General features: G+C 70.0%; 50 protein-coding genes (2 of these 50 running past the window's edge). 16 read left to right on the top strand and 34 right to left on the bottom strand.

Features of this window, described 5'->3' with window-relative positions:
• The 7 genes from hypF to ACGFZ2_RS02965 form a co-directional block, all read right to left on the bottom strand.
• Window positions 1–407: the 5' portion of a carbamoyltransferase HypF gene (hypF, locus tag ACGFZ2_RS02995; RefSeq protein ID WP_393449522.1), read on the bottom strand. Its footprint begins 1,879 nt before the window's first position; the window shows 407 of its 2,286 coding nt (coding positions 1–407); its start codon is at window positions 405–407; its stop codon lies off the left edge, out of view.
• 8 nt (window positions 408–415) lie between these two features.
• On the bottom strand, window positions 416–1,081 hold the full coding sequence (locus tag ACGFZ2_RS02990; protein ID WP_393449519.1) for an SIS domain-containing protein: 666 nt from the start codon (window positions 1,079–1,081) through the stop codon (window positions 416–418).
• On the bottom strand, window positions 1,078–1,338 hold the full coding sequence (locus tag ACGFZ2_RS02985; RefSeq protein ID WP_393262444.1) for a HypC/HybG/HupF family hydrogenase formation chaperone: 261 nt from the start codon (window positions 1,336–1,338) through the stop codon (window positions 1,078–1,080). Before ACGFZ2_RS02985 ends, ACGFZ2_RS02990 begins: the two co-directional genes overlap by 4 nt.
• Window positions 1,335–1,949 carry an SIS domain-containing protein gene (locus ACGFZ2_RS02980; protein ID WP_393262446.1) on the bottom strand — a complete coding sequence of 205 codons (615 nt, stop codon included), beginning with the start codon at window positions 1,947–1,949 and terminating at the stop codon, window positions 1,335–1,337. Before ACGFZ2_RS02980 ends, ACGFZ2_RS02985 begins: the two co-directional genes overlap by 4 nt.
• Before the next feature lie 9 nt (window positions 1,950–1,958).
• Window positions 1,959–2,333, bottom strand: coding sequence for a helix-turn-helix transcriptional regulator (locus tag ACGFZ2_RS02975; protein WP_393449516.1), 375 nt, complete (start codon window positions 2,331–2,333; stop codon window positions 1,959–1,961).
• A gap of 155 nt (window positions 2,334–2,488) precedes the next feature.
• Window positions 2,489–3,712, bottom strand: a complete 1,224-nt coding sequence (locus tag ACGFZ2_RS02970) for an RNA polymerase sigma factor (protein WP_393449513.1) — start codon at window positions 3,710–3,712, stop codon at window positions 2,489–2,491.
• Window positions 3,709–4,245, bottom strand: coding sequence for a YciI family protein (locus ACGFZ2_RS02965; protein ID WP_393450219.1), 537 nt, complete (start codon window positions 4,243–4,245; stop codon window positions 3,709–3,711). The genes ACGFZ2_RS02970 and ACGFZ2_RS02965 overlap by 4 nt, the downstream gene beginning before the upstream one ends.
• 101 nt (window positions 4,246–4,346) lie before the next feature.
• Between ACGFZ2_RS02965 and ACGFZ2_RS02960 the strand changes: the two genes are divergently transcribed.
• Both ACGFZ2_RS02960 and ACGFZ2_RS02955 read left to right on the top strand, forming a co-directional pair.
• Window positions 4,347–4,757: a DoxX family protein gene (locus tag ACGFZ2_RS02960; RefSeq protein WP_393449510.1), complete on the top strand. Its 411-nt coding sequence runs from the start codon at window positions 4,347–4,349 to the stop codon at window positions 4,755–4,757.
• A gap of 46 nt (window positions 4,758–4,803) precedes the next feature.
• Entirely contained in the window at window positions 4,804–5,250 is a 447-nt protein-coding gene (locus ACGFZ2_RS02955; protein WP_393449507.1) for a hypothetical protein, read from the top strand.
• 22 nt (window positions 5,251–5,272) lie between these two features.
• Here ACGFZ2_RS02955 and ACGFZ2_RS02950 read toward each other — a convergent pair whose 3' ends face one another.
• The 7 genes from ACGFZ2_RS02950 to ACGFZ2_RS02920 all read right to left on the bottom strand — a co-directional run bounded on the left by ACGFZ2_RS02950 (window position 5,273) and on the right by ACGFZ2_RS02920 (window position 17,123).
• Entirely contained in the window at window positions 5,273–7,018 is a 1,746-nt protein-coding gene (locus tag ACGFZ2_RS02950) for an ABC transporter permease subunit (RefSeq protein ID WP_393449504.1), read from the bottom strand.
• Complete coding sequence (locus ACGFZ2_RS02945; RefSeq protein WP_393262457.1) at window positions 7,015–8,517, bottom strand: ABC transporter substrate-binding protein; 1,503 nt, start codon at window positions 8,515–8,517, stop codon at window positions 7,015–7,017. The genes ACGFZ2_RS02950 and ACGFZ2_RS02945 overlap by 4 nt, the downstream gene beginning before the upstream one ends.
• Before the next feature lie 36 nt (window positions 8,518–8,553).
• A complete protein-coding gene (locus tag ACGFZ2_RS02940; protein WP_393449501.1) occupies window positions 8,554–9,333 on the bottom strand; it encodes an ABC transporter ATP-binding protein in 780 nt (259 codons plus the stop codon).
• Window positions 9,330–10,109 carry an ATP-binding cassette domain-containing protein gene (locus tag ACGFZ2_RS02935; protein WP_393262460.1) on the bottom strand — a complete coding sequence of 260 codons (780 nt, stop codon included), beginning with the start codon at window positions 10,107–10,109 and terminating at the stop codon, window positions 9,330–9,332. Before ACGFZ2_RS02935 ends, ACGFZ2_RS02940 begins: the two co-directional genes overlap by 4 nt.
• A 205-nt stretch (window positions 10,110–10,314) precedes the next feature.
• Window positions 10,315–10,827 carry a hypothetical protein gene (locus tag ACGFZ2_RS02930; protein WP_393262463.1) on the bottom strand — a complete coding sequence of 171 codons (513 nt, stop codon included), beginning with the start codon at window positions 10,825–10,827 and terminating at the stop codon, window positions 10,315–10,317.
• Window positions 10,817–12,625 (bottom strand): RyR domain-containing protein, encoded by a 1,809-nt coding sequence (locus ACGFZ2_RS02925; protein WP_393449498.1) that lies wholly within the window; start codon window positions 12,623–12,625, stop codon window positions 10,817–10,819. The genes ACGFZ2_RS02930 and ACGFZ2_RS02925 overlap by 11 nt, the downstream gene beginning before the upstream one ends.
• A 280-nt stretch (window positions 12,626–12,905) precedes the next feature.
• Window positions 12,906–17,123 carry a HEAT repeat domain-containing protein gene (locus ACGFZ2_RS02920; RefSeq protein WP_393449495.1) on the bottom strand — a complete coding sequence of 1,406 codons (4,218 nt, stop codon included), beginning with the start codon at window positions 17,121–17,123 and terminating at the stop codon, window positions 12,906–12,908.
• Window positions 17,124–17,423: 300 nt separating this feature from the next.
• On the opposite strand from ACGFZ2_RS02920, the gene ACGFZ2_RS02915 reads away from it, so the two are divergent.
• Window positions 17,424–18,380, top strand: a complete 957-nt coding sequence (locus ACGFZ2_RS02915; RefSeq protein ID WP_393262470.1) for an SCO2521 family protein — start codon at window positions 17,424–17,426, stop codon at window positions 18,378–18,380.
• A gap of 6 nt (window positions 18,381–18,386) precedes the next feature.
• Here ACGFZ2_RS02915 and ACGFZ2_RS02910 read toward each other — a convergent pair whose 3' ends face one another.
• From ACGFZ2_RS02910 to ACGFZ2_RS02890, 5 genes are all read right to left on the bottom strand, one after another.
• Window positions 18,387–19,364, bottom strand: coding sequence for an SCO2522 family protein (locus ACGFZ2_RS02910; RefSeq protein ID WP_393262472.1), 978 nt, complete (start codon window positions 19,362–19,364; stop codon window positions 18,387–18,389).
• Entirely contained in the window at window positions 19,349–20,278 is a 930-nt protein-coding gene (locus ACGFZ2_RS02905; protein WP_393262474.1) for an SCO2523 family variant P-loop protein, read from the bottom strand. Before ACGFZ2_RS02905 ends, ACGFZ2_RS02910 begins: the two co-directional genes overlap by 16 nt.
• Entirely contained in the window at window positions 20,279–22,120 is a 1,842-nt protein-coding gene (locus ACGFZ2_RS02900) for an SCO2524 family protein (protein ID WP_393262476.1), read from the bottom strand.
• A gap of 237 nt (window positions 22,121–22,357) precedes the next feature.
• Window positions 22,358–23,152, bottom strand: coding sequence for an SCO2525 family SAM-dependent methyltransferase (locus ACGFZ2_RS02895; RefSeq protein ID WP_393262478.1), 795 nt, complete (start codon window positions 23,150–23,152; stop codon window positions 22,358–22,360).
• A 734-nt stretch (window positions 23,153–23,886) separates the two neighbouring features.
• Window positions 23,887–25,215 carry an alkaline phosphatase PhoX gene (locus ACGFZ2_RS02890; protein WP_393450216.1) on the bottom strand — a complete coding sequence of 443 codons (1,329 nt, stop codon included), beginning with the start codon at window positions 25,213–25,215 and terminating at the stop codon, window positions 23,887–23,889.
• Between the two features lie 414 nt (window positions 25,216–25,629).
• On the opposite strand from ACGFZ2_RS02890, the gene ACGFZ2_RS02885 reads away from it, so the two are divergent.
• On the top strand, window positions 25,630–27,105 hold the full coding sequence (locus ACGFZ2_RS02885) for an SDR family NAD(P)-dependent oxidoreductase (protein ID WP_393262481.1): 1,476 nt from the start codon (window positions 25,630–25,632) through the stop codon (window positions 27,103–27,105).
• A gap of 264 nt (window positions 27,106–27,369) precedes the next feature.
• Here the strand turns inward: ACGFZ2_RS02885 and ACGFZ2_RS02880 are convergent, their stop codons facing one another.
• The gene (locus ACGFZ2_RS02880) at window positions 27,370–29,259 is read right to left on the bottom strand and encodes a glycerophosphodiester phosphodiesterase family protein (RefSeq protein WP_393449492.1); all 1,890 of its coding nucleotides are present in this window, start codon (window positions 29,257–29,259) and stop codon (window positions 27,370–27,372) included.
• Window positions 29,260–29,497: 238 nt separating this feature from the next.
• On the opposite strand from ACGFZ2_RS02880, the gene ACGFZ2_RS02875 reads away from it, so the two are divergent.
• Window positions 29,498–30,205: a VOC family protein gene (locus ACGFZ2_RS02875; RefSeq protein WP_393449489.1), complete on the top strand. Its 708-nt coding sequence runs from the start codon at window positions 29,498–29,500 to the stop codon at window positions 30,203–30,205.
• A gap of 203 nt (window positions 30,206–30,408) precedes the next feature.
• Here the strand turns inward: ACGFZ2_RS02875 and ACGFZ2_RS02870 are convergent, their stop codons facing one another.
• The 6 genes from ACGFZ2_RS02870 to ACGFZ2_RS02845 are packed head-to-tail and all read right to left on the bottom strand — an operon-like array spanning window position 30,409 to window position 32,931.
• The gene (locus ACGFZ2_RS02870) at window positions 30,409–30,876 is read right to left on the bottom strand and encodes a 2-oxo acid dehydrogenase subunit E2 (RefSeq protein WP_393449486.1); all 468 of its coding nucleotides are present in this window, start codon (window positions 30,874–30,876) and stop codon (window positions 30,409–30,411) included.
• Window positions 30,873–31,196, bottom strand: a complete 324-nt coding sequence (locus ACGFZ2_RS02865; RefSeq protein WP_393449483.1) for a lipoyl domain-containing protein — start codon at window positions 31,194–31,196, stop codon at window positions 30,873–30,875. Before ACGFZ2_RS02865 ends, ACGFZ2_RS02870 begins: the two co-directional genes overlap by 4 nt.
• Window positions 31,193–31,897 carry a hypothetical protein gene (locus tag ACGFZ2_RS02860; RefSeq protein ID WP_393449480.1) on the bottom strand — a complete coding sequence of 235 codons (705 nt, stop codon included), beginning with the start codon at window positions 31,895–31,897 and terminating at the stop codon, window positions 31,193–31,195. The genes ACGFZ2_RS02865 and ACGFZ2_RS02860 overlap by 4 nt, the downstream gene beginning before the upstream one ends.
• The gene (locus ACGFZ2_RS02855) at window positions 31,894–32,439 is read right to left on the bottom strand and encodes a hypothetical protein (RefSeq protein WP_393449477.1); all 546 of its coding nucleotides are present in this window, start codon (window positions 32,437–32,439) and stop codon (window positions 31,894–31,896) included. Before ACGFZ2_RS02855 ends, ACGFZ2_RS02860 begins: the two co-directional genes overlap by 4 nt.
• Window positions 32,396–32,647, bottom strand: coding sequence for a hypothetical protein (locus ACGFZ2_RS02850; RefSeq protein WP_393449474.1), 252 nt, complete (start codon window positions 32,645–32,647; stop codon window positions 32,396–32,398). Before ACGFZ2_RS02850 ends, ACGFZ2_RS02855 begins: the two co-directional genes overlap by 44 nt.
• Window positions 32,644–32,931 carry a DivIVA domain-containing protein gene (locus ACGFZ2_RS02845; protein WP_393449471.1) on the bottom strand — a complete coding sequence of 96 codons (288 nt, stop codon included), beginning with the start codon at window positions 32,929–32,931 and terminating at the stop codon, window positions 32,644–32,646. The genes ACGFZ2_RS02850 and ACGFZ2_RS02845 overlap by 4 nt, the downstream gene beginning before the upstream one ends.
• Window positions 32,932–33,195: 264 nt before the next feature.
• On the opposite strand from ACGFZ2_RS02845, the gene ACGFZ2_RS02840 reads away from it, so the two are divergent.
• A complete protein-coding gene (locus ACGFZ2_RS02840; RefSeq protein ID WP_393449468.1) occupies window positions 33,196–34,086 on the top strand; it encodes a helix-turn-helix domain-containing protein in 891 nt (296 codons plus the stop codon).
• Window positions 34,079–34,282 (top strand): DUF397 domain-containing protein, encoded by a 204-nt coding sequence (locus tag ACGFZ2_RS02835; RefSeq protein WP_357977772.1) that lies wholly within the window; start codon window positions 34,079–34,081, stop codon window positions 34,280–34,282. The genes ACGFZ2_RS02840 and ACGFZ2_RS02835 overlap by 8 nt, the downstream gene beginning before the upstream one ends.
• Window positions 34,283–34,525: 243 nt before the next feature.
• Here ACGFZ2_RS02835 and ACGFZ2_RS02830 read toward each other — a convergent pair whose 3' ends face one another.
• From ACGFZ2_RS02830 to ACGFZ2_RS02795, 8 genes are all read right to left on the bottom strand, one after another.
• Window positions 34,526–35,212: a DUF6308 family protein gene (locus ACGFZ2_RS02830; protein ID WP_393449465.1), complete on the bottom strand. Its 687-nt coding sequence runs from the start codon at window positions 35,210–35,212 to the stop codon at window positions 34,526–34,528.
• Window positions 35,209–36,366: a hypothetical protein gene (locus tag ACGFZ2_RS02825; protein ID WP_393449462.1), complete on the bottom strand. Its 1,158-nt coding sequence runs from the start codon at window positions 36,364–36,366 to the stop codon at window positions 35,209–35,211. The genes ACGFZ2_RS02830 and ACGFZ2_RS02825 overlap by 4 nt, the downstream gene beginning before the upstream one ends.
• On the bottom strand, window positions 36,363–38,027 hold the full coding sequence (locus ACGFZ2_RS02820; protein WP_393449459.1) for a protein kinase: 1,665 nt from the start codon (window positions 38,025–38,027) through the stop codon (window positions 36,363–36,365). Before ACGFZ2_RS02820 ends, ACGFZ2_RS02825 begins: the two co-directional genes overlap by 4 nt.
• A 5-nt stretch (window positions 38,028–38,032) precedes the next feature.
• Window positions 38,033–41,077 carry a type I restriction endonuclease subunit R gene (locus tag ACGFZ2_RS02815; protein WP_393449456.1) on the bottom strand — a complete coding sequence of 1,015 codons (3,045 nt, stop codon included), beginning with the start codon at window positions 41,075–41,077 and terminating at the stop codon, window positions 38,033–38,035.
• A gap of 53 nt (window positions 41,078–41,130) precedes the next feature.
• Window positions 41,131–43,158: an NB-ARC domain-containing protein gene (locus ACGFZ2_RS02810; RefSeq protein ID WP_393449453.1), complete on the bottom strand. Its 2,028-nt coding sequence runs from the start codon at window positions 43,156–43,158 to the stop codon at window positions 41,131–41,133.
• Between the two features lie 634 nt (window positions 43,159–43,792).
• A complete protein-coding gene (locus tag ACGFZ2_RS02805; protein WP_393450213.1) occupies window positions 43,793–44,935 on the bottom strand; it encodes a restriction endonuclease subunit S in 1,143 nt (380 codons plus the stop codon).
• Window positions 44,936–45,048: 113 nt separating this feature from the next.
• Window positions 45,049–47,010 (bottom strand): N-6 DNA methylase, encoded by a 1,962-nt coding sequence (locus ACGFZ2_RS02800; protein ID WP_393449450.1) that lies wholly within the window; start codon window positions 47,008–47,010, stop codon window positions 45,049–45,051.
• Window positions 47,011–47,126: 116 nt separating this feature from the next.
• Window positions 47,127–49,064 carry an N-6 DNA methylase gene (locus ACGFZ2_RS02795; protein ID WP_393449447.1) on the bottom strand — a complete coding sequence of 646 codons (1,938 nt, stop codon included), beginning with the start codon at window positions 49,062–49,064 and terminating at the stop codon, window positions 47,127–47,129.
• A gap of 106 nt (window positions 49,065–49,170) precedes the next feature.
• Between ACGFZ2_RS02795 and ACGFZ2_RS02790 the strand changes: the two genes are divergently transcribed.
• The 9 genes from ACGFZ2_RS02790 to ACGFZ2_RS02750 form a co-directional block, all read left to right on the top strand.
• On the top strand, window positions 49,171–49,701 hold the full coding sequence (locus ACGFZ2_RS02790; protein WP_393449444.1) for a DUF4352 domain-containing protein: 531 nt from the start codon (window positions 49,171–49,173) through the stop codon (window positions 49,699–49,701).
• A gap of 87 nt (window positions 49,702–49,788) precedes the next feature.
• Window positions 49,789–50,283: a hypothetical protein gene (locus tag ACGFZ2_RS02785; protein ID WP_393449441.1), complete on the top strand. Its 495-nt coding sequence runs from the start codon at window positions 49,789–49,791 to the stop codon at window positions 50,281–50,283.
• Between the two features lie 35 nt (window positions 50,284–50,318).
• Complete coding sequence (locus ACGFZ2_RS02780) at window positions 50,319–51,137, top strand: ribonuclease HI (protein WP_393449438.1); 819 nt, start codon at window positions 50,319–50,321, stop codon at window positions 51,135–51,137.
• Window positions 51,138–51,164: 27 nt separating this feature from the next.
• Window positions 51,165–52,091 (top strand): hypothetical protein, encoded by a 927-nt coding sequence (locus ACGFZ2_RS02775; protein WP_393449435.1) that lies wholly within the window; start codon window positions 51,165–51,167, stop codon window positions 52,089–52,091.
• 78 nt (window positions 52,092–52,169) lie between these two features.
• Window positions 52,170–52,568: a DUF4190 domain-containing protein gene (locus ACGFZ2_RS02770; RefSeq protein ID WP_393449432.1), complete on the top strand. Its 399-nt coding sequence runs from the start codon at window positions 52,170–52,172 to the stop codon at window positions 52,566–52,568.
• A 17-nt stretch (window positions 52,569–52,585) separates the two neighbouring features.
• The gene (locus ACGFZ2_RS02765; RefSeq protein WP_393449429.1) at window positions 52,586–52,873 is read left to right on the top strand and encodes a hypothetical protein; all 288 of its coding nucleotides are present in this window, start codon (window positions 52,586–52,588) and stop codon (window positions 52,871–52,873) included.
• Window positions 52,874–52,987: 114 nt separating this feature from the next.
• Window positions 52,988–54,592, top strand: a complete 1,605-nt coding sequence (locus ACGFZ2_RS02760; RefSeq protein WP_393449426.1) for a TIGR02677 family protein — start codon at window positions 52,988–52,990, stop codon at window positions 54,590–54,592.
• A complete protein-coding gene (locus ACGFZ2_RS02755; RefSeq protein ID WP_393449423.1) occupies window positions 54,589–55,833 on the top strand; it encodes a TIGR02678 family protein in 1,245 nt (414 codons plus the stop codon). The genes ACGFZ2_RS02760 and ACGFZ2_RS02755 overlap by 4 nt, the downstream gene beginning before the upstream one ends.
• Window positions 55,830–57,313 carry the 5' portion of a TIGR02680 family protein gene (locus ACGFZ2_RS02750; RefSeq protein WP_393449420.1) on the top strand. The gene runs 2,653 nt beyond the window's last position, so only the first 1,484 of its 4,137 coding nucleotides appear in the window; the start codon lies at window positions 55,830–55,832; its stop codon lies beyond the right edge, outside the window. Before ACGFZ2_RS02755 ends, ACGFZ2_RS02750 begins: the two co-directional genes overlap by 4 nt.

Below are 57,313 nucleotides of genomic sequence, written 5' to 3'. Positions count from 1 at the left end.
TTGGTGCAGTTCGTGAACGGGTAGCCGTGGCGGCGGTCCGTCGGATCGGAAACGTCCGCGAGGCAGTCCGGGCAGGTGGCGGTGTCCGGGGAGATCAAGGCCTCCCGGCCGGCGCCGGTGACGCTGGCGACGATGGCAAAGCCGGGCCGCCCCGTCCGGGGCACCGCTTCGGTGGTGACCCGCTCCACCTGTGCGAGTGTCGGTGCACGCCGGCTGAGGTCCGTCACGAACGCGGCCAGCTGGTTCCCGTCCCCCTCGACCTCGACGAAGACGCCTCCGGTGTCGTTGCCGACGAACCCGGCCAGGTCGTACTCCCTGGCCAGGGCGTGCACGAACGGACGGAAGCCAACGCCCTGCACGATGCCCTCGACGCGGACCCGTACCCGCCTCGGATCAGGCGTGACCATGCCGGCCGTCAGAGTTCGCCGGCCAGTGCCTGCTGGGTGAGTTCCCAGAGCACGTGATAGACCGTCGTCTGCGCCTCCTGCACCCGGTGCACCGACGAGGACGGCACCACGAACAGGTGATCGACGGCGTCCGACTCGGCCATCCGGCCGCCGTCGTATCCGGCGAGACCGACGGTGACCATGCCCCGCCGGGTGGCCTCCTCGAAGGCCCGCAGGACGTTGGACGATCCGCCGCTGGTGGAGAGCCCCACCGCGACGTCGCCGGCGCGACCGAACGCGCCGATCTGCCGGGCGAACACCACCTCGAACCCCACGTCGTTGGAGAGCGCGGTGAGCACCGCGACATCGTGGGTCAGCGATATGGCCGGCAACGGTCGGGCGGTCGTCGGCGGGTGCAGGAACAACTGCGCGAGATCCTGGGCGTCGGTGCTGCTGCCGCCGTTGCCGAACGTGAAGAGCTTGCCGCCGGCCTGGAACGCCGCCGCGAGCGCCCGGGCGCATTCGACCAGCCGGCACCCGTGCTCGGCCACCAGGGACTCGCGGAGGGTGACGATCTCCCTCGCCTTGTCCGCCGTGGATCGGGCAACGTCGGCGAGCACCGTGCCGGCGTCGGCCGCCCGGGTGTCGAGGAACGGATAGAGCGCCCCCAGTGCGCCCCCGACGCGGGCGCTCACCGAGCCTTCTCCACGACCGCGATGGCCTCCTTCGCGTGTACGAGCACCACGTCGCCGGCCGCCGCGTCGACCAGCGCGACGCTGACCTCCTCCGGCCCGCCGTCCGTGTCGACCACGGCCAGGTGGCCGGGCACCAGCTCCCGGATCCGAACCGCGACCGCGGCGTCGGAACAGGTGATGCAGGCGTCGCCGTGACAGTCGGCCGCGATCGCCGTGCTCGGCCGACCGGCCGGCGGGAAGAACGCGTCCCGGGTCACCGGGCCTCCTCCGGTTCGAGCAGACCGGGCTGCTCGAGGAACACGTGCACCAACTCCCACAGGAGGTGATAGACCGTCACGTGGACCTCCTTCACGATGCACGGATCATCCGAGCGAGCGACGACGAGATGGTCGGCGGTGGCGTCCCGGGCAATGTCCCCGCCGTCTCCCCCCACCAGCGCCACGGTGAGGAGGCCGAGGTGGCGGGCGGTCTCCAAGCCTCGGCGGACGTTGACACAACGGCCGTCGACGGAGAGCCCGACCGCGATGTCCTGCGGGGTGGCGAGCAGGCGCATCTGGGCGGCGAACACCTCGTCGAAACCCTCCGCCCGGGCGATCCCGGTGAGGGTGGCGGCGTCGTTGGTGAGGGAGAGCGCCGGCAGCGCCCGCTTGCCGACGATGACGGGGTGAACGAACTCGACCACGATGTGCTGGGCGTCGGTGGCCGGCCCGCCGTTGCCGAAGACGATCAGCTTGCCGCCACGATGAAAGCGCTGGGACATCTCGTAACAGGCCCGCGCGACCTGCGCGGCGTCGCCGGCGAGCGCCTCCGCAGGGGCCACCCGGCGGGCGAACGCGCGGTGAACCGCCGGGAACACGGACGATTGCATCGTCCTCCTTCAACCTCGGGAAGCGGCATACGAGTCATGCCCGTCCCGCGGCCTCTCGAAGGCGTCCGCCGAGCGCCGCAGAAAGGCATCCATGACGTGGTCCAGTTGCGCCAGGCGGGCGATCCACGACCGGAGGTCGTTGCGTCCCTTCGCCGTCAGCTCGTAGCGCCGACGCGCCGGGCCCGCCTCGGCGGCCTCCCACCTCGACAGCAGCGAACGGTCGCGCTCCAGCCCGCGCAGCACCCGGTAGACCTGACCGGATTCCACGTCGGACATTCCCATCGCTTCAAGTCGCTCGATCAGGTCGTACCCGTGACTGGGTCGCTCGAAGATCAGGAGCAGGAGGAATGGATGCAGCAGGCTGCGCAGTTCACGCCCATGCATGTCAGTCCCTTCCGCGGTCGGGCCGCCGCTCCTCCTCGCAGCTAAGCACACCGAACCTCCCGAAAATGGGGAAATGTCCAACTTGAGGTTGCGGAGCCGATGGCGTGAGAGCCCGGATCGGTGCCCCTTGAGCCACCGCCGGTCCCCACCGTGGGTTACCGGGCGGCGAGTCGGGCTTGTCGGAGCAGATACTCGCGTTCCGGAATGCTCGCCGTCTGCCGTGCCGCGGCCTGGTAATGGGCCACGGCAGCCTCGTGATCACCGGCCTGGTGGAGCAGGTGGGCCCGCACGGCGGCCAGGCGGTGGTTGCCCGTCATCCGGGGATCGGAGTCGAGCGCTTCCAGTAGTGTCAGGCCGGCCCGGGGCCCGTGGACCATGGCGGCGGCGACGGCGCGGTTGAGCGTCACGACGGGGTTGTCGTCGAAACGCTGGAGCATGTCGTACAGGTTGAGGATGTGCGGCCAGTCGGTGTCTTCAGCACGGGCGGCCTGGCTGTGCGCGGCGGCGATCGCCGCCTGGATCTGGTAGGGGCCCGGTCGGCGGTGCGCCAGTGCCGCGGCGAGCAGCGTGATGCCCTCGTGAATGGTGCGGCGATCCCAGCGACCGCGGTCCTGCTCCGCCAGCGGCACCAGCTCGCCGGCGGGGCCGGTGCGCGCCGCCCGCCGGGCGTCGGTGAGCAGCAGCAATGCGAGCAGGCCGGCGACTTCGGCGTCGTCGGGGCGGGTCCGGTGGACCATACGGGCCAGTCGAATCGCCTCGGTGGCCAGGTCCGTACGCTGCAGGGCGACACCGGAGGTCGCCGTGTGCCCTTCGGTGAAGATGAGGTAGAGCGTGTGTAGCACCGCCCGCAACCGACCCTCGTAGTCGTGCCGGGTGGGCGGTTCGAACCTGGCGCCCGCGTCCCTGATGCGCTGCTTGGCCCGGCTGATCCGCTGTGCCAGCGTGGCCTCCGGCACGAGCAGGGCATGGGCGATCTCCGCCGTGGTCAGCCCGCCCACCGCTCGCAGGGTCAGCGCGATCTGCGAGGCCGCCGTGAGCGCGGGATGGCAGCACAGGAAAAGCAGCGTCAGGGTGTCGTCGGATGCCTCGCCGGTGTCGGCCGCCGGAGCCAGCCAGTCGGCGGGCGGTACCTGCGCCGCGAGTGTCGCCTCGCGCCGCAGACGGGACTGCTCGCTGCGCAGGTGGTCGATCAGACGTCGGGAGGCGACCCGGATCAGCCAACCCCGCGGGTTGTCCGGTACGCCTTCGGCGGGCCATTGCGTCGTCGCCGCCAGCAGCGCTTCCTGGGTGGCGTCCTCGGCCTCGTCGAAGTGCCCGTAGCGGCGCGTTACCGCTGCCAGGACCTGTGGCGCCAGTTCGCGCAGCAGGTCATCGCTCATCCGTGCACGGATCGCAGTTCGACGCGGGTGGACACGACGCCGGCGAACCGGGCTGCCAACTCGACCGCACGGTCGTGGGTCGCCACATCGATGATGCCGAACCCGGCGAGGAACTCCTTGGTTTCGGCGTAGGGCCCGTCCGAGACCACCGGCGTGCCGCCGCGGAGGTCGACCGTCTGCGCGCGTGCCGGCTCGGACAGCCCGAAGGCGCTGACCAGCTCGCCGGTGGCGGCCAGTTCCTTCTGCAACGCCTGCATCGCCTCGAAGTGGGCGGCGATCTCCTCGGGCGACATCGCGTCCGGGCCGGTGCCGGCCAGTGCTTCCCAGGCCGACGGGCCACCGTAGGTCATCACCATGTACTTCACACCGTCACCCTCCGCGTTCGCTCGATCGAACATTGATACCAGATCACAACGGTCGAATCCGGCCGGCGGCCCGCACGCCAGCGGGTGCGGTGTGCCCTCCGCGCGCCCCACGTTCAGCCGCCGGCCTCGTTTCCCGCCGGCCCGCACCCATCCTTCCGGCGCCTCCATCACCGCGAAAAAGATCTTCGAAAAATCTCGACCGGCGTGTAGAGAACGGGTGGCCGGCTCCGACGTCCCGGGTACAACGACGACCCGACGAGGAGAGCCCCATGACCGCCAACGTCGCCACCCGTTCCGCCAGCCGCCCGACCGGTCTGCGCCGCACCGGATCCATCGCCCGGTGGGTGGTGCAGGCGTTCCTCGCCGTGCAGTTCGTCTCGGGCGGGGTGCTGAAGCTCATCGGCGACGCGCGAATGGTCGACCTGTTCACCGACATCGGTGCGGGGCAGTGGCTGCGCTACCTGGTCGGCGTGTGCGAGGTGGCCGGCGCCCTCGGTCTGCTGGTTCCGCGGCTGGCCGCGCTGGCCGCCCTCGGCCTGACCGGGCTCATGGCCGGGGCCGTGGTCACCAACGTGCTGATCGGCGCCAACCCCGCGGTGCCAGCCGCGTTCCTGCTGCTCGCGGCGGTCATCGCCTACAGCCGCCGCGCTCAGATGCGCCGCTCTACCCCCAGCCGTTGAGACCCCAACCGTTCGAACGCCCGACCCGGTGAAAGGAACCATTGCCATGACCGACAAGACCCTCGGCGGCGCGTCCGCCAGCACCCCCCACCCAGCCCTGAAGACCCTTGAGGTACTGGTCGGCACCTGGGATGTCTCCGGGCCCGGGCACCACGGCACCGTCACCTACGAGTGGATGCCGGGCGGTCACTTCCTGGTCCAGCGCGTCCACCTTGTCCAGGACGACCACACCACCTCCGGCATCGAGTACATCGGATACGACCCCGGGAGCGGCACCCTGAAGTCGCACTTCTTCGGCAGCAATGGAGAGATCCTGGAGTACGTGTACGAGATGGCCGACCGCGAGCTGACCATCTGGTTCGGCCAGCCAGGCTCGCCGGCGAGGTACCGCGGGACCTTCGACGCGGAGGGCACCAGCGCCACCGGAGCGTGGGCCTGGCCCGGTGGCGGTTACCAGTCCACCATGACCCGCGTCCATCCCGCCGTCCGTTGACAGCCTGGTGGGGTGGTGTCTCTCAGCGGGAACGCCGCAGTGCTGAGGCCGTGACGGTGAGCACGGACAGGGCGACCAGCGACAGGCACGGTCCGAAGGCCGTCCACGGGGCGCGTTCCACGTACGGCATGCCCTCGGACAGCACGAGGCCCCAGTCCGGGGTCGGTGGTTGCGGACCGAGGCCGAGGAAGCCGAGTGCCGCCAGGGCCAGCGCGATGCCCGGGATGCGCAGCAGCGCGTGGCGGGTCAGCGGCCCGAGCACGCCGGGAAGGATGTGACACCACAGGGTCCGGGCCCGTCCGACACCGAGCACGGGCAGGATCGCCACGTACGGCTGTGCCCGTGCCTCCACGACCAGAGCCGCGGTGTGCGCCGCCAGGGGCGCCCAGCCGACCAGCAGTACGGCGGCGGCCGCGGCGCCGGTCGACGGGCCGGTGACCGCGACGACGAGCAGCCCGGCCAGCACCGGCGGCGCCGCGTTCGCCATCTCGATCGGGCCGGTCGCCGCCCGGGGAAGCAGTCCGACCACGAGCCCGATCAGCAGGCACGCCGCGCACAGCAGCAGCGCGGTGCCGATGGTCGTGGCCGCGCCGTGGCCCAGCCGGGCGAGCAGGTCCCGCCCGGAGGCGTCGGCGCCCAGCGGCAGGTCCCACGAGGGAGCCGTCAACCGGCCGCGGTCGGCGGCGTAGGGGTCGCCGGCCAGCCCGGCGACGACGAGGACGGTGAGCACGAGCGTCGCCACGCCGGTCGTGATCCACAGGCCGCGGTGCGGGGCCGGGGCGTGCGCGGCCACCGGCAGGGCGCCGGAACGCAGCGCGGGGCCGAGCAGTGCGCGGCGCAGCAGTTCGGCGCCGATGCCGGCCACGACGCCGAGGACGAGCAGGATCAGCACGCCGCCCTGCAGCACCGGGAGGTCCTGCGTCTGGGCCGCGCCCAGGGTCACCCGGCCCAGCCCGGGAACGGCGAAGACCCGTTCGACGGCGACGCCCCCGCCGGTCAGGCCGATGAGCACCAGCCCGATCTGCGGGAGCAGCGCGGGCAGCGCCCGCCGGAGCAGGGCGGCGGCGGTACGGGCACGGCCGGCCCCGGCGGTCGCCCAGGTGATCGTCCACGGCTCCCCCGCGGTACGGGACACCGCGTCGGCCAGGAGCATCCCGATCAGCCCGCCGGCCGGCAGTCCCAGCGCCAGCGACGGCAGCACGGCGTGGTGCGCCGAGTCCCACCCGTACGGTGGAAAAGCGCGCAGACCGACCGCCCCGACGATCAGCAGGACCGACGCGAGCAGGAACTCCGGCAGCGCGGTGAGGGCTGCGGCCCCCGCCCCGCCGCTGCGTCGCGGGGTGCCGCGCAGCGCCGCCCGGAGCGCGGGCAGCGTCAGCAGCCCGGCCACCACGGCGGCGACCAGCCCGGCGAAGGCCGTCAGGGTCAGCGAGACCCCGGTGGCGGTGAGCAGGTCCGGCAGCACGGGCCGGCCGCTGACCCAGGAGGTGCCGAGGTCCCCGCGCAGCAGACCGGAGAGCCAGCGGCCGAGCAGCGCGAGCGGTCCCGCGTCGAGGCCGAGTTGCTCGCGGACCGCGGCCAGCGCCTCGGGGGTGGCCTCCTGCTCGGCGGAACGCCCGCGCAGCACGGTGAGCGCGGGGTCACGCCCGGACAGCCAGGGCAGGACGCCGACCAGGGCGATCACCGCCGCGGCCGCGCCGATCCGGGACAGGGCGGTCACCCCGGGAAACGGCCGGGGCCCGGCTTTCAGGAGGGGTGCGGCGGTCACGCTGGCGCGGTTCGGGCCGTGATCAGCGTACGCTCGCGCGAGTCGCGCTCCACGCCGGTGAACGCGCCGGACTCCCCCTGGATGACCCGCTCGTGCAGCAGCGGGATCGCGGCGTCCGACTCCAGGATCAGCTTCTCCGCCCGCATGATGGCCGCCTGTCGCTGCGGGCCGGCCGTGGTGGCCGCGGCGGTTCTCAGGGCGGCGTCGATGGCCGGGTCGCAGAGCTGGGCGATGTTGAACGAGCCCTCGCAGGAGAAGTCGCTGTACATGTAGGCGACCGGATCGCCGGAGTCCAGGACGGTGGCGCGGGACAGGACGAAGGCGTCGAACCTGCCGGCCAGGGCGTCGGCCTCGATCTGGGCGTACTCGCGTACCTCTTGGCGCACCGTGAAGCCGGCGGCTTCGAGCTGCTGCTGGAGTTGCACGGCGACCTCGGGCAGCTCGGCCCGGTCGGTGAAGGTGGCCAGCACGATCGGGGTGCCGTTCACCTTCTTCGCGGCGGTGTTCTCTCGCTCGAGGCGTGCCTCGGCCGCCCAGGGCAGAGCGGGACCGAGCAGGCCGGCGGCGACGTCGGCGCGGCCCTCGTAGACGGTGTCGACGATCGGTTCGCGGTTGATCGCCTGGCGGGCGGCGGCCCGCACGGCGGGGTCGGCGAACGGGCCCTTCTTCGTGTTGAGGTACAGCGTGTTGGTGCGGGGCATCGGCACCTCGAACACCTTGTCGGCGTCGAGCAGACCGGCCTGCGACACCGGGACGGCCTCCACCACGTCCACCGTGCCGGTCCGCAGCGCCGCCGCCCGCGCGGTGGCGTCCGGGACGAAGCTGACGTCGATCCCGGCGGCCTTCGCGGGCCCGCCCCAGTAGCCGTCGTAACGGTCCAGCTTGGCGGTCGTGGTGTTACTGGAGATCAGCCTGAACGGGCCGGTGCCGCGCCCGGCGGGGTTGACCACGCCGTCCGCTCCGTAGGCCGCGGCGGACAGGATGGAGAGCTGCGGGCTGGACAGCCGCTGCGGCAGCAGTGGGTCGGTTTCACGGGTGGTGACCAGGACCGCCTTGTCGGTGGCCGCGGGATCCGGCTGCACGGTCAGCTCGACGCCGTCGAGGATGCGGGGCTTGGGGCTGGCCTTGGTCGCCGCGGTCAGGGCGGCCACCACCGACGCCACGGTGAGCGGGGTGCCGTCGTGGAACGTGACCCCGCTCCGGATCTCGAACCGCCACGTCCTCGGGTCGTCGAGCGGGGTGAAGGCGGTGGCGAGGGCAGGCTGCGCGATGCCGTCGGCGTCGAGGGTCACCAGGGTCTCGGCCGTCGACCAGCGGGACAGCTTGAACGCGTCGTCGCTGAACGGGGTCAGCCCGCTGCGCGGCGGCAGCAGCATCGCCACCGAGATCCGGTCGTCGCCGGTGGCCTCGGCGGTGTCGCCGCCGGCGTTGAAGCAGCCGCTCAGCAGCAGCACGCCGGCAACGGCAGCGGCGGCGAGGCGTAGGCGGGATGGAGGCACGGTGATTCTCCGATGGGTAGTGGGGATTCCGGTGTTTCAGGCCGGGAATCGGGGCACCGCGGCGAACAGCGCGCGGGTCTCCGGGTGTTCGGGGCCGGCGAGCAGGTCGCCGGTCGGGCGGTCCTCGACGATCCGGCCCTCGTGCAGCACCGTGATCCGGGCGCACAGGGCAGCCGCCGCGGACAGGTCGTGGGAGACCAGCAGCAGCGCGGTCCCCCGGGTCTCGGACGCCTGGCGCAGGGCGTCGACGACGTGCGCCCGCAGCGGGGCGTCGAGGCCGCTGACCGGCTCGTCGGCGATCAGCAGTCGCGGCTCGGGGCTCAGCGCCCGGGCGATCGCCACCCGCTGGGCCTGCCCGCCGGAGAGATCCCGGGCGCGGGCCGTCCGCAGGTCCGCCGGCAGCCGTACGGCCTCCAGCGCCGCCACGGCCGCGGCGGTGAGCCGGGCCCGGTCGGTGACCCCGCACAGCCGGCGAATCGGCTCCGCGACAATGTCGAGGACCCGGGCGCGCGGGTCGAGGGTGGACCCGGGGTCCTGCGGCACGTACTGGACGACCCGGCGGAACCAGCGCAGCCGGTGGACCGGTCCGGGCGTCACGTCCCGGCCGTCGCAGCGGATTGAACCGGCCTGCACCGGTTCCAGGGCGAGCAGCGCCCGTACCAGAGTGGACTTTCCGGACCCGGACCGGCCGACCAACGCGACGCGTTCACCGGCGGCGATCCTGAGGTCGACGCCGTCGAGCACGGGCAGGGCGGACGCCGAGCGGTGGGACGGCGGGTAGGCGTGCCGAAGCCGGTTGCACTCGATGACGGTCATCGGCGTGCGGCCAGGGCGTCCGCCGAGAGCCGGGCGGCGTCAACGAGGTCACGGGCCCGGGGATGCCGAGGGTCGTGCAGCACGTCGAGGGCCGGGCGGTCCTCGACAACGCGCCCCTCGTGCAGCACCACGATGCGGGTGCACAGCTCGGCGGCGACAGCGAGGTCGTGCGTGATGAACAGCAGCGCCGGGCCGTCCGGGCCGCCGGTACGCTCCCGTAGCAGCCGCACGATCGCGGCCTGGGTGACGACGTCGAGGGCGGTCGTCGGTTCGTCGGCGATCAGCAGTGGCGGGTGGGCGGCCAGGGCCACGGCGAGGCAGGCGCGTTGGCGTTGCCCGCCCGAGAGCTGGCTCGGGTAGCGGCCGGCGACCCGCTCCGGGTCCGGCAGGCCCACAGCGGCCAGCAGTTCGAGAAGCACCCGCCGGGTGTCGGCGCGCCGGACGTCGCGGTGCAGTGGCAGGGCGACCTGTTCACCGATGGTGACCAACGGGTGCAGCGCCAGTGCGGGGTCCTGGAGCACCGCAGCGGGTCTGAACGCGGCGCCGCGGCGGGCGCACGGCAGACCGAGCACCTCCTCGCCGGCGATGCGGATGCTGCCGGCGGCGACCAGGCCCAGGGGCAGGACACCCAGCACGGCCTTCGCGGTGAGGCTCTTGCCGGACCCGGAGGCGCCGACCAACGCGACACGCTCGCCCGGCGCACACGTCAGGTTGACATCGGAGACGAGCGCGCGACCGTTCCCGTGTACCCACAGGTCGGTAGTGGTCAGAACCACCTGCCCCACCACACCCCCAGAAAACGAGATCGGTTTTCGTCGCCCGGATAGCTGCCGCCCGGCGGTAACGCCGCAGGCCCGAGCCCTCCGGCGGTGAACGTTACAATGAAAACCGTTGCCAACAAAATCGTGGCGTCACCCGACCCACGTGTTCAGGTTCTCGAACCCATTCGTCGCAGGCAGCCGCCCCGCCGTTGCTGGCCCGTCAGTCCCCGAGGACCATCCGGCGGGCGCCGACGGGCCAGAGGACCGTGGTCGGGATGCCGTGGCGCCGCGCCCAGCCGACGGTCCGGTCCGTCGACGCCGCGTGGCAGCCAGGTTCGCCGTCCCACACCGCCACGAGTCGCTGCACCCGTCGCACCAGTTCCCGGTTGGCGGCCACGTAGGCGGCGGTGTGCGAGCGGTCGTAGCCGGTGTGGACGACCGCCGCCGCCCGGGCGAGCAGCTCGTCGAAGGCCGTCCGGTTCTCCGGGCGGATCACGGCGGTCCGGTAGTCGCGGGCCGGGAGGATCACCTCGTGCGTGCCGCCCATCTCCAGAATCGTGCGCACGAAGACCTGATCCGCACCGGCCGCCAGGCAGGTGACGCCGTGCACCGGCCGGTCGCTGATCCGGCGCAACTCGACGCGGAGCGCGTCGGCGACGAGCAGCTCGGTGTCGCGGGTCAGGTTGATGTGCCCGGTCATGCCGACGCGCACCGGTGCGGGATCAGCCGGCATCCCCCGGTCCTCTCCGCTGCGCGGGCACCGCGGGTGCCAGCCGGATCAGCTCGAACCCGCTGTCGGACAGCACGTCGGGCAGCGCCCGGATCTCCTCGCGGTTCTGCTCCTGGACGCCGGGGGGCAGTTGGTCCCACGGCCGCAGGGCGGGATGCCGCCGCCGGGCGTCGTCGCGGGGCTCGCCGTACGTCCAGCCCTCCCCTCGCCGTTCCCGGCACCACCGTTCGTGCTCGAGGCGGGCGAGTTCCTCGATCCGGTCGTCGATGACCTGCCCGGCGGCGGAAGCGTCGCCGGTGCCGCCGCGCCGGGGCGCCACGACGCACCCGAGATTCAACAGCTTCGCGGCGATGTCCTGGACGTGTGCCCTGTTGGCCCGCCGCAGCGACTCGGGCAGCCGCGACCAGTCCACCATCGCCGGCGCGTCGCCGGGGCGCACCCCGGCGCCCTGCTGGGCCTGGAGGTACCGCTCGTGGATCAGCCGGGCCAGCCGCTCGGTGAGGTCCTCGGCGATCAACCGGGCATCGCAGGCGCGGGTCAGCACCGGATAGAGGCGGAGCTTGCCGTGCACCTCGTCGAGCAGGTCGTGGCGGGAGTCGCCGTGGAAGGCGGCGGCGAGCGCCGCCTGCTGGTAGACCGGTACGAAGACGGAGCTTTCGGCGCTCTGCCAGAGGGCGGGCGTGTCCAGCACAAACTGCAGGCCGCTGGTCTCGTCCGGTGCGCAGACGTAGATGCGGTCGTAGCGGCCTCGGTCGAGCTGGTCGAACCCGACGAGGCCGTCGAGGTCCCGGTTGTACGCGGTGAGCTGGCAGACGGTGGTCAGGAACGGGTAGCGGGACGCCGCGACGGCGAGTTCGGTGTCGGCGTCCGGGGCGACGAGGTCCACCCGCAGGGGTGGCACGAACTGGCCGGGAGGGGTGTCGGCGTGGCGTGCCCGCCAGTGCCGAGCGGTTTCCACCAGGAGGGCTCGGCGGAAGGCGCCGGTGCCGGCGATGAGGACCTTGGTGGGTCGGCCGGTCGCGGGTGGCAGCGGGTGGTGCCGGTGCAGTGCGCGGGCGGCGACGTCGTCGACGTGGAAGTAGTCCAGCCGCAGCCGGCTGGATCCCGCGGCGCCGAGTCGTCGGGCCTGCAGTGACAGGCACATCTCGGAGTCGTGGACCAGTACGTAGACTCGGGGTGGTTGCCGTCGGTCCTGGACGAGCCGGCTGGCGGTGTTGGCGATCGCGTGGTTGCGGTCGTCGTCCTCGCTGCAGGCGTAGATGGTGTGGGCCCGGGGCAGGCCGGCGCCGCGCAACACCTGAGGGCTGGCCGGGTCGCCGATGACGCCAAGATACCGGCGTAAGCGGTACTCCAGCGGCCCGAACGGTTCGGAGCGCACCACGACCACGCGTTCGCCGTCGGCGAAGAGTCGGTCGGCGAGCATGTGGGCGAACTGGGAGTCGCCGCAGACCAGGACGTGACCACGGGCTCGCCGGGCCCGCAGGCGGCGGCTCTCGGCGGCCAGCAGCAGCCGGCTGGCCTCGGCCACGGCGAGAAGGGTGAACAGCGGGGCGGCGAACCGGGCGACCTGCAGCTGCCACGGGTAGGGTCCGGAGTTCTGGAAGGGTTCGGCGCCGAAGACGAAGAGCTGCAGGTCGTAGTAGAGCACGTCGTACGGGTCGTGCGCGGTGTCCGGCCGGGCCTGGAGCAGGCGCTCGAAGCCGACGTAGCCGAGTATGAAGGCGGCCAGTCCGATGACTCCGAACACGACTCGAAGCCACCATTCGACCAGGCGGGGCGAGCCGGCGACCGGGTCTGTCATGAGCCTGATGATATTTGACGAGGTCGATCAGGACCGCGCTCGGCGCACCCGCCTCCGTGCTACCAGCTCGGGCGGGCCGGCGGTGGGGACCACCGCGCTCGGAGGCCGTCTCCGCGGCCGGGACCGGTCGCCAATGCGGGTACGGGACCATGCGCAGGCCGATGCCACGGTCGGTGCGAGCGTGTTGTTGACGGCGGACGCGGCTGCGGTTGCCGCCCCGTCCGGCTCGACCTGCTCACGGGCGACGGCACCGCCTGTCCGGGCGTCCGGTCGGGCCCGGTCACGGGAAGTCGTCCGGCTTGGTGTCGGGCAGCGCGGCCAGCAGTTGCCCGGCCAGCCGCCGTACGGTGGCGTCGTCCTCCTGGCGAGCAAGCCGCGCGAGCACAACCCGGGTCCGGGTGTCCCTACAGTAGTGGCGGGTCAACCCGAGCAGCGCGGTCCGGCGGATCTCCCAGTCATTGTCGTCAGCCAGCCGTAGCAGCAGCTCCTGCACCCCCACTCGGCCGGCCAGCGTGGCTCCCAGCTGTTCCACGGCCCGGCGCCGGACCTCGAGGTCCGGGTCGTCGCGGACCAGCCCCACCAGCAGTACCCGGACCTCCGGGTCGGCTCCGAAGTGCGCGCCGAGCGCGGCGGCGATGCGGGCGCGGATCGCCGGGTCCTGGTCTGCCAGGCGGCGCAGGAGCCGCAGTGTCACCGCCATGGATGCCGAGCCCTGCTCGGTCAGGCAGCACACCGCCGCGTCGAACACGGCAGGGTCGCTGTCCGACTCGACGCACTCCAGCAGCACGTCGGTCACCAGATCGGGGCTCCCGTACGCGCAGAGGGCCTGCACGGCGGCCAGCCGGATGCCGACGTAGCTGTCTCGGCGGGCCCGCCGGCACAGTGTCTCCATCAGGCCGTCGGTCTCGCCGTGGCGGGCGAGCGCCTGGGCGGCCGCGCGCAGCACGTTCGGGTCGGGGTCCCGGCTGACCTGCTCGGCCAGGCACTCCAGCACCTCGGGGTCGGGCGGGTCGGCGAGGCGGGTCAGGCGGAGGGTGACCCGCAGCCGGACGATCGCGTCCCGCTCCTGGGAAGCGCGGCTGATGAGCAGATCACGGGTGGCGCGCCCGAGTAGCGGCCGACCGGTGAGGAGGTCGACCGCGGCGAGCCGGACGCTCGCGGTCGGGTCGCGGTGAGCTTTCTCCAGCAGCAGCTCTCCGGTGCGGTGGTCCGGGTATGCCTCAGCCAGCGCGCGCACCGCGGCGAGGCGCACCGTCGCGTCCTCGTCGGCACGGGCCGCATGCGCCACCACGGTCCATCCGGTGTCGTCGGCGCGGTCCCGGTCGATCAGCGCGGTCACGGCGGCGGCACGCACGGAGGCGTCCTCGTCCTGCTCGATCTGATCGACCAGCCGGGCTCGGCAGCGCCCCTCCGGGTCGGATACGAGCGCCAGCCGCTGCACGGCGACCGCGCGGAGCCGCGCGGAGGTGTCCGAGCCGGCCAGCTTCAGCAGCAGTTCGATGCTCTCCGGGCCGGACCGCCCCGGCAGCAGCTCGCTCACCACGCAGCGCCGCACCTCGTCCGGGGAGTCGCCGGTCACCCGCTCCAGTGCCCGGGTGCGGGCGGTCCCGGCGTGCTCCGGCAGGGCCAGCAGGCCCTCCAGCGCGCACTGCACCACGCCCGGGTCGGTGTCGGTGGCCAGCAGTCGCTGGAGTGTCTCGGGGGCCTCCGGGAGGTCGGCGCAGCGCGTGGTGAGCACTCCGGCGGCGGCCCGCCGCACCGCGGTGGCGGGGTCTTCGGTGGCCCTGGCCAGCACCTGGCGGACGTCCTCGGACAGCTCGGTCCGGCCGCCGAGGGACTGCACGGCCAGCGCGCGCACCGCGAGATCGGGTGAGTCGGCAAGGTTACGCAGCACGTCGACGTGGTCGGGGTCGGCGCCGAAGTGCGCGACCAGAGCCCGTACGGCGGCCTGCCGCACCGCGGTGGAGACCTCGGCCTGTGCCTGGGCGAGCAGGAGGTCTCGGCATCGGCGGCGGCTGCGGCTGGTGGTGGTGTCCAGCCGGCCGGCGGCCTCGGCCAGCCCCGCGACCAGGGTGAGGTGGGCCTGCCGCTCGCGGCCCTGCCCCAGTTCCCGGACCAGCAGTTCCTCCAGCTGCTCCTCGGCGGTGGAGAGCGCCGCGGCGATCCGGGTGGCGAATGCGGAGCCGGAACGCCAGCTGGTCCGCACCCCGCGACGGCGGTACCAGTGCAGGAAGGCTTCCCGGCCGGGCCAGCTCGGTCCGAGCGCCCGGATCGAGGACAGCAACTCCTGCTCGGTGAGCTCCACCAGGTTGGGGTCGTCGGCGGAAATGCCGTGTTCGACCAGCCGCACGACCTGGCACAGCACCGCGTCGCCCGCGCCGGCCAGCTCGGCGGGCTGCGGCGCCTCCGCCACGCACTGCGCGGCCAGCACCAGGTTCCATGGCGGGCCGGTCAGGTTCAGCGGCGGCCAGGGTTGGTTGGCCTCGGTGGCGAGCAGGATGACCAGGTCGTTCGCGGTCTGGGCGGGCAGGGCGCCGGCGACCAGCCGGAGCACCTCCCGCCAGGACGGGTCGGCCCAGTGCTCCCGGAACAGCGCGCGCAGTTGGTCGAGGCCCCAGGCGTCCGGATCGTGCTCGAACCTGTCCACGATCTCCTCTGCGCAGAAGAACTCCAGGAACGTGCGGTGCACGAACCCGAACAGTCGCAGTCCGTACCGTTCCAGGATGAAGCTTCGCTGACGCAATTTGTCGATCATCGAGTAGGCCATGGCGAGCGCCCGCTCGTTCTCGAAACCGTAGAACGCGACGAGGTCGTCCCGGAAGATGCGGGCCAGCTCGTCGGATTCAATGTAGTTTCCTGCCGGGCCGGACTCCCGGAACTGCATCCAATACGCCAGGTGGCGCACCAACCGGCGCTTCGCCTGCAGGTCCAGCAGCGGCACGTCGCTGTGGCTTTCCCGCAACTGTTTGGTCACGTCCCACTCGGAGATCAGGACGTCCGTGACGTGCGCGTAGAGCCGGTGCCGGTTGCGGGGCAGCGGGTGGCCCCGGCCGACGATCGCCATGAGCATCAACAGCAGGGGGTTGCCGGCGATCTCGTGCATCGCTCGGGACCTGCGCACCACGTCGAGAATCTGTCGCCGCTGCCGGTCCGCTTCCGCCGTTGGGGTGGGCATCACGTAGCGGTACCAGTTGCCGAGGAACCGGGCGATTCGCTCGTCGTCGAGATCCTCCAGGGTGAAGTGGTCGAAGCCGGCGTTGGCGAACGTGTGCCGCAGGTAACCGGCCGCCCGCGAGGTGACCATCGTCCGCACCCCCGGGTACTCGCTGGCGAACGTGGCGATCTGCGCGGCCACCTCCTCCCGCTGCGCGGGGTCGAACACCTCGTCCAGGCCGTCGAACAGGAACAGCGCCTGGCCGCCCTGCCGCAGGTACGCCTCCAGCACGCCCTGGTCGATTCCGGCCAGTCCCTGCTGGTGGCGGTGGCCCACGTAGTCCAGCAGGCCGTCGCACCGCCCGTCCCCGCAGTGCGCGGCGTAGGAGCGCAGCTCGATCAGGACGGGTAGGTACCGGTCCAGCGCCGCCAGCCGGGGCTCGGCGCAGACCCCGGCCAGCGCCAGCGCCAGGTACCGCGCGGCCGCCGACTTGCCGGAGCCGGGGTCGCCGAGCAGCACGATCGCTCGCCGGCCCGGATCGCACACCACGTCGAACAGGGCCAGCGCGTCCTTGGCCGCGTATTCTTCCCAGAGCCGCTCCACCTCCTCCGGGTTGACCACCCCGGGCAGCCCGCTGGCATAATCGTCGCCTGTGGAGCTGACCCAACGCCACCAGGCCAGTGGCATCTCCGGCCGGGTGTCCTCGTGCACGCGAGGCTCCACGAACATCTTCGGTAACCCGACCGTGAGGTATCCGATGGTGGGGCGTGGTGAGACCGCGTCCAGCGGAACGGCCTGGTACCTCAGCGCCAGCTGTTTGTAGTACTGGCTGCGCACGGCTTCCGGCAGGTGGGTGTCCGGGTCGGCGGGCTCGCGCGCCGGGGATCGGCCGCTGCGCACCTCGGCCAGTGCCACGGTCACCTTGGCGGCGAGATCGTCCACCCCGGAGAAGAAGGCACAGAGGTGGCGCTCCTTGAGCTCCCGGCGCAGCGCGACGATCTGCTGCCAGTCGGCGTCCCGGTCGATCATGCCGACCGGCCAGGGCGTGTCCTCGGCGAGCAGGAAGATCAGGCAGGGCTTTCCGGCCGCGAGTGCCTCACGGTACTCCAGTTCGGTGATGGAGGAGTCCTGGCCGGGCGGCCGGAACCCGTACCGCCAGGCGAACAGCCCCACGTAGAGATCGCACCGGCGCACGTCGGCCAGGCAGCGTTCCAGCGGTGGCCGGACGTCGGCGCCGTACGCCTCCATGGCCACGTCCTCGATCTCGAGACGACGTGCCACGACGTGCACGGCAGCACGATATTCCAGCAGGTCCTTTTGGGTGGCCGAAATGTAGACCTTCATGAACGGCAAACTCCAGGGGGTGGCTGGCGACCGCACCAATGAAAATATCAGCTGCCTTCACATCCCTCTGTCCCGCAAACACTCGCCACCCCTGCCGTACATGGGAATCCCGCCAACGGTAGGCCTATGATGGCGACAGGACAGATACGGATCCGGGCGAGCCGAATCCCGTGCTCACGGGGAGTTTCGGTAATCCCACCCGGATCCGTGTCGGTGCGGGTCACGGCGGCGTACGTCAATCACCATGGGACCGCATTCCGCGGGCGACCGCGGACCGGTGCCGGCAATGCGGAGGAAGCCATGCTCACGGTGGGTGAGGTGCACACCAGCCTGCTGCAGCACAGCACGGCGCTGACCCAGGAGCAGAGCTCCGAGGTGCTCGGTCTGGTCGAGGGCGAGGTCGTGCTGACCTCCCGACGTCCTTCGCTCTACGCGGTGTCGCCCGACGTCCGCACCGGCGTGGACTGCTGGCTACCCAGCGCCAGGAAGCGCCAACTGCGCGGGGTGGGTGCGGTGGTCACCCGGGCCATCATCACCGGCGGCCGAATCGTGCAGGCCTCCTCGGTCATCCAGGTCGTCGCCGGAGATCGCCGCCAGCCATGGTCGCACTATCTGGCCAACCCCGGCGTCCTCGAGACGGTCGGCAGGCTGGACGCCGCGGACCTGACCGCAGGCTTCCTGCACGGCAACAACGCGGACGTGCTGAACCTGGAGGCGATCACCGGCCGGGTACTCGACGGCGTGCAGATGTCCGACCTGCTGGACCGGCACCCGCCACTGCGCTCGGCGCGCACCCGGCTGCGCTGGACCGCGCAGGTAGACCAGCAGCCGGGCCGAGCCGTCTCGGCGGTGGTCACCGTGGACTCCCCCACGCTGCGCACGGTCGAACTCGTGGTCGGCCCGCAGGACGTGCCGGCCGCCGTGGCCGGCCTCTGCGAAGATCTCGCGCTGCACGATTGGCTGCTGACCATGCTGTCCTCCCTGGTGGAGGCCGCGGTCACCCGACCGGCCTCCGGGCAGGAGCACATCGAGCGGCTGCGGCCGGTGCTGGAGCACCTGCTGCACCTGTGGCTGCCTGGCGCTCGGGTCCACCCGCGGCTGCGGCCGATCTGGGACCGCCTGGAGCAGGTACCCGGGTTCAGCCGGCAGTGGAAGTCGTCGGTCAACTGGATCCGGGATCAGATCAGCGTGAACAACATGGCACTGCTGCGCGACCTGGCCGACCGGGTGGCGGTCAAGCAGCCGTGCGGCCGCTGACCACGCTCACTCGCCGATGAACACGTAGCTCAACCGGTCGACCAGCTCGCTCGGCAGCTGCAGGCCCTCGCCGCCGGCTCGCTTGGCGACCTGCTGCGCGACTGCCGGCGGTACCGCCACCTGGCCGAGGATGGTCCGTACGGCCAGCTCCACCGGCAGGTACTGGGTGTCCATGAGGGTCAGCGTGCGGTACGCGCAGAACGGCGCGGCGGCCGGATTCAGCTGGACGATCGCCGGCAGCTCGTCCCAGTCGGTGGGCAGCTCCCCGGCAAGCCGGCACGGCTGCCTGATCGTCTCACCCCGGTGCCGTAGCACGCCCAGCCGGGTCAACTGCCAGACCGAGGCGAGCAGCGCGCAGGCCCACACCCGGGTGTTCGGCTCGTCGGACCACAGCTCGATGTCGACGAAGATGGAGTGCTGGGGATCGCCGGACTGCACCGGCGGGGACCACGGCCGCGGCAGGGTCATCGCCGGGGCGTCGACGTGCCCGGGCGACCGCTTGCCGTTGGACAGCCAACCCGACTCGCTCAGCGGTGGGCGACTCCCGGTGGTGTGCCGGGGCGGTTCCACCACCAGTGTGTCGACCACCAGCTGGGCCAGCTCGACACCGTCGTGCCGCGCGAAGCTGGACTCCCGGGCGACGTAGTCCAGCGTCAGGCCGTGCTCCGCCGCGGCGCTCTGCACCTGCGGGATCACCTCACCGGGGGTACCGAAGCGGTGGAAGTAGTCGTCCACCATGAAGCAGGTGCTGATCCGCGGTTGCCGGTGCGGGGGCAGGCCTCGTCGGGCCAGGGCCGGGATCGCGGCCGACCAGTCCGCGATCCGCTCGAACTTGCGCCGCAGTTCCTGACACCCGTCGCCGAAGTCCTCCGCGTAGAAGTGCCCCAGCTCCACGGACAGATGCGAGTACGCCACGCTCTCTGTACGTCGCACCGCAGCTGCCTCCTGGAACCTGACATCCACGCCAATCACACGGTCTCCCATGCCGTCTCGTCGAAGAGCTTCTCGGTCAGATCCACGAAGGCGTCCACGGTCTTGACGTTCGCGATCTTGCTTTGCACGTCGTGGTCCGAGATGAGCTGCTCCCGCCACTGCAACAGAGGATCCAGCGGCACCGCGCCGAACAGCGTGGTGCGCCCGACGCCCCGCCGTCGGGCCAACTCCGACAGCTCCGCGTCGCACTTGCGCAGGAAGGCCTGCTGCGCAAGGTCGAGGTAGCCGACCTCGGGGCCGCGTGAGTCGATCACCGCCGTGCGGATGAACCGCAGCGACTCCCGCAGCCGCTCCGGCTCGTGACCGTACTCCTTGCCCATGGCCACGATCCCGCCTGCCTCGAAGGCCAGATCCGCAGCCGCGGTGACGTGCTGGGGAGTCCACCGGTGGAAGACCAACCAGCGAACGGTGACCTTGCGTAGGGTCGGGGTGGCGGTGGCTGCCAGCGCGATCTGGCTGGCGTACGACCGGCCGGCGCTGAGGTCCACCAGAGTCAGGTCGAACTCCTCCTCCAGACGAAGGAAGAGTTCGGCGCAGCGCTTGGCGATGTCGTTGGTGAAACCGAACTCGCTGCCGTTGCGCTGCCCGGGCAGGAGCACCAGCGGACCGGACCCGATGGGACGCTGCCGCAGGCTGGCCCGCTCCGACGTGGCCCACACGTCCAACTGCTCCGGAGACGGGATCTCCCCGCGCAGATACCGGTGCAGGCCGCCGCCGTTGGGCCCGGCGCCCTCCACCCCGTTGACGGCCTGCGGGATCTGGAACGTGATGCCGGCCGTCGGCGAGCCGAAATCGTAGTCCAGGTAGCAGGTGGGGCGGCCGGACAACGCGCTGCGGTAGGCGATGTTCGCCGCGGTCACCGAACGCCCGGTACCGCCCTTGTGCGACGTGACGAAGACCAGCATTCAGATCCCCTCGCTGGCCTTCTGCTGCCCGGTGGCAACGTCGTTGAGCAGCAGCAGCAGGGTGTTGGCCAGGGCGGCCGCCGTGCCGGGGCGTTCGTCCACCAGTAGCTGCGCCCGGCGCAGGCTGGCCCGGATGCTGCGCATGCTGCGCTGCATCGCCTCACCGGCGAACGTGCCGCGCATCAACTCCCGGTCGAAAAGATATTCGGCCTCGTCGATGAGATCCTGCGCGTACGCGGCGAGCCGGCCAGCCCGCGGGAACGGCCGGTCCCAGAGCAGCTGACCGGCGCTGACCAGCGCCTCCACCACCCGCTCGGTCAGATACCAGGAGGGTGCGTCCGGCTTCGGCGCCAGCCCGGGAAAAGCACCACCGGCGTGGTCCCACAGCCCTCGGTGCTGGCCGTCAGGGATACGCCGCAGCAGCAGATGGTCCCACACCTCGTCCGCCAGCTCGAGCAGCTCGCTGCGCTGCCGGGCGTTGCTCAGCAGACCGGCGACGGTGGCCGCCCGCTGGAGCAGCACCGTGGAGTACTCGTTCACGTTCCACGTCATGATTGGCTTCGACGTGTCGTCGTTCAGGGTCACCCGCTTGCCTGGCGCGTGCAGGAGCAGCGCCGGCTCGTCGGGTGAGGCACGCCGGGTGATCCGCGCCCGCTGCGCCAGCTCCACCAGCACCGAGGCGATCCGGCCGAGCTCCTCGTCGGCGCCGCGCCCGCCGGCGATCAGGCCCTTCACCGCCAGCGAGGTGGCCTGGAGGGTGTAGTAGTCGGTCCGGTCACCGTCGGTCGTCCGCCAGGGAATGTCCTCGATGGGCCACCGCCGTCGGTTGCCGAAGGTCGCCACCGTCGCCCAGTAGGTCCGGGTCAGCTCCCAGCGCAGCTGCAGCGCCCGGGACAGCCGCTGCTGTTCCTCGTTGAGCAGCCCGAGCAGGCGGGTGCGTTCGGAGTTCAGGTCCTCGATGGCGTCCATCGCGATGACCGTGAAGTAGAGGTAGGGAGCGTTCTCTGCCGAGCCCTCGCGCTGCAGGCCGATCGGCTCGGTGGTCGGGACCTCCTCGGCCCCGGCGATGATCCCCCACGACCAGCCGCACTCGAACAGCATCTCGCTGTTGTCCAGGTCCTCGGTCACCCGGCCCGACCCGATGACCACGCTGCGCAGGCTGGCCATGGTTTCCCGCAGCTGCTCGCGCAGCGCGGCCACGACCTCGCGGCGCGGCAACTCGTCCTGGTTGATCATGTCGCACAGCCGGAGGCCGTACTCGTCGGTGGAGGTGAAGACGAAGGTACTGAAGCTGCGGAGGAGGCCGACCATGGCCGCGGTGAGCCGCGCGCTGGCCATCGCTTCCAGGGCGTCCAGCTGCGCCAGCAGGTCGCGTCGCTTGGTGGCGCCACGGTAGACCTTGACGAAGCCGATCGTCGCCAGGGTAAGCGTGACGGAGACCGCGAACGAGTCGACGATGTCCAGGGAGCGTTGCTCGTCGGTGAGCTCCGAGCCGCCCTCCAGCGGGGTGAGGTAGCTTCCGCCGCTGAAGATCGGGGTGCCGGTGTCGTCGGTGTACCGCGTGAAGTAGTCGGTGATCACGCTGACCAGCCGGCGGGGAATCTCGATCGCGCCGCCGATCGGGCTGAGCGCCTCGATCACCTCTTCGTCGGCGCGATCCGGGTCGTCGAGCGACAGCACGGGGACCTTGGCCGCCGGGAGCAGCAGGGTCAGTAGTTGCTCCGCATCGCTGATCGAGTTGCTGCCACTTCGACCACCCCAGTGCCATTCACCGTTCTGCCAGCAACTACGCACCGTGGCCCGCCAGATGTCGAGGATCTCCTGGCGTGGCTGTATCCGCACGATTCACCGCCGTCTGCTGTAGTCGTCGACTCGAAACTGCTGGTGGTGCCGTTCACACGATGATCCAGAATGGTCCACAACGACGTGCAACAACATGGTAGCGGGCCAGTCGAGTGCCACTTGAACAGCTTCGATGGCCGCGTGTCGGCAACCCGACCCATCGGGCGCGGTGTGAATGCCCGTGCCGGGCCGGGCGGACCTCACGGCACCGGCGCCTCCCATGATCAGGCATCGGCACTAACCGCGGGCACGGCCGGTGGTCAGCAGCATGCTCAGGTACCCGTCCCGCAGCGGCGGCGTGAGCCGCACCTCGTGGACGGCCAGGCCGTACGCGTCGGCCGCGATGCTGGCCACCACCTCGGCGCGCTGCAGCGCCACGGCCGGGAACAGGCGCTGGCCGACGCTGTAGCCGCGGGAGCCGAGCATGACCGCCACGGCAAAGGGCGAGCCGGGCCGCAGCGCGCCGAGGAACCGACCGATCGCCCGCTCGGCCTCCGCGTGGTCGGCCGATATGGAACAGGCCACGAAGAACATCGTGCCGGCGTCCCAGGCGCGCCTCGGCGCGTCGAAGACACTGGTCCTCAGCACCCGGCCCACCCGCGCCAGACGGCCCCGCGGATCGGTCAGCGCCGAGTACGCCGGGTGCTCCGCGCACACCTGCCAGTACGGGTCCCAGAGCTCGTCGTAGCCGTCGATCTGCGTACGCAGCCAGCTCACGTTTGACATCGACCAGTCACATAGGTCGATCGTGCGCGCGAACGGCAGAAGCGACAGCGCCGGGTAGAGGTTCGCCCCCGAACCCACGTCGACACAGTGCGCGCCGGAGAGCTTCGCCTCGGCGAGAAAATCTCTGGTACGGCAGAGGATCTCACGATCGTCGGCACGCAGAACGGCGTAGTTGTGCCGGACGTATGCCTGGGGGTCGAAGCTGTCCCACTCGACGTCGGCATTCAACGGCCTCGGAGACTGGATCGGCGGGGTTGGCGTCGACGACTCGCCGCAACCGCCGCCAGCCGCCGGGGTCAACGTCATGGACGTGCCTCCATCGATGTCGGCGAATTACGTCGGTCGTCGTTCCGGCGTGCTCCTTCGCACTGCCCATTGTGTATCGGACGTGGTGTCGCCTCGCAAGCAGCGGCACGTCACCAACTCCAGGGAATGAAGACCTGACAGGGTTCGGTCTCCCACCAACGGCGCACCCGTGACCCGATCAGTCGCGGCCACACCATTGGCCTTGTCCATGAACTGCGGCACCGGCACAGCCTGCGGGGTTCCAAAACGCGGTCATCGTGGTTGACCTCGCCGAAGGTGGTGCTTGACAGGGGATGCCGATGGGCAGGAGCCGCCGGCCGCTGCCCATTGCCGTCCGTCGAACCGTACGACACCTGCTTGCCGCCCACGACCGGCGACCCCGCCTCACCGCAGGACCGATGCCGTTTGCGGGGCTGGTGACGCGTTTCTTACCGGCGCCCCGCCTTGACCCGAGACCCTGTCCGCACAACCCGAGCCATTTCCGTTCGGCCCGTACCACCAGTGCCCATACTCCTGCGGCCCGGCGGGCAGGCAGCCGAGCTTCAGGTGGACGACGCAACCGTGGGGCTGACCTCGGCGGGCCGGCCGCGCCGATCGCGTCGGTCGACGACGATCTGCGGGGACACTGTCCGGCACCCACACGCCCCGAGGCCCAGGCGCGGCGGGGCTCCCCGACCACGGTGTGGACCGGGGAGCCCCGCAGGGCGGCTGTGAGGGCCCCGCCACCCTCACAGTCAGCCCTGGCGGCGGTTCCAGGGGCCGGTGACGGCGTACGTGATGCCCGGGTTGTAGACGTTGAAGAACATGGTCCGGCCGTCGGCGGAGAACGTCGCTCCGGCCAGCTCGCCGTACTCCGGGTCCCCGGTGGTGCCGACGTCGACCCGGTTACGCGCAAAGACGAACACTTCGCCGTCGGCGGTCGTACCAAGGATGTGCTGGTCCCCGATCCCGTCCTCGCACATCATCAGGCCCCCGTACGGGGACATGCAGATGTTGTCCGGGGCGTCGAACTCCGGGATTTCCGGCGCCGGCGTGGGACGGGTGAAGATGGTCTCCAGGCGCAACGTGTTGGCTCGCGGGTCGTACCGCCAGACCTGGCCGTCGTGGTCGCGGGCCGAGCCCAGCGCACGCCGGGCGAACGACGAGACGAAGTAGGCGCAGCCGTCCTTCTCCCCCCACCAAGCGCCCTCGATCTTGTACCCACCGGTGATCGGCTTGCCGTAGTCCTGGGCACGGACCGACTCCGTCGTCGCCAGCGGGTCCGGCACGTCAAGCCACTCGACGCCGGAGAAGGAGGTGCCCGCCTCGGTCACCACCGACAGGTCCGGCAGGTCCGGGACGTGCAGAGCCTGCAGCACGCCGCCTGCCCGCAGGCTCCCGTGACCGCAGAGCGGCCGGTTCGGCAGGAAGCGATAGAAGCTGCCCAGCGGTGCCACGAACGCGTCCTCGGTCTCGTAGACGATGCCGGTGTGCGGGTCGACCGCGACCGCCTCGTGCTGGAACCGGCCCATCGCGGTCAGCGGTGCCGGATCGGTGTTGCGAGCATCGTCGTACGGGTCAACCTCGAAGATGAACCCGTGGTCCTTCGTGTACCCGCGGACCCCCGCCTTGTCTTCGGTCTCCTCGCAGGTCAGCCAGGTGTGCCACGGCGTCCGGCCGCCGGAACAGTTGATGGCCGTGCCGCCCAGGCTGACGTGCTCGGAGACGGCGCGGTTCGACGCGTCGACGGCGAGCGTGCTGGTCCCACCCCCGGCGGCCGGGTCGTACGTCCGTTCCGGCGGAGCCACGACCGTGATCTTCGCGGTCGGGGAGCACTCATGGTTGCGGACCAGGCGGGTGCCGCGCGCCTCGTCGGCGAAGGAACCCATACCGTCGAACCGGCTCGGCACGACACCACCGTCCGGCCGGACGGTGCCTTCGCGCGACAGCACCGTGTAGCGGAAGCCCACCGGCAGGTCGAGCATGCCGGCTGGGTCAGGCACGAGCGGACCGTACCCGGTCTCCGGGCCGGACACCCCCAGCGCGGGTGCTGCCGTGAACAGGGCGTCGACCGAACCGGCCACGGCCACGGCGAGACCGGCTCCGGCCGATCGGGACAGGAACTGGCGGCGGGACAAGGACACGGACAAGCCTCCTAGACGTCACAGACCGGAGCGGGCCGGCCGATATCGATTCGAACCGCTCGATCAACTACGTCACATCCCGCCCCACCCGTCAAGATGCTGATCGATTTGATCCCGCCAACCGCGACAGCCGACCTGGCCGAACCGGTCAAAACCGCAGAAACCAAGCCTGCCCAAAGGCCGCCCCGAACTCGCCGTGGCTGGAGATGCATTGTTCGGCAGACCCGGGGCGAGGTTGGCCTCGACGGTCTCTGGGCTGAGCAGCAGACGCGGGATGCGTCGGAGGCCGTGCGGTGCGTACAGTTCCGGGTCGGACTTGGGGTGGGACCGGGTAGACCCGGCGCAGGGAACGGGATGAGACAGCGACGCATGACGGCGGACAACATTACCGAAACCGGTCAATACGGCATTGACCGCGACCGGCTGGAGACCTGCCTCAGCGTCTTCGAGGCGTTGGAGAACCTGCCTCCCGACCACCCCGACGTGGTGCGGGTGCAACGGGCTACCGCGAAACTCTACAAGGTGATCAAGCAGCGGCGACGCGAGGAACGGCGGGATGCCATCGCGGCGGCCGACCGCGCGGTGACGGCCGCCACCGCCACCGGCGCCCCGGGCCGGATCGACGACGAGACCCAGGGCATCCCGCTCACCTCCCCCACCGTAGGTGCCACGGCCGGCACCCTGCACAATCCGCGCGGCTGCTACGTCTGCAAGCAGCGCTACCGCGAGGTGGACGCCTTCTACCATCAGCTCTGCCCGCCCTGCGCTGCGTTCAACCGGGAGCGCCGGAACGCCCGCACCGACCTGACCGGCCGGCGCGCGCTGCTCACCGGCGGCCGGGCGAAGATCGGCATGTACATCGCGCTGCGGCTGCTGCGCGACGGCGCGCACACCACGGTGACCACGCGGTTTCCCCACGACGCGGTCCGCCGATTCGCCGCGATGCCCGACAGCGGAGACTGGCTGCACCGCCTGCGGATCGTGGGGATCGACCTGCGCGACCCCGCCCAGGTGATCGCCCTCGCTGATTCGGTCAGTGGCCAGGGACCACTCGACATCCTGATCAACAACGCGGCGCAGACCGTCCGCCGCACGCCCGGGGCGTACGCGCAACTCGTCGCCGCGGAGGCGGCGGCCCTGCCGGACGGCCCACTGCCGGAGATGATCACGTTCGCCAAACCGGCCGGCCGGGACGACCCGGCGGGCAGCCTGGCCGCCCCGCCGCAGTCGGCCGCGATCCCCCCGCACGCGCTGACCGCGCTGGCGCTGACCAGCGGCTCCGCCTCGCCGGAACGAATCGCGGCCGCCACCGCCATCGACGCCGGCGGTCTGGTGCCGGACCTCGACCCGGTCAACAGCTGGGTGCAGCGGGTGCACGAGGTGGACCCGATCGAGCTGCTCGAAGTGCAGCTGTGCAACGTGACCGCGCCGTTCGTTCTGGTCAGCCGGCTGCGACCGGCGATGGCCGCAGCGACCGCCCGCCGCAAGTACGTAGTGAACGTGTCGGCGATGGAAGGCCAGTTCGCCCGCGGCTACAAGGGGCCGGGGCACCCGCACACCAATATGGCCAAGGCCGCGCTGAACATGCTGACCCGGACCAGCGCCCAGGAGATGCTGGCCGACGGCATCCTCATGACCAGCGTCGACACGGGCTGGATCACCGACGAGCGGCCCCACCCGACGAAGATGCGGCTGGCGGACGCCGGCTTCCACGCCCCGCTGGACCTGGTCGACGGCGCGGCCCGGGTCTACGACCCGATCGTCCGCGGCGAACAGGGCGAAGACCTGTACGGCTGCTTCCTGAAGGACTACGCGCCCTGCGCCTGGTGATCAGCGCGCCCGCCCCGCCGTCAGCCGCCCAAGCGCGAGCCGACACGGTCAGCACCGTCGCCCCGTCCACCACAGGTCCGAGCTGTGGTGGCTGGCGCGATGGAGTCGCATGGCCGACACGAGGAGCTTGACCGCCTCCACGTTCGCAGTGCCGCTCGCCGAGGGCGGGATCCTTCGCGACCGCAGCGAGTTCGGCGTGGGCGAGCGCCCGCTCACGGCGGCGAGCGGGGAACATCCCCACCCGCCGCCGTCGTCGTCGTACGGTCAGTCTGCGGCGAGGGCCTGCGCGTCGGCCGCGACGACGCGCGCCAGCTCCACCGGGAGCCGCTGGCCGGCCTGCTGGCCGGCGTAGTGGGCCAGCTCGGCGTAACGGCCCTGGACGAGCAGCGTGCTCAGCGCGGTGCGGGTGCCGTGCTCGACGTCGGAGGTCAGGATCACGTACCCGAGCCCGGCCGGGGTGGCCGCGACGGTGAAGGTGCTGGTCGCCGTCGCCCGGCCGGCCGGTCCGACGGCCTCGGCGCGCAGCGTGTGCCGACCGGCGGGCAGGGTGGTCAGGTCCAGCGCCACGCCGGGCTCGACCCGCTCGCCGTCGAGGGTGACCGTGACCGTCTCGGCGTGCGTGGTGGTGACGGTGACGGTCGGTGCCTGCGCCCGGTCCAGGGTGGCGCCGTCGGCCGGCGCGCCGATCGCGACGGTCGGCGTGGCGGGCGGACGCTGCGAGTACGCGGCGTTCCAGCCGGCCAGCTCGGCCGGGCGGTTGGTGATGATCCCGTCGACGTCGGCCTGCTCCAGAGCCTGCCACTGGTTCGCCGAGTCGATGGTCCACACCAGGACGGCCACGCCCGCGTCGTGCAGCTCGCGCACCACGCCCGGTCGGGTCAGCAGCGCCGTCCCGCTCGGGTTGTACGCGGTCAGGCCCAGCTCGCGGGCGACCGCCACCGGGTCGGCGTCGAGGCTGCCGCGCAGCAGCCCGAGGGGCAGCTCCGGGGCCAGCTCGCGGGTGTGGCGCAGCGCGTCCGTCTCGAAGCTCTGGATGAACACCCGGCCGGTCATCCGCTCCGCGCGGATCACCTCGACGATCCGGGCGACCTCGTCGCGGGTGTGCGCCCCCTTGATCTCCAGCAGCAGGTTGCCGCCCCGGACGCGCAGGTCGGCGAGCTGCTCGGCGAGCGTAGGCAGCCTCTCCCCCGCGTACGACGGCGCGAACCAGGAGCCGGCGTCGAGCGCCTTGAGCTGGGCGGCGGTGAGGTCGCGGATCCGGCCGGCGCCGTCGGTGGTCCGGTCCACCGTGGCGTCGTGCAGCACGAACGGCACGCCGTCGCGGGACGGCTGCACGTCGTTCTCGATCCAGTCGGCGTTGGCCCGCCGCGCGGTCTCCTGGGCGACCAGGGTGTTCTCCGGGGCGGCCGACGAGGCGCCGCGGTGGGCGATCACGGTGAGCGGGCTGCCGTCCGGGCGGAGGTAGCCGTTGGGTGCCAGCTCGGTGATTCGCACGTCGTCGAAGGAGACGGTGGCGCCGTTGACCACCAGGGCCTGCCCGCCGTCGGCGGAGCGTTGCAGGCTGCTGGTCCTCAGCGCCTCCCGCCCGTCGACGAACCAGCGCGCCTGGCTGCCGTGCACCTCCACGGCGACCCGCACGTCCCGGCCGGTGCCGGCGGCGTACGGGCCGGCGCCGGTGTTGGTGACGTTCCAGGTGTCGGCGGTGGTGCGCTGGGCGAACTCGAGCCCGTTGCTCGCGGTGGTGCCGCTGCGCATCGTGGCGATCCACCAGGGGTTCGCGCCGTCGGCGGGCACGTCGAGGCCCAGCGCCGTCCAGCGGGTGGCGGACGCGACGGACTCGAACCGGACGGTCGCCTCGAACCGGAAGTCGTTCAGGTGCCGCCCGAAGGTGATCTTGTTGTTCTGGCTGGAGCTGGCGGACGTGCCGTACAGCCGGCCGTTTTCCACCTTCCAGGTGCCGTCGACGGCCCGCCAGCCGGTGGGCAGCCGGCCGTCGGAGAAGTCCTCCGCGACGGCCACCGAGCCGGGTCCGGCGGCGGCCGGCGGCGACGGGGGCAGCACGGCGAGCACGCCGGTCGACAGCGTCAGGACGGCGAGCGCGGCGATCGTGCGGCTCGGGTTCCCGCGTGGGAGGTGGGCAGGGCGAGGTGTCATGACCCGGACCGTAGGAACGCCACCGGAACGCCCGACCAACCCGGCGTGGCGGCAGCGCCAACGTCACCTCTCCAACGTGCGACGTATATGGCCGCTGTTGAGCGCACGTTCGCCACGGCGGCGTGGACGTCGGAATATCAGCAGGCCCTATCGCCGCCCCGGCGGGAAGCGTCACCCTCAATCGTCCGGCCCGGCTAATCACCTTGTTGCCCTGCTGGCCCCTGCCTACTGTGAGGCAATGATCTCGCGACTGCTGACGGTGACCTTCGATGCGCACAACGCGGCCCATCTGGCGCAGTTCTGGGCCGGCATGCTCGGCCGGCAGGTCGTCGAGGACGCCGGTGGCGCGCTCCTGCCCGGCGAAGACGGCCAGCTCAGCCTCCGGTTCGTCCCGAGCCGCGCGGACAAGGTGGGGCCGAACCGCAGCATGCACCTTCACCTGACCAGCGCCAGCAACGACGACCAGCAGCACACGGTGGCCACGGCGCTGAGGCTCGGCGGAAGCCACCTCGACGTCGGGCAGCGCCCCGAGGAGGGGCACGTCGTCCTGGCCGACCCCGAGGGCAACGCGTTCTGCGTGATCGAGCCGGGCAACGCCTTCCTCGCTGGGTGCGGCCTGCTCGGGGAACTCGCCTGCGACGGCACCCGGGAGGTCGGCCTCTTCTGGAGCGAGGCGCTGGGCTGGCCGCTGGTGTGGGACCAGGACCAGGAGACCGCGATCCAGTCACCGCACGGCGGCACGAAGGTCGCGTGGGGAGGCCCACCCGTGGCCCCGAAAGAGGTGAGGAACCGGCAGCGCTTCGACCTCGCCCCGGCCGGCGGCGACCAGCAGGCGGACGTCGACCGGCTGGTCTCCCTCGGGGCCGCCCGGCTCGAGGTCGGTGAAGACGGCGCCGTCGTGCTGGCCGATCCCGACGGCAACGAGTTCTGCGTGACAGGAAACTGACCACAGCGCGGCCGGGCTACGCAGCTCGGCGGCGGGCGAGGGCGCCCCGGGGGCGGCGGGGCCGAGCCAACTGTCGGGAAGCGCCTCCAGCACCTCGTACGTCGCGTCGGGCGAGGTCGGCAGCGCCTGGCGCGCACCTGCTGGACCCGCCGCCAAACAGCCGGGCGTACGCGGCGATGATGCTCGTGTGGGGGGCTCCACGGTTACAGTTGCAGGGCGGCGCTGAGCGCGGCCAGGTACGCCCCGGCCTGCGCCCCGTTGACCAGCCGGTGGTCGTAGGCCGGCCCGAGGTCCGCCGTCATGCGCTCGCGCACCGCACCTCCGACGTCCAGCACGACCTCGCGGTGCACTTCGACCACGGCGTCGGCGAGGTCGCCCAGGTCCAGCTTCGCCGCGTCGCGGATCACCGGCAGGAACAGCCCAGTGCCGACGTCCACGGTGAGCCCGACCGACGGCTGTGCCGCGTCGATGACCCGGCCGTCCCCGGTGAGCTGGGCGTAGAGGGCAGGGAACTGCTCGTGCAACCTGGCCACGGCAGCGATGACGATCTCGGTCAGGCTGACATCGGCGCCGGTCTCGTCGGCGGCCCGGCGCGCGTACGCGAGGGCGGCGGTCACGTCGACCCGCACGGCGGTGAAGGCGACCGGGATCTCCCGGTGTGAGGTCGTCACCACCTCGGCGATGCGGCGTTACGACGGCGGCAGCGACCGCCCCGGCAGCGCCACGCGGACGGCTCAGCGACCGGGGGCGCCGCAGCAGGGACGGCACCGGCGGCTGGATGTAAGCCGATGGTCGAGCCCGGGACGCAGTCGGCCCCGGCGGCGAGGCCCTGGCGCAGGACGCCCGCGTGCGTCGCTGCCAGCTCCTCGATCGCCTTGGAGGTCTCGACCGCCACGATCGGCTGTCCGATCTCGACGGTTGCACCGGCCGGAACCAGCCACTCCAGCAGCACATAGCTGTCGTCGTTGTTGTTGAGCTTGGGAACGCTCACCGCGACGCCCAGCTCCGCCGCCCGCGCCTGGCGCAACCTGGTGGGAGCTCGACCACTTCAACATCGACGTGAAAGTTACGAAATGCAGCGGATGCCCACGAGCGGGCGGTCGTAAAGTGCCGGGCTGCCTCCTGGTCGGAGAGGCAGAGCACCAGGCGTGGTGTGGTCGTCAAGGTCGAGGCGACAAAGAGGAGCCGCCTGGCATCAGCCAGGACCTTGTGCTTCTGAGCGGATTTCGGCGGTCCCTGATGGGCCCAGGCCTCGACGAGCACCGTCGAATCCTGGTCAGCGCCGTCGATCTCCACCCGAACCCCGTCCGCCACCGTGAATCTGCGCGGCTTCAACTCACAACCAAGCCGATCACTCAGCAGCCTGAGCATGACTCTTTCGGCACGTCGCTGTGCTGCACTGTCGCCCGCCGCCGGCTCCGGCAGGACCTCCTGCTGCACAATTGAGCCTGCGGGACGTGTGCCGGCGAGGTACTCGTTGACGATCTTCCCCCTCGAGCCGATGTAGCGGCGGATTCGTCCGTCCTCTTCGAGCCTGCGGCACACCTTGTTGATCGTCTGCCGGAGCTGTACGCCGAGCCGCCGCGCGAGCACGTCGTCGTCGAGCGGGAGCCGCGTCCGCAGCAACTCCTGCAAAACCCGCTCGGCAACGGTGAGGTTGGCTGTCTCGATTGCTCCTCTACGCCTGTTCACCGAAGCAGCGCACCTGGCGACCCCGTCTCTGCGTGCGCGAAGGCTTCCTCGGGCATGGGTGCCGTCCATCTCTGGTCGGCAGGACGCAAGGGCATGCCACGGGCGAACACGGCGATACCGGTCAGCAACCCCTTCCACAACTCCGCCCGCCATACCGGTCCCGACCGGGTCACCACCAGCAGTCGCCGGCCATTCCACCAGCCATGAGTTTCCGGCCCGCCTTCGGCCACGACGTGGACGTCCGGAAAGTCACGGAGCGTATCCAGCGCCGCGATGAGCGAGTGGCGCGAGCTCCGACCGGCCTCGACGCACACGACGCCGTCCCCGTCGACGTGAGCACCGTCGAGTCGGTCAACCGCGTCGTGCAGTGCGGTGCGGCCAAGAACCCACCACAGCTCAGCCGTGAAGTCGGTCTGTTCGAACAGCAGCCGTTCCCTCCGCTCCGTGACACCGAACCGGCACCAGCTTCTAGCTTCCCGTAACCAGTCGGCACCACACTCACCGAGAAAGGCGGCGGGAGCAGACACCGTCGTGGTCGGCACGGAGCAGGCAGCGCCGACCGCCGGACATCCGCAGGTCGCAGTAGACCCGGTGACGCACGTTCTGGTTGTCCTCGTCGGAGACGGTGATCTCCCCCGGGTCGGTCTGCGGCAACACCAGCAGCCAACGGCTGATCACCCGGGCCAGCCGCTGCGCCGCCGGCAGGTCGGCGGCGGCGACGGGCAGGTGAATGACGTACCGCTGGGTCATGCCTCGTGTCCCCAGTCGGCACGGGCGCGGGCCTGCTCGGACTGCCAGCGGCGCAGCGCGTCCTTGATGACGGCGGTTTCTCGGCCGCTGGCGGCCAGGGCGGCGTAGACGGTGGCCATGTCGCCGGCGACGCGGTCGAGGAAGTCGTACACGTCGGCCGGTTCCAGGCCGCGGCGTCCGAGCCCGACCGACTTGAAGCGGCGCTCACGCACCTGCCACGGCAGCAGGCTGGTGTACGCCGAGGAACGGTAGGTCGCTCCCGGTCGCTGGTTGCGGACGCTCATCTGCTGCCTGCCTCTCCCTCGTGTACTGGAAGGGGTGGGTCCGTCCGCCCTCCCCGCACGCACGGGCCCACCCCGCCCTGCCGCCGCAGCTTCGATCAGCGGTACGACACCAGGGCTTGTGGTCATCCTGTGACGATGCGCAGCATCGAGGCAACGTTCCACGGCAGAATTCTTCCCAGAAGTATTGACTTTCTTTGCTGCTATCGATAGCTGTTACATGACCGGTTGACGCAGTGTTGCGCGATGGAATCAGGGAGTGTCCGGGTGACCGAGGATGTCGGATCGACCGTGCCGCGCCGGCAACTCGGCCGGCTGCTGCGCCAGTACCGCACCGAGGCAGGCGTGACCCTCGACGCCGCCGCCGAGGCCCTCGAATACAGCCGGCAGAAGATCTGGCGGATCGAATGCGGCATGGGCCCGGTCCGAGTGCTCGACGTCAAGGCGATGTGCGAGCTGTACGGGGTGTCCGCCGAGATGACCGAGGCGATGCGTGGGCTTGCCACGGAGACGAAGTCGAAGGGCTGGTGGCACGCGTACGGGGACGCGGTCCCGAGCTGGTTCGAGCTGTATGTGGGCCTGGAATCCGCCGCCGCTTACCTCAGGCAGTACGAGGAGACGCTAATCCCCGGGCTGCTCCAGACTCGCCAGTACGCCCTCGGACTCGCCCAACTCGACCGCCCTTCGCTCAGCGAGGAGGAGCGCGAACGCGCGGTCGAGGTACGGCAGCAACGCCAAGCGCTACTCACTCGACGGCTACCCCAGCCACCGCAGCTCGACGCGATCCTGTCGGAGGCGGTGCTCCGCCGCACCGTCGGCAGCCGCAGCGTGATGGTCGGGCAACTCGGTCAACTCCTGGAGGTCGCCAGCCTGCCCAATGCCAGCGTGCGGGTGCTGCCCTTCACCGCCGGGCCGCACTCCGGCGCGGTCGCCGGCTCCTTCGTCATCCTCGACTTCCCCGCCACAAAAGGCGGTCGGGCTGCACCGGAGCCGTCAGTCGCCTACAGCGAGTCTCTGACCGGAGCGCTGTACCTGGACAAGCCCGACGAGCTGGCCGCCTACCGGGCCGCCTGGAAGAGCCTCGATGCGCTGGCCCTCGATGAGGCACAATCGAGCGACATGATCAAGGGGATCATCGGGGAGCTGCGGCATGACTGACCTGACCGGCGCCGTCTGGCGCAAGAGCACTCGTAGCGGGGGCAACGGCGGCAACTGCGTCGAGGTGGCCACCAACCTGCCTGGTGCCGTCGCCGTGCGTGACTCGAAGGACGCCTACGGTCCGGCATTGGCCTTCGCTTCGGATGCCTGGCAGACCTTCGTCAGCGGAGTGAAGAGCGGCGGCCTGATGCTTTGAACCACCATGCCCTTGCCCCAGCTCCGCTGTCGCGATAGCACCGCAAGCTACATGATGGCGCTATGACACAGCGGAGTTGGACGACCGACGAGCTTCGGCAGGAACTGGCCAAGTATCACCAAGCACTCCTCGCCGCCGGCAACCACAGGCCGTCCACGATCAGCACCTACATTCAACATCCAGAACGCTTCATCGCGTATCTGGAGGGCCGCTACGACCCCCGACAGCCCCAAGGGCGCAACGCTAACGGCCGCTCGTAGGGAGTCGGACGCCCCGGCAGCGGTAGCCGGTGTGCTCGTCACGGTGGCGCATCCACATGATGACGTCGAGAATCCGAAGCAGGGAGATGGTATCCGGCAGTTCGGCTTGCCGCCGGAGATCGGCGAGCCGTTCGGCGAGGATCCCGTCCTGCTCCCCCAGACGGTCGTGCAGCCAGCGCCAGAAGCCCTTGCTCGTGCGGAAGGCGCAGGCGACAACCTCGTCGTAGACCGGCACGAGATGAGGCCGCTTGCGGGCGAGCAGTTTCCCTGCCACGACCCAGCCGATCCCTTCGGCCTTCCGCAGCAGCCGCCACGCCCTGTAGGCGGGTTTCCCCTTCTCTACGAGAGGCAACGCGTCGGGGTGGCCCAGCGCAACGGTTGTCGGTATCTTGCCCAGCTCCGCCGACACTGCCTCTCCGAGAGCGCCCTGCAACAGGTCCAAGGCGGTACGCGGCGGCACCCGGACGCTGAGCAGTTCGACCGCGATCAGGTCCTCCGCCGTGACGAGGTTGCAGGTCTCCGGTCGGTCGCCACCGCCTCCGAGTCGTTCGAACTGTCCACCGGTGAAAGCCGATTCGCCTGCGTGCCCGAAGTATCGCTTCAGGTCGGTGACGGACTGCGGTTCGCCGAGGATCGCGAGGATCTCCGCGAGAATCAGCGGCTGTTTCATACCTGCTCCTCCGTCGCGAGGCGTCGCCGGATCTCCTTGAGCGACACCACGTCACCGGCGCGGGCGTCCTCCGCGGACCAGAAGTCGAGCCCGTCGGTGGCTCGGCGGGTAGCTGTGATGGAAGGGCCGTGCACCTCAACTTTCACGGCCTCGCCGGCCGCACTCGGGGAGCCGAGGGTCCGACCGCCGTAGCGGATGCTGCCATCCGCCAGCAGCTCGGCGACGTACTGCTTGCCGAGGTACTTCCCGTAGAGTCTGCTGCCCGGGCGCAACCGACCGGCCCTGATCAAGTCGATCACCTTCAGCGCGCGTTCCCCCTCCGACACCGGCCGCTTGTGCGAACGGCTCTTGGCAGGGCGGACCGGAGTTTGCTGCTGGGGCAACGCGGGGGTCACCGTTGGAGGCGCGACGGGCACCGCCTCGACATGTGCCGTAGCACCAAGGTGGCTGACAGGCGTAACGCCGGTGGAGGCTGCCGACGACGGGAAGTCGAAGGTGGCACGAACGCGGATGAGGCTGGCACGAATCTCGTCCCGAGTAAGCCTCGACAGGCGGCGGTCCAACATCGCCACCAGCTCCGCTGCCGGTTCCCCATCCCCGAACATTTCGAGCAGCTCGCCGTGGACCTGCCGGTCGACGAAGTAGCCCTTCCAGAGTTCTTCGATGCGGTTGTCCCGCATGTTGTCCTTGCTCAGCAACGACAGCAACTCCACGGCCTCATCGAGGCTGTCCTCCAGTCGGACGGCGCGGAACAGCTTGTGCTCGATGGGTACGGGCGCATGGGCGTTGTAGATCCGCCACTCCGCGCCATCGGTCAACGCCACCCATTCGACACCGGCCACCGCGGCGTAGCTGATGGTCTGATTGGCCCATCGTGGATCGTCGAGATTCTCCCCGAGACCCTTGGCCTCGACGAACAGCCGTGGCGTCCGAAGCAGGAGCAGGGCGTAGTCGACGGGATTGTCAGTGCCGCGTCGCCGGTATTCCCGGTGCACCTCGTCCGGGTCGAACAGGTCCCACCCGAGCGCTCCGATGACGGGTTCGATGAGCCCTGCCTTGGTGTTCTGCTCACCGATGCGGTGGTGTTGGCGGCGGAAGCGCGCCACCCGCTCGACGCACTGCTTGAGGGCGTCCTCCAGCTCGAACGTGCTCATCGCCCCTCACTTCGTCCGCTCGTGTCATCGAGCAGGTTCTCGTCCAGCCGGTGGAGATGGCTGAGCAGCGCCGCAATCTCCTCCGCAGCGGACGACTCCGACCCGTACCGGTCAGTGACATCTCGCAGAAGGTCCGTCAGCTGACCCCGAGCATCTGTCACGTCGCCGAGCCCGGCGGTGAGCATCGCGATCTGCTGCCGCAACGGGAACAGCTCTGCCGCATCCGGGGATAGCCCCCGCTGTTCCTCGGCGAGCAGGGAGCGCAGCTCAGCCAGCGCCTCAGCAGCCTCGCCCAGTTCCGCCTGGCAGACAGCCGCCTGCTGCCGACACTGCCAGATCAGCTCCTGGTCGGGCATCGGTCGCGCGGCCAGGTCGGGGATCAGCCGCTGGAATTCGGGCAGGGCCTGCCGGAACGCGCCGGCGAGCACGTAGAGGTTGGCCAGGTTGACACGCAGCTCAAGGATCCTCGGCTGCTTGGCCGCGCCGTGGGCCTTGCGGATCGGGCGCAGTGCGGTCTCCAGTAACTCGGCCGCCTGGGTGAACCGCTCCTCCTCTGCCAGTTCCCAGGCCCGCTCCTCGACCTCCGCCAGCTCGTCGGGAGAGGGGACGTGGACAACCTCCGGAGCGTTGCGGGGGCGCACCACGTCGATCTTCGTGGGGGCGAGGGGCGCCCGGGGCGGCAGCGGCCCGAAGGGGTACCGGTAGGGCATCGTCGGATCGACCCCCTGGCCGTCCACGGCCGCCATCGCCAGATCGGCGGCAAGGTCCGACTCGACAGCACCGAGCGGCATCAGGATCTCGTACACCTCGGCGGCGGACCCGGGACGGTGCTGCGGGTCCTTGGCGAGCATCCGCACGACGAGCTGCACCAACGCATCCGGCACGCCTGCGCGATGGTCCGTCACCGAGGGGATCGGGTCGTTCATGTGCCGGTGCAGCATGCCGAGCGGGTTGTCCGCCCGGTAGGGCGGATTGCCGGTCAGCAGTTCGAACAGCACGCAACCGAGCGCGTACAGGTCGGCCTTCGGGCCCACCGTGCTGTTCAACGCCTGCTCGGGCGCCATGTAGGTGGGCGTGCCGAGGGTGTGGCCGGTGGCGGTCAGCCGGGGTACGTCTGCCGGACCGAGCAGCGCAGCCACCCCGAAATCGAGGACCTTGACCGAGCCGGTGGGTGTCACCATCAGGTTCTGCGGCTTGAGGTCGCGGTGCACCAGCGAGGCCGCGTGCGCCGTCGCCAGCACGGAGCAGATCTGCGCCCCGATCGCTGCGGCCCACGGCACGGAGAGCCAGCCGCGTTCAGCGACCAGGTCGGAGAGGAGCATGCCGGGTACGAGCTGCATGACGATGTAGATGTCGTCGCCCTGAACACCGACGTCGTGCACGCTGGGCACCCCGGGGTGATCCAGCCGGGCGGTCACCCGGGCCTCCCGCATGAACCGCTCGACCGCGTTCTCCCGCTCGCCCTCGGGGATGGAGAGTTTGCGGAGGAACTTGATGGCGACGGGCCGGTCGAGCTTCTCGTCGAAGCCGGCCCACACCTCGCCCATGCCGCCGTGACCGACCGCGTACGTGAGTTCGTAGCGCTCGGCCACGCGGTCCTGCGCCTGCATCGCCATCGCCTCCCAGCGCGAGCAGCCGGTCCCACCCACGGGACCATTCATTCAGGTTATGCGATGCCCTTGCGGCGGCGGATCATCTGGTACGCCTGCCGGCGCGCGAACTGGTTGAGCTGCGACCGCAGGCTCTCGTCGTCGAGGTAGCGCTGCATGAGTTTGCCGTTGTCGTCGTGCCGCGACAGGATCACGTCCTCGATCCGCTTGTCGCAGACCACGCCGAAGTTGCTCTCGTCGTTGACCATCGCGGCGGCTTCGAGCGTCCCATCCTCGGCGAGGGCGACGATCTGCTGCTCGACCCAGACCTTGTCCGACTCGCCGAGCCCGATTCCGAACTTGTCGTTGAACGCGTCGATCAGCTCCGACAGGGCCACCTTCTCCGGGTCGTGCTGCCGACCCGCTCCCCCGCCGACGAAGCCGGGCAGCATCTGCTCGCCCTCGGGCGACAGCGAGGCGTCGTGCTCGCCGGTCTTGCTGACCCGCAGGTGGGTGAGCTGCACCTCGCCGATGTCGACGGACGGGTCCTGCCTGCGCGGCAGCCGGTTGAGCAGCGCACGCCCGTAGAGGTAGAGGCGTTCCAGGTCCTCGTCGTGGTAGGGCACGACCTGGCTGAGGAACGCGTACATCCGGGTGTAGTCGCGCAGCGCGGACCGGAAGCCGTCGGCGGCCTCGGGGTCGTCGGCGGCGAGGGCCTTGTAGCGGTCGACGGCCGGGTCGGTGAAGCGGTAGAGCGCGGCGTGCGCCCGCTGGAGGCCGGTGTCGCTGGTCGCCTTGCGCTCCGCGGCGAGCAGCGCCTCGGCGTACGCCTGCATCTCCGAGTCGACCAGCACCGGATACCCGGTGACCGCGTTCTGGGCGGTGTAGAGCAGGTTCGGGTCGGTGGGCGTGGTGGCAGCGGTTTCGAAGTACGGCTTGAACTGCTCGGCGATGTCGCCGGCCTCGTTGACGAAGTCGAGGACGAAGATGTCGCCCTGGGCCTTGAGCGGGTGGGTGCGGTTGAGCCGGGACAGGGTCTGCACGGCGGCGACGCTCTTGAGCAGCTTGTCGACGTACATCGTGGTCAGCAGCGGCTGGTCGAAGCCGGTCTGGTACTTCTCGGCGACGACCAGAATCCGGTACTCGGTGTCCTGCTTGGCCCTCGGCGTGCCGGCATGCTTGTCGTCGGCGGCGGTGTAGGCGAACTTCTCGGGCAGCTCACCCTCGCTGAACCCGTTGACCCGCGCCTCGGTGTGCTCGACGCCGTCGACCTCCAGCTCACCGGAGAAGGCGACCAGGGAGTCGCAGCCGACGTAGCCCTGCATGTCGACGTACTTGCGGATGGCGGTGTGCAGGCGGACGGCGGCTTCGCGGGAGCCGGTGACCACCATGGCCTTGGCGCGACCGCCGAGGCGCGGCGCGGTGTGCTTGCGGAAGTGCTCGACGATGATCTCCGCCTTCTGTGCCTGCATCGTCGGGTGCAGGCTGGCGAAGCGGGCGAGCTGCGCGCCGGCCTTCTTCGGGTCGACGTCCGGGTCGTCGGGGTTGGCGTTGGCCAGCTTCCAGTACGCCTTGTAGGTCACGTAGTTGCGCAGCACGTCGAGGATGAAGCCCTCCTCGATGGCCTGGCGCATCGAGTACGTGTGGAACGGCTGCGGGTTCCCGGTGACCGGGTGCGGCGTGCCGAAGAGTTCGAGGGTCTTCGGCTTCGGCGTGGCGGTGAACGCAAAGTACGACAGCGTCTCGTGCCTGCCCCGGGCCAGCGCGGAGGCGGTGAGCAGGTCGCCCGACTCGTCCACGTCGTCGCTGCCGAGCTTGAGCAGCACCTTCTTCAGCGCGGCGGCCGAGTCGCCGGACTGCGACGAGTGCGCCTCGTCGACGATGACCGCGAACCGCTTGCCCTTGAGCCCCTGCACCTTGTCGAGGATGTAGGGAAACTTCTGCATGGTGGTGATGACCACCTTGGCGGTCTCGCCCTGGAGGGCGGCGGCGAGCTGCGCGGAGTCCTTGTCGATCCGCTGCACCACGCCCGGCACGTGCTCGAACTGGAAGACGGTGTCCTGCAACTGCCGGTCCAACACCACCCGGTCGGTGATGATGATGACCTTGTCGAAGACCGGCTCGTTCGGGCGCAGCCGTTCGTTGTCGACCACGGGCGCCGTGTGCAGGCTGGACAGCCGGTGCGCCAGCCAGGCGATGGTGTTCGACTTGCCCGACCCGGCCGAGTGCATGACCAGGTAGTTGTGGCCGGAGCCGTGGCGGGCCGCGTGGTCGGTGAGCTGGGTGACCGCGTGCCACTGGTGGTAGCGCGGGAAGATCAGGCTCCCGGAGTCCTTGTCGGTGTGCAGGAACCGCCGCACCAGGTCCATCCAGGTGTCGGGGTGCCAGATCTGCTCCCACAGGTAGGAGCTGCGGTAACCCGATGCGCCGGCCGGCGGGTTGCCGGCGCCGCCGGAGACACCCGGCCCGTCCGAGCCGGTGTTGAAGGGCAGGAACCGGGTCTTCTCCCCCGCCAGCTTCGTCGTCACGAAGACCAGGTCGGGATCCACGGCGAAGTGCACGAGGGTACGCCGAGCGAAGAGCAGTTCCTTCGGGTCACGGCTCTTGCGGTATTGCTCCTTGGCGTCCTCGACGGTCTGGCCGGTCAGCGGGTTCTTCAGCTCGGCCGTGGCGAGCGGGATGCCGTTGACGAAGAGCACCAGGTCGAGGGTGTTGTTGTTGCTGGTCGAGTAGGCGAGTTGGCGGGTGACGGTGAGGCGGTTGGCGCGGTAGAGCTTGAGCGCGTCATCGGTGATGGCGTGGGCGGGCTTGAAGTAGGCGAGGCGGATGAGGACACCCTTGTCCTTGACGCCACGGCGCAGGACGTCGAGCGGGCCGCGCTCGTCGATCTGCTTGGCAAGGTGCTGAGCGAACTGCCGCTGCGCCTCGTCCGGGTTGTTCCCGTGGTAGGCCAGCAGCTTCGACCACTCATCCGGCTGGGTGGCTCCAACAAACGCGAACAGTTCGGCGGCATCGATCGCACATTGATGGCTATAACTTCCGGCTACCCCGCCAAGCCACCCGGCACCCAGCAGCGCATTCTCGACCGCCGCCTCGAACGATCGCTCATCTCCGACTGCCACAAGACCTCACCACGTCATCTTGAAACCTACTGCCAACACTTCGCACAAGTTATCTAGCCGAGCCAGCGAACACCCTCGGCTCTGTAGCCCCTTGGATGGCTTCGATTCGGACTGAATGCCACCGAGGTGCCCCCACCGATATATTCCCATTCGGTAGAATCAGCGAGGTCCCTAAGATGGTAGAAATAGTCATGGCCAGCGTAGGTAACGAAGCCGAAGTATTTATCGGAAATAAACTTCACTGTTCCGACGCGCCGCTCGAGCCAGCCTTGGTCGACAATATTTAGCTTGTCGTACAGTTGGCTTTGGAAATCCCGAGCCTTCCGCACGACGAAGTTCTCATCGGAAAGTTCGGCTATTTCGGCGCAAATCAATCCAAGTTGAACCATCCGATCGCGCGATTCGTCTACCAAAAGCCCTACGGGCGCAATCTTGGCCAACTCGGCGCCCACTTCCAACGCATGCAGCGAGCTATCGAGGTTTCCCTTATCGCGGTCAGAGATTGCCCAGTAAACTGCGGCCCGGAACGCGGTTATGACTGCAGGCACCAGATCGGGTTGATACGGCGAACCGGTCGAGAGAGCATGCTCGGCAACTTGAATTGCAGAGACATAGTCTTCCAAACGGAGATGAGCCCACGCAATCTGATTAATGATCGCGGTATGGGCATCATCTACGCGCGCTGCAGCTTGGAGGAGTTCCAGCCCTCGAGCAGGGTAATCCCCTTGGTCCAGGAGAAAGCTACCGAAGAAGTAGTTAAGGGTCGGTGACAGTGGAGCAAGTTCGTGGGCCCGTTCATAGGCGGCTCGCGCCCCGCCGAAATCACTGCGGAGGACTTGAATGTGGGCCTCCACCCGCCACGCCTCGTGATACGTAGGAGCAAGGAGTTGAGCCTCACGGCAGTTCGACAGGCCCTCATCCGTGTTCCCACGGGCCGCAGCTAGGAGCGCATCCCGTAGCAAGCGGGCAACGTTGAAGTCGCCCGTCCCCCGAACATCAACCGTTTCCGGCGAATAAGGGCTCGCCGAGCCTTCCGCACGCAGGTCTGCGCCAACGCTGTGAAGCTGTTGATGACGCCGAATAAGCTCAGCCCTGTCGAGCGCAGAAACGGGGTGCCGACTATCCAGATATTGCTTGCCGAAGTCCGTGAGCTGGTAAGTAGTGTCAACTATCTCGGAAGCATTCGTGCTCTGACTTCGCATCTGGACGAAATTTGTCGTGATTAGCTCGAGCAACGCTGCCTGCATACGAGTGGCAGAGAACTCGGTTAAGAATGCGAGTTCGCCCTGATTGCGAGCACCCGGCAGGACCTGCATGCAGCGGAGTACGTTTTGCGCGTCCGCCTTCAGGTAGCCGTAGACGTTTGACATGCAGAAATCCAAGAGGAGTGCATTTTCGGAGACAAGATCCTCGGGCCTCTTCCCTGCTTGGACTCCAGCAACGAACCATTTAAGATACGCCGGATGCCCGCCCATCTTCCTCACGAAACCCTGAATCATTTCGTTCGGCATCTCGGTAAGCGCCCGCGCTCCGCGGATTCCCGCAACGGCGCGTAGGAGGCGAGCACCTTCATCTTCGGATAGGGCCCCCAGGCTTACAGGATTCTCGATACCGAGCCCGATCCTGCTGGTGATGATGACCTTACTGCCAAGCGGCAGATCGAGCAGAAAGTTTCGGAGCCGTTGATCCAGCACCGTTTCAAGGTTGTCGAGAATAAGTAGGATGCGGAAGTTCTCAAGGTAGTCGAGCACTTCCTCTACGGGATCAGTGCCGGGCCCGAGAACGCCCAGTTCTTCCGCTGCTCGAGTGAACAGCCCCAACGAGTCCTTGATCGCACCGCTAATACGTCGAATCTCGTCTGGAGTAAGGACGGTCGCCTTAGCACTGACCCAAACGAAAGCGTCAAATTGTACGGCTTCGTCATCAAGTAAATCATAGGCAGCCTTCAGCGCAAGAGACGTCTTCCCAATCCCTCCCTCACCAAGAACGGAAACGACAGGGTACGCCCCTTTGATGGCCCTTTTAATCCGGATCAACTGCTGCTGGCGACCAAAAAATCCTGTCTCGTCGAAATCCGGCACCGGTAGATTATGTTGAGGACTGCGTGTGGTGTCGATGGGCAAGTCGATCTTAAGCCCAAGGACGTAGGCAGGATCCTGTTGGAGTCTCCTACGGGTCTCCGCAATGGTCGTCCAGTGATTTCCGCTCCGATCAACCAACTTTCCTACAACGTCAAGCAGAGCTGGGAGATCGTCGATCTCCATTGGCCGAGTATGCGCGACTCGATTTCGGATCGCCGCAATACGGCCAAGTGCGGGCGCAAGGTGGGCTAGTTTCTCCAAAACAGCAGGCGCTAGGTCAGTTTTTCGCCCCAGCAGGACCTCGTAGCTGTCAGCGAAGTCAAGATACGGCAGGAGCGCAACCTCCGATCGAGCAGCCGCCTTCCCATGATCCCTGGCTCGCCGCTCCTGGGCCTTGGACGCAATCACGGGTGGCAGGATCGCGTCTACTCCTTGGCCCCCATGAAGGCTCTCGACCTCCAGGCGTAGGTCCTCCTCAAGAGCCGAGATTAGGGCAAAGCAGGTAAGCCGAGCCGCACTAAAGCTCACGACCGCCCCCATCCTTGCGATGGAAGTCGCCTCTCTGGAGAGAGCCGCCCCCCACCGAGCCAGCCCAAACTCCGCTGACGGTGACAAACGCTCATGCGAGACCCCCTTATACCGTTGTAAGGTCGATCTGCCCGGTTACTGCTTCCGTAATCAGCGCCCGACGCCGCTCAGCCAGCAGTCGGTCCTGCTCCTCCATGCGGCTCGTTGCTTCGTCGATTGGCTGTATGGCCTTGTCGATCTCTGCGACAATGCGTTGCTGCTCAATCATCGAGTGTCTGGGTATGGGCATTGCTTTCATGGCAGCGACGTTGAAGTGGGACTGAATGGTGCCGACCGCAAACTCCGCCACTCGCCGTTTCGCGTAACTGGAGTTCAGCAGGTATTCGGCGAACCTCGGAACGAGGGACGGCCCGGGCCGAACGATGACTAGGTCGACGCAGTTAGCACCATCGAACTCGGGGGGCACGACTGCGGCAGCACCGGCCTGACCAGTACGCACTACAACCAAGTCGCCAGATTTAAGCCGGCTCTTATGGTGCGCGAGGTGCCCCTCCGGGCTGATCTGAACAAGATTTGTTGCGTCAATTCTTCCCGGCTTAACGTTGATACCCCGTAGCGCTGGTACGCCACCACTCTCCACATACCATGCAGCCGGTGTAACTACAATTCCAACCGTAACAGCGTCGACGATGTGCTTCAGGGGGACCAGCCCATCGCTAGCGCCCCTCTCGTGGGCGACCAAGCGCTCAATGATTCGTTCACGCTTGACCTGGAAGAGCGCCTTGGTCCGACCACGTGCTGCACGAACCTTATCAATGCGCTCTGTTTCCGCATCGAGGAAGTCGGCAATGCGCCGCTGATCCTCAATCGGCGGAACTGGGACCGGTGCGGATGATAACCGCTCGCCAACGAGCTCAATCTGGTTAGTCGCTCCAACGATGAGAGCGGAGTAGATGTAGTGCTGGAACGGCTCGGAGGAAAGGTAGTAATAAGCGTATCGGGGATGGAGCACGTCCGGCCGCACCCGGATCCTGGTCACATGGCCGTCGGCCATCGCAACCCGACTATCGGGAGTGCCTGAGAAGTAGCCCACCCGGCCCAAGGTGCCTCGCCCCGTCGAGTTCACTAGGATGTCACCCGACCGCAAAAGCCCCTTTAGTGCCGAAGGATCTCCACCGGTGGCATGGAAGCGGGCCCGGCTCCAATCAAGACCCCCGGGCTGGTTAACGGCCTGGCTAACGGCCCACACCGGCCCGTCGTCCGCATAGTCCGGCGCGGAGCCTCGATTGATAGAACGGACGGCGTGTTTCAGCGGCCACCAATCCCACGAGGTCGGGGTCCGGAGCCCGGCAAGTCCAATGCTCACCTCGTCACCTCGCGAAGCAGGGTCTGAATCTCAGCTTCAAGCGTCGTGATCTCGGCGTCGATCTCAGTAAGTGGGCGCGGAGGTTCGTAGACGTAGAAATGCCGCGTAAAAGGGATCTCGTACCCGATCTTTGTCTTCGTCTCGTCAATCCACGCGTCCCGGACGTGGGGCAGCACCTCTCGCTTGAGGTAGTCGTGGATGTCCTCGTCCAGCGGCACGTTCTCGTTGTCCCGCAGGTCAGCGTCCGGCAGCGGCTTGCCCTTGCGGTCGGCCTGCACCTCTCCTTCCGGGTCGCTGACCGAGAACGCCTCCCACACCGCCTTCTCCACCGGCGCCGGCAGCTTGCCCAGCCCGTTCAGCTTCATCGCGAACTCAGCCCGCGTCGCAGACGACGTACCGATCAGCGACTTCGCCGCCGCCAGCAGCGACTCCCGCTCCGCGTACTTGAGGACCGGCTTCGCCTCCGCCAGCAGGGCGACCGTCTCCTCGGTGACCTCGAAGCGCAGCCGCAGCGGGCGCTCGACGGTGATGCGCTGGTAGCCGAAGTCGGTGGTCTTGAAGACCTTCACCTTGGCGTACTGCGGGTGCTCCGGGTCATCTGCGATGGACAGTGCCCCGACGTACGCCCGGGTCAGCTCGGCGATGTGCTCTTCGGTGAGCATCTTGCGCTTGTCGCCGAGGCTCTTACGCATCTTGGTCCAGTAGTCGCGGCCGTCGAGCAGCACGACCTTACGGCGGCGGGCCGGGTCCTTGCGGTTGGTGAGAATCCAGAAGTACGTGGAGATGCCGGTGTTGTAGAAGAGCTGGTCGGGCAGCGCGACGATGCCCTCCAGGAGGTCGTTCTCCAGGATCCAGCGCCGGATCTCCGACTCCCCCGAGCCGGCGGCGCCGGTGAACAGCGGCGAGCCGTTGAAGACGATCGCGAGGCGACTGCCGCCATCCTCGGGGCGCTTCATTTTCGAGATCATGTGTTGGAGGAAGAGCAGCGAGCCGTCGTTGATCCGGGGCAGGCCGGCACCGAAGCGGCCGGCGAAGCCGCGGGCGTGCTCGTCCTTGATGAACTTCTCGACCTTCTTCCACTCCACGCCGAACGGCGGGTTGGCGAGCATGTAGTCGAAGCGCTCGCTCTCGTGGCCGTCCTGGCTGAACGAGTTGCCGAAGGCGATCTTCGTCGGGTCGCCGCCCTTGAGCATCATGTCGGAGCGGCAGATCGCGTACGTCTCGCCGTTGAGCTCCTGCCCGTACACCTCGACGGTGGCGTGCGGGTTGTGCTCCTGGATGTGGTCCTGGGCCTCGCTGAGCATGCCGCCGGTGCCGCAGGCTGGGTCGTAGATCTTGCGGACGATGCCGGGGGTGACCAGGTCGTCCTCGTCGGGAGCGAGCAGCAGGTTGACCATCAGCTTGATGACCTCGCGCGGGGTGAAGTGCTCACCGGCGGTCTCGTTGCTGATTTCAGAGAAGCGTCGAATCAGATCCTCGAAGACGTAGCCCATCTGGTGGTTGGAGACCACATCCGGACGCAGATCGACGTCAACGAAATTGGCGACCACCTGGTAGAGCAGACCGGCCTCGGCAAGCCGGCTGATCTGGGCGTCGAAGCCGTACTTGTCGAGCACGTCGACCGCGCCGGGCGAGAAGCCGCCGATGTAGGCACGCAGGTTGATCGCGACGTGGTCCTGGTCGCCGAGCAGCTTGCGGAAGGACATCTCGCTGGTGTTGTAGAACGACAGACCAGCGGCCTTACGCAGCACCGGATCCATGTTCTGCACGCCGAGCTGCTTGAGCTGGGCGTGCTTGGCGAGCACCGCATCCTTCGTCGGCTCCAGCACCCAGTCCAGGCGGCGCAGCACGGTCAGCGGGAGAATCACGCGGCCGTACTCGGAGCGCTTGTAGTCGCCGCGGAGCAGGTCGGCCACGTTCCAGATCAAGTCCGTGAGCTCTTGGTGCTTGGTACTCACCAGGTTCCTTTCGATTGCCTCAAGTGAAGGAGTATGGCCGGTGCGCCGGGGCGGTGCAGTCCACCACCCGGCCGGACGGGGAGCCCGTTTCGTCAGCAGGGACGGCGATTGGTCCCTTACCTGCTCGGTCGCTTACGGCTCGACCGCTGCTCAGCCTGGAGTGACCCCCGCGCGAGGCCGTCCGCGGTGAGCTGGACCAGCTCGGCCCCCAGCGACGCCGCCTGTCGGATTGCCGACTCGAAGGCGTCGAGGCGCCGGAACGCCTCCCCGTGCGCCCGTTGCTCGTCGAGCGGCAGGCGCCGCACCTGGGCTCGCCGGATGTCGAAGCGGAGGGTCCCGGAGAGGCTCGACGCCTGCTTCTCGTTGGCCGAGGTGCGCAGTTGCCCGGCGAGAAACCACGGGTCGAGCGCCGCCGGGTTGGTGCGCAGCAGGTAGAGGTTGCGACCGAGCAGGGCTCCCTCGGCGGTGATCACCCGAGGCGTGAGCGTGCGGGCGATCATCGGCACCACGACATCGCCCACCGCCAGGGGGATCTCCTGGCCGAGCCGGTTGTCGGCCTGGCCGGAGGCGTCGACGCCGGCCAGCACGTCCTGCACGGTGAGCACCGGCGCCCCACCGGTCGATCCGCCACCATCCGTGGACGAGTTGACCCGGATGGGGCCGATCAGCTGCAACGCGCCGCTGCGGGCCAGCTCGGCGACGGTGACGACGAGCGGCGCTACCCCGTCGGGCACGGGCGTGACCTGCGGCATCAGCGCCGGCAGGTCGCCGACGATGGCAACCAGCCGCTCTCTGGTGCGTACCAGATGCTCGCCGCTCTGCTTGCCCCCGACGGCCGGTTGCCGGCGGGCGGGGGTGAGGTCGACCTCCTCGTCGAGCAGCTCGATGACCGGCACCGCGCGGGCGAAGCCGACCTCCTCGATCTCGGCGTCGGGTGCAGCGGTGAAGGCCCTCCAGGCGGCAAGGACCCGCGCGGAGAGGTCGGGAAGGTCGCCCTCCGCGGCGTCGACCAGCAGCGCCCGCGCCGGGGCGGATGCGTCGGCCGTCGGCCGTCGCAGCACCCACAGATGCAGCGGTACGCCGTGCGGCGCGGCCACACCGCTCGGGAGCGCGATGACGGCGCGCAGCGCGCCGCGGCGGAGCAGTTCGGCTCGGATCCGCCGGCCCGCGCGCCGCCCGGCAGCCGCCGGCGGCATCAGGATCACGGCGTGCCCGCCGGGGCGGAGGTGGGCCAGCGCGTGCTGCACCCAGGCCAGCTCCGGCTCGGTGCGTGGCGGGACGCCGTACTCCCAGCGCGGGTCGTAGCCGAGTTCCTCGTTGCCCCAGTTCGTGACGCCGAACGGCGGGTGGCAGATGACGGCGTCGACGGTGCGGCCGGCGAACGCGTCGGCGCGCAGTGAGTCGCCGGGGCACACCTCGCCGGGCACCTCGCGCAGGGCGAGCCAGAGCCCGGCCAATCGGGCGAGGTCCTCGTCGAGTTCCTGCCCGTACGCCGCGACACAGCCGGCCCGGACGGCGGCCCGCAGCGTGGCGCCGGACCCGGCGGCCGGATCGAGGACGGAGCCGCCGCCGACGCCGGCAAGCTCGACCATCAGGTCGGCCAGCTCATCCGGGGTGGCCCAGGGACGACCCGGAGCGGGCGCGGAGAAGCGCTGCCACAGCTCGTCGAAGGCGGTCTGCGGCCCCAACTCGTCGGCGAGCGCGTCGATTTCCGGTCGCAGGTCGGCGACGACGGAGGTGTCGGTGTGTCCACGGCGTGGTCGTCCGCCGCGTTGCCCGGCGAGCAGCAGGGCGCCGACGGCGGCCAGCCCGGTCGCGGGGGTCTCCCCGACGGCGGCGAGGTGGCGCCAGAGCCGGTCGGCCCGGGACAGCTCGGGGAGTTTGCCCTGCCGGCGCAGCCACCGCTCGACCTCGGCGAGGTCGAACTCGGGGCTGGCCGTGGTGCCACCCACCGGGGCCGGGAAGTCGGGATGGCGTTTCCGCCAGTTGCTGACGGCGGCGCGACCCACCCCGGCGAGCCGGGCGATCTCCGCCGCCGTAATGGTCGGGTTCACCTGCACCTCCGAAGTGTGTCACACCCGTCAAGCATCATGTCCGTTGACACGGTTCACAGATGATGTTCTCATTGACGCCGCCACGGTTCACACCAGGAGGATTTCGATGCGCAAGACCACCACGCTCGCCCTCATCGCCACCGCCGTCGTCGCGCTGGGCTGCAGCTCCGGGGCCACCGACAGCTCCAGCGGCTCCGGCAGCGACAGCGGTGCCAAGGGCGACGACAAGCCGGCGAAGACCGCCAAGATCGGCCAGCCGGCCCGCGACGGGAAGTTCGAGTTCACGGTCAAGTCGGCCAAGTGCGGCGTGACCAAGGTCGGCACCTCGATGCTCGGCGACAAGGCCCAGGGCCAGTTCTGCCTGGTCACGATCAACGTCAAAAACATCGGCAAGGAGGCGCAGTTGCTCGACGGCAGCAGCCAGAAGGCCTACGCCGCGGACGGCACCGAGTACTCGTCCGACACCGAGGCCGGCCTCTACGCCAACAAGGACCAGAGCACCTTCTTCGAGGAGATCAACCCCGGCAACCAGGTGACCGGCGTCTTCGTCTTCGACATTCCGAAGAACGTCAAGCTCACCAAGCTCGAGCTGCACGACTCGATGTTCTCCGGCGGCGTCACCGTCGCGCTGAGCTGACCTCTCGCATTCGGTCGGGGCGGGTGATCCGCCCGCCCCACTGCCTCCGACGCAACCCCCACCCGTCAGCCAACAGCGGAGACCGCCATGACCGACCAGACCAACCCGATACCGGCGCACCATTCCCAGGAACCGCGCAAGTCTGCACAACCCGGGATGCCGTTCATCCCCGAGACCTGGCCCACGCAGCCTCGACGGAGGCGCCGCAGTGTGCTGATCGTGGTAGCCGCGGTGGCCCTCGTAATCCTGGCGACTGGCATCGCTTTCGCACTCGTCAACCGGCAGTCCCCGCTCGAGGCGGCCCGCCAGGTGTGCGGGGCCGCGTCGGACGACTACGCGAGGTTGGGTGACGACGGCAGCACGTTGACCCTGCGCAGCCTCGGCAAGGAAACCAGCGGCCTGAGCCTCGACCAGCTCGAGTGCTACTGGTCCGAACTGGAGATGCCGGACTCCGTGCGAGCGGAGGTCGAAGCGACCAGGGCGCTGGACGGACGGCGGTCCGGCGAGTGGGACGGAATCCGCGCCTCGTGGAGTTACCACCCGGACAGCGGCGTCCAGATGGTCTTCACGCTCGCGGACTGATCACCACCTACCCACTCCCACGTCAAGGAGGCGTTGTGCGTCGTGACGAGTTCATCCACGCCCTGGAGTTGCTCCCCGGTCCGCTGCGCGAGCGCGCCTTCGCGCTGCGCACCTACGTACGGCTGACCCGCTGCCCGGACTGCCAGCTGATCGGCGATGCCGTGAAGCTGTCCGTCACCGCGGCCCACTACGACGCGTTCGCCTCGGCCGGCGAGCTGCTCGACTCCGCCGAGCGGCTGGCCGCTGAGCACGGCACGGCCTGCCGGCCGCAGCCGCAGCAGCAGCGGGGCCGCGGCCGGGTGGGCCGCTGGGCGGGCGCGTCCGCGACCCTGGTCGCCGCGACCGACGCGAGTTGGAAGGGCTGCGCCGGCGGCATCGGGTACGTCGTCAGCGACGGCCACTACGGCCTGCGCGGCCGGCGTACGGGCCGGATGGACCCGACCGGCGCCTCGCGGGTGCTGGTCGACGAGTTGCGGGCGGTCGAGTTCCTGCTGTCGGCGTACGACGCGGTGCCGGCCGGCATGACGGTGCTGCTGGACAGCCTGAGCGCCCTGCGGTACCTGCACCGCTGGCAGGGCGGCGACACCACCGCCATGCCGGCCGGCTACAGCCTGCGGCCGCGCCGGTGGTCGGACCAGCCGACCCTCGTACGGCTCGCCGAGCTGGTGGGCCAGCGGCCGGACCTGTCGTTCGCCCACGTGCGGGGGCACAGCGGGCACGCCCTCAACGAGGCCGCCGACGGCCTGTCGCACATGGCGCGCCGCCGGGTCGGCGAGCCCTTCGACGTACGCCCGCGGGCGCACGCCCTGGCCGACGCGTTCCTGCGCGACTGGCACGCCGCCGTCGCGTCCTGATCCCCCACTCTCACGCCTGGAGACGTCATGCTCCTCCCCCGCCACACCACCGCCGTTCAGTCGCCGGCCTCCTCGCTCCTGCGTCGGGCCGGGTCGCACCCGCTCACCCGCCGGGTCGGCGTCCCGCTGGCCACCGCCGCGCTGACGGCCGTCGTCCTGGCAGGCTGCGGCGACGACCCGACGGCCACGGGTAGCGCGTCCACGCCCTCGGCCAGTCCGTCCGCCACCGCGAGCCCGTCCCCGACGCCCAGCCCGACGCCGCCGCCTGACCGGGACGGCGACGGGATGCCCGACGGGCTCGACCCGTACCCGGACGACCCGAAGAACGTCCCCCAGCAGGGGCCGATCACCGTCTCGTGCGACACCGGTCAGGGCTGGGATTCCGCACTCACGATCTCCCCCGGCGCGGACGGGCGCCCTGACTTCAGCCAGGTCTGGCCGGCGAAGCCGAGCTCGTGCGAGGTGGAGGGGACGGTCGCCATCTTCACCGCCACCGAGCAGGCCGCCTACAAGACGTCCGGCTACGACGACCAGGACATCTCGACGCTGTACGAGATCTGCGCCGCCGTCGACCCGGACGACGTCTACGCCGAGCCGGGGTTCGCCGCCAGTCCTGCGCAGATTGCTGAGAGAAACGGTGCCCTGACGCTCTGCCCGAAGCACCCGTACGCGAAGAAGTGGCGTGAGGCGGTCCGGCGCGGCCAGGCCGACGTCAAGCTCGAGGCGGAGGGGCGGCTGTTCGGGCCGGGCACCTTCCGGGTCGGCAAGGAGACCAAGCCGGGCACGTACGTCGCCACCGACGTCGAGGGCTGCTACTGGGAGCGGCAGAACAGCTCCGGCCGAATCATCGACAACTACTTCACCAACAGCGCCCGGCGGGTGCAGGTCACCATCCGCTCCTCGGACTACGCCTTCAGCTCTGAGAGGTGCGGCGAGTGGCGTCCCGCCCGCTGAGCCCCTGGTTGACCCAGCGGAACGACTCCAACTCCACGGCACGCGCCGCACATCCGTCCAGCGCAGACAGGAGCCACCGTGACCCACCAGTCCGGCGACGACCCGTACCGGCCGTCACCGCCGGTGCCGGCCCTTCCCCCGCCACCAAGCCCGCGCCCGCCGTACGGCTACCCGGCGGCCCATGTTGTCGTACAGGTGTCGCCGACCTCTGGCGTCGCCGTAGCGTCGATGGTGCTCGGGATTCTCGGCGTCCTCGGCGGGTGGTGCCTGTTCGGGTTGCCGTGCCTGCTCGCCGTCATTCTTGGCCACGTCGGTCTGAACGAGACCCGCAACAACGCGAAGTCGGGCCGAGGCATGGCCGTCGCGGGCCTGGTCCTCGGCTACGTCTTCGTCGCCCCGATGGTCCTGCTGACGGTCATGGTCTTCTTCGGCGGGCTGATCGGCGCGGCCACCCCCTCGACCACCCCCGCCCCCTGAGTAAAGGACGGACCGCCATGCCGACCGACCAGAATCGCCACCCGGAGCCGGACGACGACGTGATGCTCGGCGTGAACGCGTTCCAGATCATGGCGCGCCGGTACGTGGAAGGGCGGATCGCCGAACTTTCCCCCCGGCCCGAGGACGCAGACGCCCGCCTGCGCGGGCTGCTCGCCATCTATGAGGACCTCACCGGCAAGGGCCACCCGGATCCGCTGACGTTGCTCGCGAGCGTGCTGGGCATTCCCGTGGACACGCTGGTCGTCCATCTGCGTGCGGCCGGCCGCGACCTGCGGCCGTCGTAGGTCAAGCGGCTCGCTGGCAGGCAGGCTCCGTCGCCCACGTCTTGTTCCGCTGGGCGTTGAGGCAAGCACGCACGGTGAGTCCCAGCACGGAAGATCACGTCCGACGATGCGAGGATGAACGCCATGCCCCTCGGGACCGCTTCACCGGCGCAACCGTTCGCCCACCTCCAGGCGCAGAACTCGGCGCTGTATCGGCAGATCCTGGACGCATTCGTTTCGGCGAAGCAGCGCTTCACCGTGCACCTGCGGCCCGAGGACGTCCTGATCGACATCGGGGCGGGGCCGTCGCTGGAAACCGTTCGCGCCGCCCTGGATCAGCTCGCCGAGTGGGGCAACCTGCGCGCCGACCCCGACACCGGCCGGGTGACAACGGTTGAGGACTTCCACCGGGCCCGCTACCTCTATCAGCTCACCCGGGAGGGGCACGCGGCGGAGGAGGCGATCGCCAAGTATGAGGAGGCGATCGGGCGGCGGGGCGCCCTGCAGTCGGTGGCCCTGTCCGACATCGCGGAACAGCTGCGCGGGCTGCTGGCCGTCGCCGAAGCGGCGGCGGCTGGCGAGCCGCCGGACGCGGCGAAGACGCACCTGCTGTTGCTGAGCCTCGTCGACCGGTTCACCGGCCTGGCCGACAACGCGCAGGCCTTCATGGCGTCACTGCGCCGGACGATCGACTTCTCCGACGCCGACGTCGCGGCGTTCCTGGCCTACAAGGAGCAGCTGATCGCCTACCTGGAGCGGTTCATCGCCGACCTGGCCAACCGGGGCGCCGAGATCGCGGCGCTCACCCGCCAGATCGAGGCGGTCGGCGTGACGCCGCTGCTCGAGGTGGCGGCGCGCCGCGAGGCCGCCGACACCGCTCCCACCGAGGAGCACGGCGGCGCGGACGCGCGGGATGGCCTGGACCGGGACGGGTGGGGCGGGCACGACGCCGCCATGCGGCAGGCCCTGGACACCTGGCGCCTGCGCTGGGCGGGGCTACGCGACTGGTTCGTCAGCGGCGACAGCAGCCGCCCTGCCCAGGCGCGGCTGCTGCGTACTGCGGCGATCGGTGGGATCCGGCAGTTGCTGAGCACGGTCGCCGCGATCAACGAGCGGCGGGCCGGGCGGTCGGACCGCTCGGCGGACTTCCGCCGGCTCGCCCTCTGGTTCGCCGAGACGCCGGACGACGAGGCGGCGCACCGGCTCTGGCACACCGCGTTCGGGCTCTCCCCCGCGCGGCACCTCACCACCACCGCCGAGACCCTCGCCGCCACCGAGGAGCGGCCCGTGCCGGCGGCCACGCCATGGGCGCACGCGCCCCGCCTGGAGATCAGCCCTCGGCTGCGCCGCACCGGCTCCTACGAGCGGCGGGGCGCGCCGAACCGGGTGATCGACCGGTCGGAGCAGCGTCGCGTGCTCGCCGAGCGGGTGCGCCGGGAGGCGGAACAGACCGCCCGCGCCCGGGCCGCGCTGGCCACCCCGGGCCCGATCCGCCTGTCCGAGCTGGCGGAGCTGGACTCCGCCGAGTTCCGGCTGTTCCTCCAACTGCTCGGTGACGCCCTGGCCACCCGCCGGCCGGACCAGTCGGAGGTGACCACCACGACGTCGGACGGCACGATGGTGGTCCGGCTGCGACGGGTCGACGCGGCCCCACCGGTGCGGGTCGTCACCGAGGACGGGGTGCTGACCGGGCCGGAGCATCTCATCGAGATCATCGACCTTGTCGGGGCGGCCAGGTGAGGGGGCGCACCGTCGCCGACGACGTGCCGGAGGCGCGGCGGCGCAGGGCCGCGCGGCTGCTGCTGGCCCGCCCGCTGCTGGTGGCCGGGCTCACCGACGCGGAGACCTACCGGCTGGTCCGGGCGTACGCGGCGGAGCTGCGGGAGTGGTTCGACCGGGAGACCGGCTGGCAGGTGGTGGCCGACGCCCACACGGTACGGCTGGTGAAGCTGACCGCCGACCCGCACGACGGCACCCATCCGGCGCGGGATCCGCGGTCGCGGACCCCGTTCTCCCAGCAGCGGTACGTGCTGACCTGCCTGGCGCTGGCGGCTCTGGAGCGTGCCGACGGGCAGATCACGCTGGGCCGGCTGGCCGAGGAGGTGGTGACGGGGGCCGCGGAGCCGGCGCTGGCGGCGGCAGGGTTCTCGTTCGCGTTGGACCGGCGGGAGCGGCGGGCCGACATGGTGGCCGTGGTCCGGTTGCTGCTGCACTGGGGGGTGCTGCGTCGGGTGGCCGGGGACGAGGAGGCGTACCTGGGTGCCGGTGGAGACGTCCTGTACGACGTGGACCGGCATGTGATCGCCGGCCTGCTCGCCGCGGCCCGGGGGCCGTCGATGATCGACGAGTCGACGGGGCCGGGTCGGCTCGCGGCGTTGACGCTGGAGGTCGTACCGGATGTGGACGACGCCCGGAACCGGGCGCTGCGGCACCGGCTGACCCGGCTGCTGCTGGAGCAGCCGGTGGTCTACCACGACGAGCTCTCCGAGGCCGAGCGCGCCTACCTGACCAGCCAGCGTCACGCGCTGCTGACCCGGATCACCCAGTTCACGGGCTTGGTCGCCGAGGTGCGCGCGGAGGGGATCGCGATGGTGGATCCCGAGGACGAGCTTACCGACGTGCGGATGCCGGCCGAGGGGATGCAGAGCCACCTGACCCTGCTGTTGGCGGAGCACATCGCCGCCGGTGACGGGGTACGGGTCAGCGAGCTGCAGCGGCGCACCCGGGAGCTCGCTGTCGAGCACCAGACGTACTGGCGTAAGCACGCCACCGACCCGGGCGCCGAGGTGGACCTCGTCGCCACGGCGTTGGAGGCGCTGCGCGCGCTGAAGCTGATCCGGGTCAAGCCGGGAGCAGACCCGCTCGTGCTGCCCCGACCGGCGATCGCCCGATATGCCCTGGCCGCGCCGACGATCCGCGAGCCGGCCGCCCGACGGGTGGGCACCGACAAGTCCGAACGATCGAGGGAAACTGCGCGATGACCGTACCGCTGGCCGACCAGCTGCCGCTCCCGGCGAAGGAACGCTGGCAGCCGTTGCGCGCCGGGCTGGTCGACATCTTCTACTACGACCAGGAGGAGTTCCACTTCCACGGCGGGAGCCTGCTGCTGCGGGGCAACAACGGCACCGGCAAGTCGAAGGTGCTGGCGCTGATGCTGCCGTTCCTGCTCGACGGGGACCTGGCGCCGTACCGGGTGGAGCCCGACGGTGACCCGCACAAGCGGATGGAGTGGAACCTGCTGCTCGGCGGCAGGTACCCGCACCAGGAGCGGCTCGGCTACACCTGGTTGGAGTTCGGCCGCCGCGACCGCGACGGCGACCGCTTTCTCACCATCGGCTGCGGGCTGAAGGCGGTCGCCGGGCGGGGCATCGCCCGGCACTGGTTCTTCGTCACCAGCCAGCGGGTCGGCGTCGACCTGACGCTGGTGGGTGCGACCGGCACGACGTTGACCCGGGAGCGGCTGCGCGACGCGGTCGGGCCCGCCGGAATGGTCTACGACCGGGCGGCGGACTACCGGCGGGCCGTGGACGAGGCGCTGTTCGGGCTCGGCAGCCGATACGACGCGTTGGTCTCCCTGCTGATCCGGCTGCGCCAGCCGCAGCTGTCGAAGCGGCCGGACGAGAAGAGCCTGTCCCGGGCGCTCACCGACGCGCTGCCGCCGCTGGACGAGAACCTGATCACCCAGGTCGCGGAGGCGTTCCGCAGCCTGGACGACGAGCGGATGACGCTGCGGGAGCTGGCCGAGACGAAACGGGCCGCCGACGACTTCCTCACCCGCTACCGGCAGTACGCGCGGGTCGCGACGCGCCGCCGGGCCGGGCTGCTGCGCCAGCAGCACAGCCGCTACGAACAGCTCGGCAGGGAGCTGACCGAGGCGCAGCGGGCCCACGACCAGGCCGACGCCGACCTGACTCGGGCGTTGGCGCGCATCGACGGGCTGACGGAGCGGTCCCGGGAGCTGACCACGCGGCTGCAGGCGCTGCGGGACAGCCCGGAGGCACGTACCGCCGAGCATCTGCGCCGGCTGCGGGGCATCGCCGACGAGCGGGACCGGTTCGCCGTCCGACAGGAGGGGCGGCTGCGCGACCTGGAGGCCGACGTGGCCCGCGCCGGCCGGTCCGCGGAGGACACGGCCCGGGAGCTGCGGCAGGCGCAGGACGCCGAGGACGCGGCGCGCGCGCAGGTCGAGCGGGACGCCGCGGTGGCGCGGCTGGCCGACCGGCACGCGGCGCGGGTGGTGGCCGCACTGCCGGTCGGGCTGGCCGAGGCGACCCGCGCCGCGGACGAACTGGTCGCCTCACGGTCGAGTTCGCTGCGGACGCTGGACCGGCTCCGCGACGCCGCCGACGCGGCCCGGGGCCGGGCGGACCGGGCCCGCGACGAGGTGAACCGGCTCGACGCCGAGATGGCCGCCGCGGACCTGCGGATCGCGGAGGCCGAGTCGGCCGCGACCGAGGCGAG

Source organism: Micromonospora sp. NPDC048063, from assembly GCF_043202855.1.
Classification (GTDB): domain Bacteria; phylum Actinomycetota; class Actinomycetes; order Mycobacteriales; family Micromonosporaceae; genus Micromonospora.
This window is presented reverse-complemented; position numbering and strand designations above follow the sequence as displayed.

What these genes read in the sequence shown, in the direction of transcription:
- ACGFZ2_RS02980 (WP_393262446.1), bottom strand. Translation starts at nt 1,949, where the DNA reads ATGCAATCGTCCGTGTTCCCGGCGGTTCACCGCGCGTTCGCCCGCCGG.
- ACGFZ2_RS02975 (WP_393449516.1), bottom strand. Translation starts at nt 2,333, where the DNA reads ATGCATGGGCGTGAACTGCGCAGCCTGCTGCATCCATTCCTCCTGCTC.
- ACGFZ2_RS02970 (WP_393449513.1), bottom strand. Translation starts at nt 3,712, where the DNA reads ATGAGCGATGACCTGCTGCGCGAACTGGCGCCACAGGTCCTGGCAGCG.
- ACGFZ2_RS02965 (WP_393450219.1), bottom strand. Translation starts at nt 4,245, where the DNA reads ATGGAGGCGCCGGAAGGATGGGTGCGGGCCGGCGGGAAACGAGGCCGG.
- ACGFZ2_RS02960 (WP_393449510.1), top strand. Translation starts at nt 4,347, where the DNA reads ATGACCGCCAACGTCGCCACCCGTTCCGCCAGCCGCCCGACCGGTCTG.
- ACGFZ2_RS02955 (WP_393449507.1), top strand. Translation starts at nt 4,804, where the DNA reads ATGACCGACAAGACCCTCGGCGGCGCGTCCGCCAGCACCCCCCACCCA.
- ACGFZ2_RS02940 (WP_393449501.1), bottom strand. Translation starts at nt 9,333, where the DNA reads ATGACCGTCATCGAGTGCAACCGGCTTCGGCACGCCTACCCGCCGTCC.
- ACGFZ2_RS02930 (WP_393262463.1), bottom strand. Translation starts at nt 10,827, where the DNA reads ATGCCGGCTGATCCCGCACCGGTGCGCGTCGGCATGACCGGGCACATC.
- ACGFZ2_RS02925 (WP_393449498.1), bottom strand. Translation starts at nt 12,625, where the DNA reads ATGACAGACCCGGTCGCCGGCTCGCCCCGCCTGGTCGAATGGTGGCTT.
- ACGFZ2_RS02920 (WP_393449495.1), bottom strand. Translation starts at nt 17,123, where the DNA reads ATGAAGGTCTACATTTCGGCCACCCAAAAGGACCTGCTGGAATATCGT.
- ACGFZ2_RS02915 (WP_393262470.1), top strand. Translation starts at nt 17,424, where the DNA reads ATGCTCACGGTGGGTGAGGTGCACACCAGCCTGCTGCAGCACAGCACG.
- ACGFZ2_RS02910 (WP_393262472.1), bottom strand. Translation starts at nt 19,364, where the DNA reads ATGGGAGACCGTGTGATTGGCGTGGATGTCAGGTTCCAGGAGGCAGCT.
- ACGFZ2_RS02905 (WP_393262474.1), bottom strand. Translation starts at nt 20,278, where the DNA reads ATGCTGGTCTTCGTCACGTCGCACAAGGGCGGTACCGGGCGTTCGGTG.
- ACGFZ2_RS02895 (WP_393262478.1), bottom strand. Translation starts at nt 23,152, where the DNA reads ATGACGTTGACCCCGGCGGCTGGCGGCGGTTGCGGCGAGTCGTCGACG.
- ACGFZ2_RS02885 (WP_393262481.1), top strand. Translation starts at nt 25,630, where the DNA reads ATGAGACAGCGACGCATGACGGCGGACAACATTACCGAAACCGGTCAA.
- ACGFZ2_RS02880 (WP_393449492.1), bottom strand. Translation starts at nt 29,259, where the DNA reads ATGACACCTCGCCCTGCCCACCTCCCACGCGGGAACCCGAGCCGCACG.
- ACGFZ2_RS02875 (WP_393449489.1), top strand. Translation starts at nt 29,498, where the DNA reads ATGATCTCGCGACTGCTGACGGTGACCTTCGATGCGCACAACGCGGCC.
- ACGFZ2_RS02850 (WP_393449474.1), bottom strand. Translation starts at nt 32,647, where the DNA reads ATGACCCAGCGGTACGTCATTCACCTGCCCGTCGCCGCCGCCGACCTG.
- ACGFZ2_RS02845 (WP_393449471.1), bottom strand. Translation starts at nt 32,931, where the DNA reads ATGAGCGTCCGCAACCAGCGACCGGGAGCGACCTACCGTTCCTCGGCG.
- ACGFZ2_RS02835 (WP_357977772.1), top strand. Translation starts at nt 34,079, where the DNA reads ATGACTGACCTGACCGGCGCCGTCTGGCGCAAGAGCACTCGTAGCGGG.
- ACGFZ2_RS02830 (WP_393449465.1), bottom strand. Translation starts at nt 35,212, where the DNA reads ATGAAACAGCCGCTGATTCTCGCGGAGATCCTCGCGATCCTCGGCGAA.
- ACGFZ2_RS02825 (WP_393449462.1), bottom strand. Translation starts at nt 36,366, where the DNA reads ATGAGCACGTTCGAGCTGGAGGACGCCCTCAAGCAGTGCGTCGAGCGG.
- ACGFZ2_RS02820 (WP_393449459.1), bottom strand. Translation starts at nt 38,027, where the DNA reads ATGAATGGTCCCGTGGGTGGGACCGGCTGCTCGCGCTGGGAGGCGATG.
- ACGFZ2_RS02790 (WP_393449444.1), top strand. Translation starts at nt 49,171, where the DNA reads ATGCGCAAGACCACCACGCTCGCCCTCATCGCCACCGCCGTCGTCGCG.
- ACGFZ2_RS02785 (WP_393449441.1), top strand. Translation starts at nt 49,789, where the DNA reads ATGACCGACCAGACCAACCCGATACCGGCGCACCATTCCCAGGAACCG.
- ACGFZ2_RS02775 (WP_393449435.1), top strand. Translation starts at nt 51,165, where the DNA reads ATGCTCCTCCCCCGCCACACCACCGCCGTTCAGTCGCCGGCCTCCTCG.
- ACGFZ2_RS02765 (WP_393449429.1), top strand. Translation starts at nt 52,586, where the DNA reads ATGCCGACCGACCAGAATCGCCACCCGGAGCCGGACGACGACGTGATG.
- ACGFZ2_RS02760 (WP_393449426.1), top strand. Translation starts at nt 52,988, where the DNA reads ATGAACGCCATGCCCCTCGGGACCGCTTCACCGGCGCAACCGTTCGCC.